At 37.0% G+C, this 57,671-nt stretch carries 50 protein-coding genes (2 of these 50 running past the window's edge); 45 read left to right on the plus strand and 5 right to left on the minus strand.

Features of this window, described 5'->3' with window-relative positions; genetic code table 11:
- A protein-coding gene (locus ACH3Z1_RS08385) for an SUMF1/EgtB/PvdO family nonheme iron enzyme (protein WP_490821439.1) crosses the window boundary here: on the minus strand, positions 1 to 510 show its 5' portion. 1,056 nt of this gene lie to the left of the window's left edge; only the first 510 of its 1,566 coding nucleotides appear in the window; its start codon is at positions 508 to 510; its stop codon lies beyond the left edge, outside the window.
- A 456-nt stretch (positions 511 to 966) separates the two neighbouring features.
- Between ACH3Z1_RS08385 and ACH3Z1_RS08390 the strand changes: the two genes are divergently transcribed.
- From ACH3Z1_RS08390 to porV, 3 genes are all read left to right on the plus strand, one after another.
- Positions 967 to 1,320: a four helix bundle protein gene (locus ACH3Z1_RS08390; protein ID WP_490821440.1), complete on the plus strand. Its 354-nt coding sequence runs from the start codon at positions 967 to 969 to the stop codon at positions 1,318 to 1,320.
- Between the two features lie 165 nt (positions 1,321 to 1,485).
- Complete coding sequence (porU, locus tag ACH3Z1_RS08395) at positions 1,486 to 4,863, plus strand: type IX secretion system sortase PorU (RefSeq protein WP_490821441.1); 3,378 nt, start codon at positions 1,486 to 1,488, stop codon at positions 4,861 to 4,863.
- A 201-nt stretch (positions 4,864 to 5,064) separates the two neighbouring features.
- A complete protein-coding gene (gene porV, locus ACH3Z1_RS08400) occupies positions 5,065 to 6,210 on the plus strand; it encodes a type IX secretion system outer membrane channel protein PorV (protein ID WP_490821442.1) in 1,146 nt (381 codons plus the stop codon).
- A gap of 100 nt (positions 6,211 to 6,310) precedes the next feature.
- On the opposite strand, the gene ispF is transcribed toward porV, so the two are convergent.
- Positions 6,311 to 6,805: a 2-C-methyl-D-erythritol 2,4-cyclodiphosphate synthase gene (gene ispF, locus ACH3Z1_RS08405; protein ID WP_490821443.1), complete on the minus strand. Its 495-nt coding sequence runs from the start codon at positions 6,803 to 6,805 to the stop codon at positions 6,311 to 6,313.
- 142 nt (positions 6,806 to 6,947) lie between these two features.
- On the opposite strand from ispF, the gene ACH3Z1_RS08410 reads away from it, so the two are divergent.
- Positions 6,948 to 8,201, plus strand: coding sequence for a nucleotide sugar dehydrogenase (locus ACH3Z1_RS08410; protein WP_490821444.1), 1,254 nt, complete (start codon positions 6,948 to 6,950; stop codon positions 8,199 to 8,201).
- A gap of 5 nt (positions 8,202 to 8,206) precedes the next feature.
- Here the strand turns inward: ACH3Z1_RS08410 and rfbA are convergent, their stop codons facing one another.
- The 3 genes from rfbA to rfbB are packed head-to-tail and all read right to left on the minus strand — an operon-like array spanning position 8,207 to position 10,678.
- Positions 8,207 to 9,064: a glucose-1-phosphate thymidylyltransferase RfbA gene (gene rfbA / locus ACH3Z1_RS08415; RefSeq protein WP_490821445.1), complete on the minus strand. Its 858-nt coding sequence runs from the start codon at positions 9,062 to 9,064 to the stop codon at positions 8,207 to 8,209.
- Positions 9,061 to 9,624, minus strand: a complete 564-nt coding sequence (gene rfbC, locus ACH3Z1_RS08420; protein WP_490821446.1) for a dTDP-4-dehydrorhamnose 3,5-epimerase — start codon at positions 9,622 to 9,624, stop codon at positions 9,061 to 9,063. The genes rfbA and rfbC overlap by 4 nt, the downstream gene beginning before the upstream one ends.
- 1 nt (position 9,625) lies before the next feature.
- Positions 9,626 to 10,678 (minus strand): dTDP-glucose 4,6-dehydratase, encoded by a 1,053-nt coding sequence (gene rfbB, locus ACH3Z1_RS08425; protein ID WP_490821447.1) that lies wholly within the window; start codon positions 10,676 to 10,678, stop codon positions 9,626 to 9,628.
- 125 nt (positions 10,679 to 10,803) lie between these two features.
- Between rfbB and gmd the strand changes: the two genes are divergently transcribed.
- The 41 genes from gmd to ACH3Z1_RS08630 form a co-directional block, all read left to right on the plus strand.
- A complete protein-coding gene (gmd, locus tag ACH3Z1_RS08430) occupies positions 10,804 to 11,913 on the plus strand; it encodes a GDP-mannose 4,6-dehydratase (protein ID WP_490821448.1) in 1,110 nt (369 codons plus the stop codon).
- A 119-nt stretch (positions 11,914 to 12,032) separates the two neighbouring features.
- The gene (locus tag ACH3Z1_RS08435) at positions 12,033 to 12,986 is read left to right on the plus strand and encodes a GDP-L-fucose synthase family protein (protein ID WP_490821449.1); all 954 of its coding nucleotides are present in this window, start codon (positions 12,033 to 12,035) and stop codon (positions 12,984 to 12,986) included.
- A gap of 373 nt (positions 12,987 to 13,359) precedes the next feature.
- Positions 13,360 to 15,831: an SLBB domain-containing protein gene (locus ACH3Z1_RS08440; protein WP_490821450.1), complete on the plus strand. Its 2,472-nt coding sequence runs from the start codon at positions 13,360 to 13,362 to the stop codon at positions 15,829 to 15,831.
- A 17-nt stretch (positions 15,832 to 15,848) separates the two neighbouring features.
- Positions 15,849 to 16,925, plus strand: a complete 1,077-nt coding sequence (locus ACH3Z1_RS08445; RefSeq protein ID WP_490821451.1) for a Wzz/FepE/Etk N-terminal domain-containing protein — start codon at positions 15,849 to 15,851, stop codon at positions 16,923 to 16,925.
- Positions 16,926 to 16,995: 70 nt separating this feature from the next.
- Entirely contained in the window at positions 16,996 to 18,183 is a 1,188-nt protein-coding gene (locus ACH3Z1_RS08450; RefSeq protein WP_490821452.1) for a UDP-N-acetylglucosamine 4,6-dehydratase, read from the plus strand.
- A 119-nt stretch (positions 18,184 to 18,302) separates the two neighbouring features.
- Positions 18,303 to 19,166, plus strand: a complete 864-nt coding sequence (locus ACH3Z1_RS08455) for a glycosyltransferase family protein (RefSeq protein WP_490821453.1) — start codon at positions 18,303 to 18,305, stop codon at positions 19,164 to 19,166.
- 5 nt (positions 19,167 to 19,171) lie between these two features.
- Positions 19,172 to 20,230, plus strand: a complete 1,059-nt coding sequence (locus ACH3Z1_RS08460) for an N-acetylneuraminate synthase family protein (protein WP_490821455.1) — start codon at positions 19,172 to 19,174, stop codon at positions 20,228 to 20,230.
- Between the two features lie 67 nt (positions 20,231 to 20,297).
- On the plus strand, positions 20,298 to 21,356 hold the full coding sequence (locus tag ACH3Z1_RS08465) for a sugar phosphate nucleotidyltransferase (RefSeq protein ID WP_490821456.1): 1,059 nt from the start codon (positions 20,298 to 20,300) through the stop codon (positions 21,354 to 21,356).
- Positions 21,357 to 21,429: 73 nt separating this feature from the next.
- On the plus strand, positions 21,430 to 22,134 hold the full coding sequence (locus tag ACH3Z1_RS08470; RefSeq protein WP_490821457.1) for an acylneuraminate cytidylyltransferase family protein: 705 nt from the start codon (positions 21,430 to 21,432) through the stop codon (positions 22,132 to 22,134).
- A 52-nt stretch (positions 22,135 to 22,186) separates the two neighbouring features.
- On the plus strand, positions 22,187 to 23,431 hold the full coding sequence (locus ACH3Z1_RS08475; RefSeq protein ID WP_490821458.1) for a hypothetical protein: 1,245 nt from the start codon (positions 22,187 to 22,189) through the stop codon (positions 23,429 to 23,431).
- Between the two features lie 49 nt (positions 23,432 to 23,480).
- The gene (locus ACH3Z1_RS08480; RefSeq protein ID WP_490821459.1) at positions 23,481 to 24,596 is read left to right on the plus strand and encodes an NAD-dependent epimerase/dehydratase family protein; all 1,116 of its coding nucleotides are present in this window, start codon (positions 23,481 to 23,483) and stop codon (positions 24,594 to 24,596) included.
- Positions 24,593 to 25,585, plus strand: a complete 993-nt coding sequence (locus tag ACH3Z1_RS08485) for a GHMP family kinase ATP-binding protein (RefSeq protein WP_490821460.1) — start codon at positions 24,593 to 24,595, stop codon at positions 25,583 to 25,585. Before ACH3Z1_RS08480 ends, ACH3Z1_RS08485 begins: the two co-directional genes overlap by 4 nt.
- Positions 25,586 to 25,606: 21 nt before the next feature.
- The gene (locus tag ACH3Z1_RS08490; RefSeq protein WP_490821461.1) at positions 25,607 to 26,167 is read left to right on the plus strand and encodes an SIS domain-containing protein; all 561 of its coding nucleotides are present in this window, start codon (positions 25,607 to 25,609) and stop codon (positions 26,165 to 26,167) included.
- Between the two features lie 20 nt (positions 26,168 to 26,187).
- Positions 26,188 to 26,901 (plus strand): nucleotidyltransferase family protein, encoded by a 714-nt coding sequence (locus ACH3Z1_RS08495; protein WP_490821462.1) that lies wholly within the window; start codon positions 26,188 to 26,190, stop codon positions 26,899 to 26,901.
- 67 nt (positions 26,902 to 26,968) lie between these two features.
- On the plus strand, positions 26,969 to 27,964 hold the full coding sequence (locus ACH3Z1_RS08500) for a glycosyltransferase family 2 protein (protein WP_490821463.1): 996 nt from the start codon (positions 26,969 to 26,971) through the stop codon (positions 27,962 to 27,964).
- Between the two features lie 240 nt (positions 27,965 to 28,204).
- Positions 28,205 to 29,125 carry an FkbM family methyltransferase gene (locus ACH3Z1_RS08505; protein ID WP_490821464.1) on the plus strand — a complete coding sequence of 307 codons (921 nt, stop codon included), beginning with the start codon at positions 28,205 to 28,207 and terminating at the stop codon, positions 29,123 to 29,125.
- A gap of 37 nt (positions 29,126 to 29,162) precedes the next feature.
- Positions 29,163 to 29,876, plus strand: coding sequence for a CatB-related O-acetyltransferase (locus tag ACH3Z1_RS08510; RefSeq protein ID WP_490821465.1), 714 nt, complete (start codon positions 29,163 to 29,165; stop codon positions 29,874 to 29,876).
- 360 nt (positions 29,877 to 30,236) lie between these two features.
- Positions 30,237 to 31,829, plus strand: coding sequence for a hypothetical protein (locus ACH3Z1_RS08515; protein ID WP_490821466.1), 1,593 nt, complete (start codon positions 30,237 to 30,239; stop codon positions 31,827 to 31,829).
- 72 nt (positions 31,830 to 31,901) lie between these two features.
- The gene (locus tag ACH3Z1_RS08520; protein WP_490821467.1) at positions 31,902 to 33,359 is read left to right on the plus strand and encodes a lipopolysaccharide biosynthesis protein; all 1,458 of its coding nucleotides are present in this window, start codon (positions 31,902 to 31,904) and stop codon (positions 33,357 to 33,359) included.
- Between the two features lie 66 nt (positions 33,360 to 33,425).
- Positions 33,426 to 34,517, plus strand: coding sequence for a glycosyltransferase WbsX family protein (locus tag ACH3Z1_RS08525; protein ID WP_490821468.1), 1,092 nt, complete (start codon positions 33,426 to 33,428; stop codon positions 34,515 to 34,517).
- 51 nt (positions 34,518 to 34,568) lie between these two features.
- Positions 34,569 to 35,801 carry a glycosyltransferase gene (locus ACH3Z1_RS08530; protein WP_490821469.1) on the plus strand — a complete coding sequence of 411 codons (1,233 nt, stop codon included), beginning with the start codon at positions 34,569 to 34,571 and terminating at the stop codon, positions 35,799 to 35,801.
- A gap of 3 nt (positions 35,802 to 35,804) precedes the next feature.
- Positions 35,805 to 36,965: an N-acetyl sugar amidotransferase gene (locus ACH3Z1_RS08535; protein WP_490821470.1), complete on the plus strand. Its 1,161-nt coding sequence runs from the start codon at positions 35,805 to 35,807 to the stop codon at positions 36,963 to 36,965.
- Complete coding sequence (gene hisH / locus ACH3Z1_RS08540; RefSeq protein WP_490821471.1) at positions 36,962 to 37,576, plus strand: imidazole glycerol phosphate synthase subunit HisH; 615 nt, start codon at positions 36,962 to 36,964, stop codon at positions 37,574 to 37,576. Before ACH3Z1_RS08535 ends, hisH begins: the two co-directional genes overlap by 4 nt.
- A 2-nt stretch (positions 37,577 to 37,578) precedes the next feature.
- Entirely contained in the window at positions 37,579 to 38,358 is a 780-nt protein-coding gene (locus tag ACH3Z1_RS08545; RefSeq protein WP_490821472.1) for an AglZ/HisF2 family acetamidino modification protein, read from the plus strand.
- Positions 38,348 to 39,391 carry a polysaccharide biosynthesis protein gene (locus ACH3Z1_RS08550; protein ID WP_490821474.1) on the plus strand — a complete coding sequence of 348 codons (1,044 nt, stop codon included), beginning with the start codon at positions 38,348 to 38,350 and terminating at the stop codon, positions 39,389 to 39,391. The genes ACH3Z1_RS08545 and ACH3Z1_RS08550 overlap by 11 nt, the downstream gene beginning before the upstream one ends.
- Positions 39,392 to 39,394: 3 nt before the next feature.
- Positions 39,395 to 40,510 (plus strand): polysaccharide biosynthesis C-terminal domain-containing protein, encoded by a 1,116-nt coding sequence (locus ACH3Z1_RS08555; RefSeq protein WP_490821475.1) that lies wholly within the window; start codon positions 39,395 to 39,397, stop codon positions 40,508 to 40,510.
- A gap of 15 nt (positions 40,511 to 40,525) precedes the next feature.
- Positions 40,526 to 41,662 carry a non-hydrolyzing UDP-N-acetylglucosamine 2-epimerase gene (gene wecB / locus ACH3Z1_RS08560; RefSeq protein ID WP_490821476.1) on the plus strand — a complete coding sequence of 379 codons (1,137 nt, stop codon included), beginning with the start codon at positions 40,526 to 40,528 and terminating at the stop codon, positions 41,660 to 41,662.
- Positions 41,663 to 42,877 carry a glycosyltransferase family 4 protein gene (locus tag ACH3Z1_RS08565; RefSeq protein ID WP_490821477.1) on the plus strand — a complete coding sequence of 405 codons (1,215 nt, stop codon included), beginning with the start codon at positions 41,663 to 41,665 and terminating at the stop codon, positions 42,875 to 42,877.
- A gap of 150 nt (positions 42,878 to 43,027) precedes the next feature.
- Complete coding sequence (locus ACH3Z1_RS08570; RefSeq protein ID WP_490821478.1) at positions 43,028 to 43,669, plus strand: acetyltransferase; 642 nt, start codon at positions 43,028 to 43,030, stop codon at positions 43,667 to 43,669.
- Between the two features lie 10 nt (positions 43,670 to 43,679).
- The gene (locus ACH3Z1_RS08575) at positions 43,680 to 43,910 is read left to right on the plus strand and encodes an acyl carrier protein (protein ID WP_490821481.1); all 231 of its coding nucleotides are present in this window, start codon (positions 43,680 to 43,682) and stop codon (positions 43,908 to 43,910) included.
- Positions 43,907 to 44,665 carry an SDR family NAD(P)-dependent oxidoreductase gene (locus ACH3Z1_RS08580; RefSeq protein WP_490821483.1) on the plus strand — a complete coding sequence of 253 codons (759 nt, stop codon included), beginning with the start codon at positions 43,907 to 43,909 and terminating at the stop codon, positions 44,663 to 44,665. Before ACH3Z1_RS08575 ends, ACH3Z1_RS08580 begins: the two co-directional genes overlap by 4 nt.
- Positions 44,666 to 44,672: 7 nt before the next feature.
- Positions 44,673 to 45,722: a 3-oxoacyl-ACP synthase III family protein gene (locus ACH3Z1_RS08585; protein ID WP_490821484.1), complete on the plus strand. Its 1,050-nt coding sequence runs from the start codon at positions 44,673 to 44,675 to the stop codon at positions 45,720 to 45,722.
- Positions 45,719 to 46,027, plus strand: coding sequence for a hypothetical protein (locus tag ACH3Z1_RS08590; RefSeq protein WP_490821485.1), 309 nt, complete (start codon positions 45,719 to 45,721; stop codon positions 46,025 to 46,027). The genes ACH3Z1_RS08585 and ACH3Z1_RS08590 overlap by 4 nt, the downstream gene beginning before the upstream one ends.
- A 14-nt stretch (positions 46,028 to 46,041) precedes the next feature.
- Positions 46,042 to 46,749: an SDR family NAD(P)-dependent oxidoreductase gene (locus ACH3Z1_RS08595; RefSeq protein ID WP_490821486.1), complete on the plus strand. Its 708-nt coding sequence runs from the start codon at positions 46,042 to 46,044 to the stop codon at positions 46,747 to 46,749.
- On the plus strand, positions 46,746 to 48,098 hold the full coding sequence (locus ACH3Z1_RS08600) for an ANL family adenylate-forming protein (RefSeq protein WP_490821488.1): 1,353 nt from the start codon (positions 46,746 to 46,748) through the stop codon (positions 48,096 to 48,098). The genes ACH3Z1_RS08595 and ACH3Z1_RS08600 overlap by 4 nt, the downstream gene beginning before the upstream one ends.
- Before the next feature lie 12 nt (positions 48,099 to 48,110).
- Positions 48,111 to 49,259, plus strand: coding sequence for an aminotransferase class I/II-fold pyridoxal phosphate-dependent enzyme (locus ACH3Z1_RS08605; protein WP_490821489.1), 1,149 nt, complete (start codon positions 48,111 to 48,113; stop codon positions 49,257 to 49,259).
- A gap of 313 nt (positions 49,260 to 49,572) precedes the next feature.
- Positions 49,573 to 50,172: a sugar transferase gene (locus ACH3Z1_RS08610; RefSeq protein ID WP_490821491.1), complete on the plus strand. Its 600-nt coding sequence runs from the start codon at positions 49,573 to 49,575 to the stop codon at positions 50,170 to 50,172.
- 347 nt (positions 50,173 to 50,519) lie between these two features.
- Positions 50,520 to 52,388: a polysaccharide biosynthesis protein gene (locus ACH3Z1_RS08615; RefSeq protein WP_490822633.1), complete on the plus strand. Its 1,869-nt coding sequence runs from the start codon at positions 50,520 to 50,522 to the stop codon at positions 52,386 to 52,388.
- A 735-nt stretch (positions 52,389 to 53,123) separates the two neighbouring features.
- Positions 53,124 to 54,434 (plus strand): inositol-3-phosphate synthase, encoded by a 1,311-nt coding sequence (locus ACH3Z1_RS08620; RefSeq protein WP_490821493.1) that lies wholly within the window; start codon positions 53,124 to 53,126, stop codon positions 54,432 to 54,434.
- Between the two features lie 328 nt (positions 54,435 to 54,762).
- Entirely contained in the window at positions 54,763 to 56,274 is a 1,512-nt protein-coding gene (locus tag ACH3Z1_RS08625) for a capsule assembly Wzi family protein (RefSeq protein WP_490821495.1), read from the plus strand.
- Positions 56,275 to 56,482: 208 nt separating this feature from the next.
- On the plus strand, positions 56,483 to 57,671 hold the 5' portion of the coding sequence (locus ACH3Z1_RS08630; protein WP_490821497.1) for a capsule assembly Wzi family protein. It continues 449 nt past the right edge of the window; the window shows 1,189 of its 1,638 coding nt (coding positions 1-1,189); it begins with the start codon at positions 56,483 to 56,485; its stop codon lies off the right edge, out of view.

Raw genomic sequence — 57,671 nt, forward strand, 5'->3', positions numbered from 1 at the left:
GGCTTGTTTCCAGCTTACACCTACAACCGGATAGTAGTTATAAGAGGGGTGACGGAAATAATATTCCACATAAGGCTCATTATAGGCCAGCTCACTGCGCCATACAAGTGTATCAGGTTTGGCTTCTTCCACAATCGAATCCATACCGGCGCCACCAAACACATTGGTCAGCCAGTAGAGGTATTCACGATAGTGAACGTTGGCAACTTCTGTTTTATCAATAAAAAATGAGTTGACAGTAATACGACGTGGCACATTGTTCCAGTCGCCCATCACATCTTCCTGTGTTGCGCCCATGGTGAATGTACCACCCTGAACAAAAACAAGACCTGGAGCGGCTTTAATATCTTTTGGCTTAGCGACATTAAAATTACCCTGGTTCTTATCGTTGTAATTCCATCCGGTAACCGCTGATTTCTCGGGTTTCTTTTTGAAAATCTTACAGGATGACATGGCACCTGTTAACGTCAACAACAAGATCAGGTTCCGTGTTGTTTTCAATACTTGCATGAGATTCTCGTGTTTGTGGAGTATAGTTGTTTCGCTATAGCCTTATTTAGTACATGCGAATATATAAGATTTCCCTAAACTACCAATCGCTGCCCGGGATTCTATTGTTAGTAAAAGGCTAATTTTAAAGGAGTTAAAGCCTGTAAAATGGGGTTTTGGGTGGTTTTGTAGGGGGTATTCGACAGAAAATAGGGGGTTTGGGGGACAGCTTTTAGCTGTTAGCCATTAGCTTTTAGCAGGGGTTTTAAAAAACTATAGGTGTCTTACGATATTAATATCTGCTATAACAGCTAACAGCTAAGTTTCAATCGCCATTTGCCTTTAGCAGTGACTTAAGAAAATTATCGGCGTTTTACGAAAAAACCTCTGCTAAAGGCTAATAGCTAGCAAAAAAATGCGGGAAATACGCTAATCATTAACTAGCCATCTACCTATTTTCACCCCAAAAGTGCTTTGATGAGAGATTTTCGGAAACTGGAAATTTGGAAACGATCTATTTTATTAACCCAAGCTATTAATCAGGTCACATCTACACTGCCGAGTCATGAACGTTATGCAATGGCTGTTCAGATGAATAGGGCTGTTGTGTCTATTGCATCAAATATTGCAGAAGGATGCGGCAGGCATACAAAGCCAGACCTGATCAGGTTCATACATATTTCAATAGGCTCAGCGTTCGAACTTGAAACACAGATTGAAATTTGCCTGCTCAATGGTTATATACAAGCAGCTACACATCGAAGCTTGATTTCAGATGTTCAGGAAATTCAAAAAATGATGCGGGCTTTTGTTGTGGTGATTAGCCATTAGCTGTTAGCAATTAGCTGTTAGCGGAGATTGTTTTACAATTACGCTTCGTAATCGTTCCTAACACATACAACTAATGGACAGCTGCTAACCACTAAAAGCTAACGGCTAATGGCTAAAAGCTAATAGCTAACCGCTAACTTCGATATTCATAATTGATCATTTTTCATGCTGAAGGCGAGAATGTTATATTTCTTTCTTGGGGTTACACTCGTAACATTTGGGCAACGTCAGTATGCGCCGGCATCGGTACTTGCAACGGGTAATTGGTATAAAATTGCAGTGAAAGACCCCGGTGTTTATCGGGTTGACGGTGCTTTCCTGAATACCTTAGGACTGGGCACCAACCTTTCCTCCGCATCTATCCGATTATTTGGCAATGGAGGTGCGATGTTGGGTGAAAATGCCAACGCCGATTATACCGATGACCTGGTAGAAAATGCCATTGAAGTGGTGGATGGAGGCGATGGTATTTTTCATGCAGGTGATTATTTTCTTTTTTATGCGCCCGGTTCATCCAGGTGGTTAAAAGACAGTTTGAAACAAAGCTTTCGCTACCAGAAAAATTTATACAGCGATTCGGCATGGTACTATATTTCAGTAGGTGGTTCGGGTAAACGGATTGCCATGCAACAAGTGTATAATACAGCACAGGTTGCTGTCACGGAGTTTGATGAAAGATATGTGTTCGAAAACGACCTTGTTAACCTGATTGGTTCAGGCAAAGAATGGTATGGAGATAAACTCATCCATGCCCAAAGCAAAACATTCTCAATCGACTGGCCGGGGTTGTCTATACAGCAGCCTGTTACCCTGCGAAGCTCTTTTGCCTCCCGAAATGTGGGGGCTGCCGCCAGTATGTTAAGCAATATAAATGGCGCCAACGGATCGGCGCTGAATTTCCCTCCTGTTACCGGAACTTTCTTAGATCGGTATGCCACACATCTCGAACAGGAACAAAATTTCAGCAGCAATGGTCAGACCAACCTGCTGGTTAAATTCGAATATCAATCTGTGGCATCCGGTGCCGAAAGCTGGATCAACCGATTTGAAGTTTTAGGAAGAAGAAGTCTTCAGTTCAATACTACATCTGCACTCAGTTTCAGAGACTGGCGTTCTGTTTCAAACAATACCATTGCCTCTTTTCAACTGGCAGCTTTACCAGACATGCGGGTATGGGATATTACAGATCATACCAATATAATGGGAATGCGAAACAGGTCAGGGAATGGATTTACTTTCTACAACGATGCATCTAAACTGAGAGAATATATTGCTTTTACACCTGCTCAAACCTTTACACCCATTGCCATAGGTAAACAGGCCAACCAGAACTTGCATGCCATCAGTACACCTGAATACCTGATTGTTTCACATCCTTTATTGATTGGTGCTGCCAGTAAACTTGCAATTTTTCATCAGCAACACTACAAGCGAACGGTGCAGGTGGTAAGTACAGAACAAGTGTACCAGGAATTTGCCAGTGGTAGTCCCGACCCAACCGCTATCCGCGATTTTATAAAAATGTTGTACGACAGAAAAGGAGGGTTGAAATATGTGTTATTGATGGGTAGTGGTTCTTATGATCCTAAAAACCGTATCAGCAATAACCATCGTTTTGTTCCCTGCTTTCAAAGTACACAATCGCTTGATCCGTTATCGAGTTTTACCTCTGACGATTTCTTCGGGATGCTCGATGACCAGGATGATATCAACCAGGGTAATGCCCTTCAAACCATTGATGTGACTATCGGAAGAATACCCGCGCGTTCTCCTGAAGAAGCTAATCGTATGGTTGATAAGATCATTTCCTATCACCAGCCATCCCGTTTGGGTGAATGGAGAAATAAGCTGGTTTTTGTGGCCGATGATAAAGACCTGAACCTGCACCTGAAAGATGCCGAAGCCGTTGCCCAGGCCAATACGAACCCGTTTTTTCAGACACAGAAAATTTACCTCGATGCATTTCCGCTCATCAGTGGAAGTGGCGGTAACAGGTATCCTGCGGTAAGCGAAGCCATTGTTAATAGTGTCAATAACGGAGCATTGATTTTAAATTACAGCGGTCATGGTAATCATGTGCGACTGGCGGAAGAAGCAGTACTGACGGTGAATGAAGTAAACCGTTTTCAGAATGCATCACGACTGCCCTTGATTGTTACAGCAAGCTGCGATTTTTATCCATTTGATGATCCATCCAAAAATGCAGTAGGCGCACAGGTATTAACGGGCGACAGTACAGGAGCCATCGCTTTATTATCCACGGCCAGATTGGTATTTGCATCCAGTAATAGAATCATCAATGAATATTTTATTGGTACTGCTTTACATCCCGATCCGCAAACAGGAAAATACCTGAGTCTGGGTGAAGCAGTGCGCATAGCTAAAAACTTATCTGTTACACAGGCAGGTGAAGTATTGAATACCAGAAAATTTGTCTTGCTGGGAGATCCTGCCATGCAGTTGGCTTTTCCGGAGCACAAAATCAAAGTGACTGGGATAGATGGGATGGCTGTTTCTGGGGCGGATACACTACATGCTTCGAGGACTTATGAATTGCAGGGGGATGTACAGGATGGTGCGGGTAATCGACTCAGCAATTTTAATGGTCAGGTTTCTGTGGTATTGTATGATAAGGCGAGAACGGTACAAACTTTAGGTAATGATGTATCCAGTCCGGTAACGGGTTTTCAGCAACAGTCGGCCATTTTATTCAAGGGCATCTTTTCGGTTGATACGGGCCGCTTTCGTATTCGTATCATCCTGCCTAAAGATGTTTCTTTTCAGCCGGGAAGAGGAAGACTGTCTCTATATGCATTCAATAACACAACCGATGCCGCTGGTGCCGACACCGGTTTTGTACTCGTGGGCAACAATACAGTTCTGGCAGACACAAAAGGTCCGGCCATACGCCTTTTTCTGAATGATACCCTATTCCGTAATGGCGGCCTCACGCACGAATCGCCGCTGCTGATAGCGTATTTATCAGATAGTTCAGGCATCAACACATCAGGTAATGGAATTGGGCACGACATCACACTCATCATCGATGACCTTATCCGGGATATCCGAGTCCTGAATGACTGGTACCTGTCTGACCTCAATAGCTGGCAATCCGGCACGATCCGTTATCGGTTGCCCATACAAACAAAGGGACCGCATTCACTTGTACTCAAGGCATGGGACGGCGCCAATAATTCGACGCAGGTAAAATTGGATTATGTAGTAGAAAGACAGGATAGACTGGCTGTCAGCAAACTGATGAATTTCCCCAACCCTTTCCGCGACAAAACCCGTCTCTCATTTGAACATAACCAACCCGATAAGGAACTGAAGGTTCAGGTGCTGATTTATACGGCTGATGGCAGACTGATTAAACGTATTTCGGGTCCTTTTCAGACTTCAGGTACCAGAAATATCCAGGTAGAATGGGATGGAAGAGATGAATCAGGCAGGAAAATTCAAAAAGCTGTTTATATTTACCAAATAATCATTCAATCCGGTGATCAACGATCTGTTCATGCCGGGCAACTTATTCTGCTTTAAATGTATCTGATGGTTTGATTTTTACTTAGCCTTTAGCCTTTAGCAGTTAGCCGTTAGCTTTTAGCAATTAGCGATTATCCCGGGACAATTACCCTAGAGTATTTGCTATTAGTGATTAGTCTTAATTATATTTTAATTGCTAACCGCTAATTGCTAAAAGCTAATAGCTAACATTCTAAACTTTTTAAAATATATTGCTTCATGTTTTTAAAGCAAAAGAAAACCCTGGCAGCCATCATGGCATTGGTATTATCGTATACAACCTATGCACAGGACTCCATTAATATCGTATCAACAGCAGTACCTTTTCTTCGTATTTCGCCCGATGCAAGGGCGGGTGGTATGGGCGATGTAGCAATTGCCACTACGCCCGAAGCCAACGCACCATTCTGGAACCTTTCTAAAGTAATGTTTGCGCCCAAGCGTTCTGCTATTGCCGTGAACTACACACCCTGGTTAAAAGACCTTGGTTTGAATGATGTTTACCTGGCCAGTATGGCAGGCTATCATAAACTGGATGATGAACAGGCCATATCATCTACACTCCGCTTTTTTAGTCTGGGAAATATCCAGCTAACCGACTTTTCCGGTAATGTGCTCAATTCTGTTCGTCCAAGTGAATTTGCTTTTGACCTGGGTTATTCCAGGAAGCTCAATGAAAAATTAAGTATTGGTGTGGCATTGCGTTATATCAATTCAAGACTGGTGGTGGGTGATGTGGGAACAGGTGTCGTATACAAAGCGGGTAATGCCGTAGCCGGTGATGTGTCATTGTACAATAATGGATTGAATGAAGATGGGGAAGGATTGAGTTGGGGTGTGGTTTTATCGAACTTAGGCAGCAAAATTGGCTATACCAATGATGCGCGAAACAAAGATTTTATTCCTGCCAACCTGGGTATTGGTGTTTCTTACACCAAAGTACTGGATGAAAATAACAAGATCAATTTTGCACTCGACATGAATAAGCTACTGGTGCCTGCTCCACCGGTCGCTACCGGAAATTTTTCTACCGATAGTGCCAACCTGGTTAACTACAGAACCACAGGTGTAGTCAGTAGCTGGATGAAATCTTTTGGCGACGGAACTGGTTTTGGTAAATCATTACAGTTCTCACTGGGTGCCGAATATGGATACAATAACCAGTTCTTTTTCCGCACCGGTTATTTCTATGAAAACAAAAACAGGGGTAACCGAAAATATTTCAGTGTAGGTGCCGGTTTTCACCTCGATTTTATTGATATTAATTTCTCTTACCTCGTTCCATCCGGAAGTGGGGTAACGCGTAATCCGCTTTCGAATACGTTGAGATTAGGAGTTGTATTCAATCTTGAACCTAAGGAGTAATTTGAAAATAGGGATAATTTGAAAATTTGAAAATCTGCTAATTTGAAAATGAAGAACATTCCGGGTTTGTAGGCTTCTCCAATTATCAAGAACCTCATTTTCAAATTTTAAAATTTTCAAATTTCCAAATTAAGCAAGTGGCATGTGCCACTAGCCCTTCCTTCCTCCCCACAAATCCCATTTTCTCTGTTGTGGTGGCTTTTATGCTCACATCTTTTATGGTGATGCCCAGAATAGCGGCGATGGTTTCCTGCATTTGGGGAACATAGGGTTTTATTTTCGGGGCTTCCAGACAGAGGGTGGAGTCTATATTGATGACTTTATAACCTTCGGCTTCTATTAATGATTTTGTTTTCGCCAGCAGGATTTTACTGTCAATGTCCTTGAATTCATTTGACGTATCAGGGAAATGCACCCCAATATCGCCAAGGGCCGCTGCACCCAGCAGTGCATCGCAGATGGCGTGGAGTAGTACGTCGGCATCGCTGTGGCCGAGTGCGCCTTTGTTGTGGGGAATTTTTACACCGCCTATAAATAAATCTCTTCCTTCTACAAGTTGGTGGTAGTCTATGCCGTAGCCGATGCGAATGTTCATAGAACGAAGATATGATTAATTAAAAATGGTAGTTCATATGATTAAATTCTAAGGATTTCGTGAATCCGTTTAGACATTAAATTTCCTAGACTTTCCGACTTCGGGTCTTTCTGACTTTCCTATCTGTTATCTTTGACCTTGTATGAATAATTTAAAGATTGGTATTATTGGACTGGGATATGTAGGGCTGCCGTTGGCGATCGCTTTTGCCAAGCATTATGAAGTGGTAGGGTTTGATATAGATTCCCAAAGAGTGCTTGAATTAAAGGCGGGGTTTGATCATACACTAGAATTGACTAAAGAAGAAATAAGTGTCCCCTCTTCGTTGTTCTTTACCGATAAGGTTGATGATATTAGCGATTGTACTATTTATATCGTTACGGTTCCTACACCCCTGAACCCTGATAAGACACCGGATCTGAACTTTTTGCTAAATGCCTCAAAAATGATTGGGGGAATATTGAAGAAAAATGATCTGGTGATTTATGAATCAACAGTGTATCCGGGCTGTACGGAGGAAGAATGTGTACCTGCCCTTGAGAAATTCAGCTCTTTACAGTACAACAAGGATTTTTTTGTGGGTTATTCTCCGGAACGGATTAATCCAGGCGATCAAACAAGAAAAATAACGGATATCAAAAAAGTGGTGTCTGGCTCTACAGTTGCAACAGCCTCCAGAGTGCAGGAATTATATGATACTGTAATTACTGCCGGTACACATCTTGCACCCTCTATAAAAGTAGCGGAAGCTGCCAAAGCCATTGAAAATGCACAGCGTGATGTGAATATTTCTTTTATGAATGAACTGGCGCTGATGTTTGATAAAATGGGGATTGATACAGGGGATGTACTGGAGGCAGCAGCTACTAAATGGAATTTTCTTCCTTTCCGGCCGGGACTTGTGGGAGGGCATTGTATTGGGGTTGATCCACATTATTTAGTGCATAAGGCAAAACAGGTTGGGTATGAACCCAGGCTGATTGCGGCGGGTAGGGAAATCAATGACTGGATGGGGGTATTTGTGGCAGAGAAAATGATCAGAACATTGGCGAACTTACATAAAGGGAATGTCCGTGGGTTAAAAGTGTTGATACTGGGTTTTACATTTAAGGAAAACTGCAGTGATACCCGTAATACGAAAGTGGTTGACCTGTATCATGCTTTAAGAGATGCGGGTCTTGAAGTATTCGTTCAGGATCCATATGTGCGTAAGGAAGAACATCCAGGCATCCGTTTTGTTGAAGACGGGTTAAGCTTGGATATTACAGGCGTTATTCTTGTAGTAAAACATACTGCGTTTAGTGATATTGATTATTCAGAACTCAAAAATCGTTCTGTTATCATTTTTGATACTCAAAATATAGTACCAAGAGACATAGTTTCGCTAAGGCTGTAAAGTTGTTATCGTAAGGCTCTTAGATAATCACCATACCCGCTTTTTGCATATTTATCAGCTAAAATCAATAATTGTTCTTTATTGATAAATCCCATTCTCCATGCTACTTCTTCGATACAGCCAATTTTCTGCCCCTGTCTTTTTTCAATTACTCTTACAAATTCACAGGCATCGCTCAAAGAATCGAAAGTCCCAGTATCCAACCAGGCTGTGCCTCGGCTCATGATGCCTACCTGTAATTTACCGTGTTGCAGGTATTCATTGTTTACTGTAGTGATTTCGTATTCACCCCTGGTAGAAGGAACAATATTTTTGGCAATATTTACCACGGTATTATCATAAAAATATAAACCAGGCACTGCATAGTTAGACTTTGGATTGTCAGGTTTTTCTTCAATCGAAATGGCTTTTTGTTTCTCGTCAAACTCAACCACTCCGTAACGTTCGGGGTCTTGTACCTCATAGGCAAAAACGGCCGCCCCCTCCAGGTTATTAAAAGATTGAACGAGTTGTACCAAACCAGATCCGAAAAATATATTATCACCCAAAATCAACGCTACTTTATCATTGCCAATAAAAGACTCCCCAATTACAAATGCCTGCGCAAGTCCGTTGGGTACTTCCTGAGAAGCATATGAAAAAGTACAACCCAATTCTTCACCACTTCCCAATAGTCGTTGAAACTGTGCATTATCCTCTGGTGTAGTAATGATCAATATTTCACGAATACCTGCCAGCATCAGTATCGATAAAGGATAATAAATCATCGGTTTATCGTAAATGGGCATTAATTGTTTACTAATGCCTTTGGTGATGGGGTAGAGGCGTGTGCCTGAACCGCCGGCGAGAATGATGCCTTTCATATGCTAAAACTAATAGATTTAATGGCCTCAGAAAGTACGGGAAGCTCTTTGTCTTTATCTGAGAGTGAAATTTCTGTTCCGGATAATTGCCAGTCAATATTTAATTGTGGGTCATTATAGATGATTCCACCTTCTGCTTCTTTATTGTAATAGTTATCGCATTTATAAAAGAATACGGCTGTTTCGCTTAAAACGACAAAACCATGTGCAAAACCACGTGGTACAAATAACTGTCTATGATTATCTTCTGTTAATTCAACAGCAACGTATTTGCCATAACTTGGGGAGTTGAACCTTAGGTCTACTGCCACATCAAGAACACTGCCATGCAATACACGAACCAGTTTTGCCTGTGCATATTCTCCATGCTGATAATGCAAGCCCCTTAAAACCCCTCGTTGCGATTTGGATTGGTTATCCTGAACGAAATTGACAGATAGTCCTGTTTCCTGTAAGAAACGATGCTGGTTAAAGCTTTCAAAAAAATAACCACGATGGTCTCCAAAAATGGTATCATGAATAATGAAACAGTCTTTTAATTCGGTTTGTTCTATTTTCATTTTATCGGTTGCTATGCATAGATTTTTCATATTGCTGATACTGCCCGGACATTATATTTTCTAACCAATTTTTGTTGTTCAGGTACCAGTCAATGGTAATGGATAAGCCTTGTTCAAAAGTTACGCTTGGCGACCATCCCAATTCTTTATTCAGTTTTGAAGCATCAATCGCATATCTCTTATCATGGCCAGGTCGATCTTTCACATAGGTAATCAATTGTTCGCTTTCTCCCGGCTGTTGATTTAGCTTTTCATCCATCAAATGGCAAAGTAATTTAACTAGATCAATATTTTTCCATTCATTAAACCCACCAATATTAAAGGTTTCTCCCGGTTTCCCTTGGTGAAAAATCAGGTCGATGGCTTTGGCATGATCTGCCACATAAAGCCAGTCTCGTGTATAATTGCCATCACCGTATACTGGTAAAGGTTTTTTTTGTAGAATATTATTGATAAAAAGAGGAATCAGTTTTTCGGGGAAGTGGTTAGGGCCATAGTTGTTACTGCAATTCGAGATGATGCAGGGGATACCATATGTTTCATAATAAGCTCTGACGAAATGATCTGAGGAAGCTTTGCTGGCTGAATAGGGTGAGCGAGGGTCATAGGGTGTTTCTTCTGTAAATAGCCCGCTTTCCCCTAAACTACCATAGACTTCATCAGTTGACACATGATAGAATAGATGATTTTCTTCCTTACCCCAAAACTGCTTTGCTGTATTCAGTAGGTTAACTGTGCCAACAATATTGGTGTATACAAAGTCAAGGGGTGAAAGAATTGAGCGGTCTACATGTGATTCTGCAGCAAGATGTATGACATCCGTTATCCCGTATTGATGAAAAACTTCCGACAGCAATTCTTTGTCAAGAATATTTGCTTTGACAAATCGGTAGTTTTCTGCTTTTTCAATATCTTTTAAATTTTCAAGATTCCCGGCATAGGTAAGGCAGTCCAGATTAATGATTTCATAATCTGGGTATTTTGTCACAAAAAGTCTGATAAGGTGTGAACCAATAAAACCAGCGCCACCTGTAATTAACACTTTTTTGAGCATTTTTGATACCCTCGCTTTTTTTATTAGTCAGCGAAAATAGGGGTACTAATAAAATTATTCAAGATTATCTTAATGTAAATTGAAAGTCAGCTATAACAATTATTATTGCAGATCAATAATTAAGAATGAAAAAAGCCCTTATTACAGGTATTACAGGTCAAGATGGAGCCTATTTGGCTGAATTTTTATTGCAGAAAGGGTATGAAGTACATGGCCTGAAACGTAGGAGTTCTTTATTTAATACCCAAAGAATCGATCATATATATGAAGATCCTCATATATCTAACAGGCACCTCATATTGCATTATGGTGATTTAACCGATGCATCTAATTTGATTAGGATTGTTCAGGAGATTCAGCCTGATGAAATATATAATTTAGGTGCGATGAGTCATGTGAAAGTTAGTTTTGAAATGCCAGAATATACTGGGAATGTGGATGGCTTGGGAACTTTGCGCATACTGGAAGCTGTACGTTTATTAGGGCTTGTAAACAAAACCAAGATATATCAGGCATCTACTTCAGAATTATATGGTATGGTGCAAGAAGTACCACAAAAAGAAAGTACTCCTTTCTATCCGCGTTCTCCTTACGGAGTGGCAAAATTATATGGGTACTGGATTACTGTAAATTATCGTGAAGCTTATGGAATATATGCGTGTAATGGTATCCTATTCAATCATGAATCACCTACACGGGGTGAAACTTTTGTGACAAGAAAAATTACCCGTGCAGTAGCTAAAATTTGTCTAGGCTTACAAGAATGCTTGTACATTGGCAATCTTGACGCACAGCGAGATTGGGGGCATGCGAAAGATTATGTTGAAGCCATGTGGTTGATGTTGCAGCAAGAAAAACCAGAAGATTTTGTAATAGCGACGGGGACTACGACGAAAATTCGTGATTTCATCAAAATGGCATTTAAAGAAGTTGGAATGGAACTTGCATTTGAAGGAGTAGCTGAAAAGGAGATAGGTATTATCATTTCGAATAATGGTAAATGGCCAGTTGAGAAAGGAAGTATTGTAATAAGAGTAGATCCCCAGTACTATCGGCCTACTGAAGTTGATCTGCTTATTGGAGATGCTACCAAGGCAAATGACAAATTAGGATGGGTACCCAAATATTCACTAAATGACATGGTGAAGGAAATGGTTGCAAGCGATTTGCTTTTATTTGAAAAGCAACAATTCCTGAAAAAAAATGGGTATGATGTCCGAAACGAATTTGAATAAATTATTTTATTCTATGCATTGAATCGGAAATTCCTTCTAGATAATTTAAAACGGTTCAATAAAAAACAGTTGTTCATGTAGTTTCAATTGGTATGTATTAAAATTCAGAATACAATAAAATGAATCATAGTGCAAAAATATATGTAGCGGGGCACAGGGGGATGGTAGGTAGTGCTATTGTCAGAAAGCTTAAAACGGAGGGGTATAACAATCTTATTTTAAAGACATCGGAGGAACTGGATTTACGTAACCAAACTGCTGTTAGTAACTTTTTTGCAACAGAAAAGCCGGAATACGTTTTTCTTGCTGCAGCCAAAGTTGGGGGAATTCAGGCTAACAATATTTACAGAGCCGATTTTATATATGAAAACCTGATGATAGAAGCTAATACAATTCATGCAGCTTATCAGCACCAGGTTAAAAAGTTATTATTTCTTGGCTCTTCCTGCATTTATCCTAAACTCGCAGAACAACCCTTGCGAGAAGAATACTTGTTATCCGGATATTTAGAACCTACAAATCAGCCTTATGCTATTGCAAAAATTGCTGGAATTGAATTGTGTGATGCTTATAAGCGACAATATGGCTGCAATTTTATTTCGGCAATGCCAACGAATTTGTACGGCCCAAATGATAACTATGACCTTGAAAAATCTCATGTATTGCCAGCTTTACTAAGAAAATTTATCACAGCATGTGAAAACAAGGATGAGAAAGTAGTAATATGGGGTAGTGGTAGTCCTTTTCGGGAGTTTTTACATGTGGATGATATGGCTTCTGCTTGTTTGTTTCTGATGCAAAAAATTAATGTATCTGATTTGGCTGCCAACGAGTTAGCTATGTGGAATATTGGGACTGGCTCAGATATTAGTATAGCCGATTTGGCTTTACTGATTAGCAGAATTACAGGTTATAAGGGGTTGCTTCATTTTGATAGTAGTAAGCCTGACGGCACACCCAGAAAGTTGATGGATATATCCAGGATGAAAAAATTAGGATGGGAAGCTTCTATCGAACTTGAACAAGGTATAATAAATACTTATAACAGTATTAAACTAAACATACCTTGGTAAATTAGAATACGTCTAATAGTTTCCGATAAGTCAGTAAAGCATAAAATATGCTTATGACAAATTGATAAATAAAGCTCTGGTAGCGGGTATATTACAAGTAGGAAAGATATTTTTTCCTATTATAATTTTTCCCGCAATGTCATGCACTATATTTGCACACCAGAGTCCAAAAATCTCCCCCAATTTGATGGCTCAATTGTGTATTATGCTTTGATTTTCTTAACATTGCATTGACCTTTGCTACTTGTTATATTATATTTTTGTTGACTATGTCCTAGATTGTATAATATTAACCTGTCTGAAGACTCAGTCACAGTTACCATGGGATTGAGATAGGCGAAGCCATGTTTTTTTAATATATATTTATTATCATATGCTAGTTGAACTGATTAAGCGAATATTACTCTGCTGTTTATTGCTAATTGTATTTACAACTACAATACAAGCACAGGATCTTTTAAAAGGAAAAGATCTTAGTACTTTAAAAGTTGATCAATTATCAGATGCAGATATTGGCAAATTAAAGGCGCAATTAAATGCCTCAAATATGACCATTGAGCAGGCTGAGCAAATGGCGTTGGCAAAGGGAATGAGTGCTTCTGAATTTGCTAAACTTAAATTACGAATCAATTCAGTAGGTTTAAATCAAGGGAAAGCTACTGGTGCTTTAAAAACAAATACTTCAGGAATTAAGTCAGTTGAAAAGCAGAATAATAGTTCTGATTCATTAGATATAGAGAAATATACTAGCAAGAAACCTCAGCCTTTGATCAATCCTCTGATTTTCGGATCTGAATTATATACATCTGTTGCGCCGAGTTTTGAACCAAATTTGAAATTGGCAACTCCATTTAATTATATCCTTGGGCCCGATGATGAACTCTCGATCAGTGTATATGGTGTACAAGAATACAATGGTGATTTATTAGTTTCTGCTGAAGGAAACGTAAATATACCCAACGTTGGTCAAGTGAGAGTTGCAGGCTTAAGTGTGGAAGCTGCTACTCAAAAAATTAAAACTGTTATGGGTAATACTGTATATCCATACCTTAAAAGTGGAGGGGCAAAACTTTCTGTAGCACTAAGTAAAATACGAAGTATAAAAATTACAGTTATCGGAGCAAACAGGCCCGGGAATATTACCGTATCTTCTCTTTCTACCATCTTTAATGCTCTTTTCTTGGCAGGTGGCCCCACTGAGTTTGGCAGTTTCCGGGAAATTGAATTAGTACGAAATAATAAAGTGGAGAGGAAAATCGATCTTTATAGGATGTTATTGAAAGGCGATCAATCCGACAATATTGGACTAAAAGATAATGATGTTATTCGTATTCCGGCTTATAAAAAGCGAGTAGAAATACAAGGGCAGGTTAAGCGACCAGGAATTTTTGAAGTGTTACAGGGGGAAAACTTGCAACAAGTGTTTGATTTTGCCTCTGGATTTACTGATACGGCTTATACGGCCATGGTTAAAGCGTATCAGAATAGTGATAAAGAAAGAAAAGTAAAAGATATTATTGCATCTGAATACAGCAACTACCTGCCTGAATCAGGAGATTTGTTTGTTGTTTCGAAAATTTTAAATCGCTTTCAGAACCGTGTAAAAATTAATGGTGCAGTTTTTAGACCGGATGTGTATGAGTTAACAACTGGTCTTACGGTAGGGGATCTCATTCGAAAAGCGGATGGACTAAAAGAAGACGCTTACTTAGGGCGGGCACAAATACTGCGTCTGCAAGAAGACCTTAGCCGCTCAATCCTGTCGTTTGATATACAGAAAGCTTTAAGGGGGGATCCTGTTCATAATCTAACCCTGAAACGAGAAGATGAAATATTGGTTAGTTCTGTACTAGATCTGCGCGATTCATTTAAAATAACCATACAGGGCGAAATCAGGGTACCGGGGCAATATGACTATGTTGATAATCTTACTTTACGAGATCTGATTTTACAAGCTGGTGGCTTTACAGATGCAGCATATAAAAGCATTGAAATTGCCAGATTGATCAAACGAGATAGTATAGCGCCCACTGACAATAGAGCCAGCGTAATAATAAACACAGAGATCGATAGTGATTTGAGTGTTAATGCCGCGTCCGTGGAGCTGAAACCATATGATGTAATCACTGTAAGACGTAAAGCTGGGTATGTGCTGCCAGAAACGGTTTCTGTTACAGGGCAGGTGCAATACCCGGGCCCATACGCATTGAGTAGCCGTAATGAAAAAGTGAGTGATTTGTTGAAACGTGCAGGTGGATATACGCCAGATGCTAATCCAGCAGGCGCTTATATTAAAAGATTTTTTACAGAAGAGGAAAGAAAAAAGAAAGAGGCAGCGAAAGAGATTCAAAAAAATATCAGTGATAAGGATACATTAACACTTCGTAATCTCGATGAAGGGTTAAGGAAAGAGTTTATCAGGGTGCCTATTGATCTTCCATCTATTATGAATAATCCTGGTTCCATAGAAGATTTGGTTCTCAGACAAAACGATGAACTTGTTATTCCAAAATTCGATGGTCAGGTAAAAATAAGTGGTGCAGTGCTACTCGAAACACAAGTGCCATATAATTTAAATAATAGCTTTAAAGATTACATTAGTAGTGCCGGTGGATACAGTGGTGATTCGTGGAAAAAGAATGCTTATGTAGTTTATGCCAATGGCAAAGCTGCAACAACTAAACACTTTCTGTTTTTTAAATCTTATCCTCGTATTTTACCTGGAAGTGAAATTATTATTCCTAAAAAACCTGAAAGAAAAGGGTTAAGTACCGGTGAAATTATCGGTGTGTCCAGTGCTCTGGCAAGCTTGGCGGGCGTTGTAATAGCTATTCTAAGACTCTAACAATAACTTGTATATATATGCAGACTGTTGAATCCAATCAGTCCAATCCCGATGAAATTAATTTCAAAGAAATTATTCATCAAATTAAGGACACACTCTTTTTTCTTCGTAAGAAAAGTCTGATTATTCTTATCGTAACATTTCTTGGTGGTTCTGCAGGCGTATTTTATGCTATAAAAAAACCTACGCAGTATACAGCTAAGTTAACTTTTGTGTTGGAAGAAGAGAAGTCTGGTGGACTCGGATTGGCTGGCGCAATGGGATTGGCTAGTAGTTTAGGCCTTGATCTGGGCGCAAGTGGAGGTGGCGTATTTAGTGGTGCCAACTTGATTGAGTTTATGAAAAGCAGGTTAATTATCGAAAAAGCCTTACTTAGCCCAACTAAACAAAATGGGAAACTTATAACACTCGCTGATTTTTATCTATCGTTGGCTTCCCCAAAAGAAGAAAATGAAGTTATACCTATTATGTTTCCTGTAAATGTAAAAAGAGAAATGCTTTCTTTTAAACAGGATAGCTTATTAGGAAATTTGTACACACGGATTGCAGGTGCAGGAGGAATATTTAAAGTTTATCAGGCCGATAAAAAAGTGAGCATCCTCACAGTTGAAACAAAGTTTTTCGACGAAAAGTTTGCTAAGGAATTTACACAAGTTGTCGTTAGTGAGGTATCTGATTTCTATATAGCAACCAAAAGTAAAAAAGCCAAACAGAATTATGAAATATTGCAAAGGCAAACTGATAGTGTTCGTGCAGAATTAAATGGCGCTATAACAGGGGTTGCTTCCTCAACTGAAAGCACTTTTAATCTCAATTCGGCTATGGTTTTACCAAGAACTAGCGGACTAAAAAGGCAAGTTGACGTACAGGCAAATACTGCAATTTTAACACAGCTTGTAACAAATCTTGAAATGGCAAAAGTAGCGTTGCGAAAAGAAACCCCATTGATTCAAATAATCGATCAACCAATTCTCCCCTTGCCTATGCAACGCCTAGGAAAATTAAATGGCCTGGTTGTTGGTGGTTTTTTAGGTGGATTTATTGTTGTTGCATTACTACTGGTTGGACGTTGGGCAAGGAAATACTTGAAGTAGAGCCCTTCATATCTCATATGCGAAGAAAAGCACTGGTTATTTTTTATGTATTAATTATATTTTAATTGTCGTGAACGTACTCAATTTAATTGGTAGAGATAAACCTTTATTTGATCAGGATATACTGCTGCATAATGACGAGATAAGTACACTTGTATCCTCATCAAAATTTCTTGTAATTGGAGGAGCCGGATCTATTGGACAGGCGGTCGTAAAGGAAATTTTTAAGAGAAATCCCCTCAAATTGCATGTGGTTGATATCAGTGAAAATAATATGGTCGAACTGGTTCGCGATATCAGGAGTTCATTCGGTTATATTGAAGGTGATTTCAGGACCTTTATATTGGATATAGGTTCAATTGAATACGAGGCATTTATCAGGAATGATGGCAAATATGACTATGTCCTCAACTTGTCAGCATTAAAGCATGTAAGAAGTGAAAAAGATCCTTTTACATTAATGAGAATGATTGAGGTGAACATCCTTAATACAATCAAAACCATCCATCAATCTGCTGAAAACGGAGCAAAAAAGTATTTCTGTGTTTCAACAGATAAAGCTGCAAATCCTGTTAATATGATGGGGGCATCAAAGAGAATAATGGAATTATTTCTGATGCGTGAAAGTGTAAAATTACCTATCTCAACAGCAAGATTTGCTAATGTAGCTTTTTCGGACGGTTCATTGCTTCATGGATTTAGTCAGAGAATACAAAAAAAGCAACCCATTGTTGCTCCTGTAGATATCAAGCGCTATTTTATTACGCCACAGGAATCTGGAGAATTATGTTTAATGTCTTGTCTTTTGGGAGAAAATAAAGATATTTTTTTCCCAAAACTTAGTGAGGAATTGCATCTGATCACCTTTGCTGAAATAGCCAGAAAATTTTTAATTGACCAGGGGCTTGAGCCATTCGAATGCCAATCTGAAGAAGAGGCCAGGGGAAAAATGAATAATCTAAGTAATGAAAAAAAATGGCCTTGTTTCTTCTCTAACAGCGATACAACAGGCGAGAAAGACTTTGAAGAGTTTTATATGCAAAATGAAATTCTTGATTTAAAAAAATTCTCAAATCTTGGTATCATTAAAAGCCAGTTGATGTTTGATGATTTTTCACTTGATTCATTTTTGGCGAAAATAGATTCATATAAGCAAAATCGCATTTGGTCAAAAAAAGATTTACTGGAAGAATTTTTGAAGATCCTTCCGGATTTCGATCATAAAGAAACCGGAAAGTACCTTGATTCAAAAATGTAGAATTTTACGAATTCTCAGTTAATAAGGAGTATCTATAGTAGATGTTATTCCAATTGACTACAATATAACCAACAAACACTATGTCATTTGTGTAATATTTACAAGCTCGTATCATTATTATGACAGTAGTTTTTTCGGTAATATTCCCAGGTAATTTGCTGTTTTTTCCTTCATTTTTGCAATCATTAGAAAATCAGTCAAATAAAGATTTCAAGCTCATTTTATTCAATGATGGGGTAGCTGATATAGAAAAGTATCTGCAAAATACCACACTATTATTTGAAAGTTATGATGTCTACGGACTAACCCCATTTGAAATTAGATTAATAGGATTACGAAAAGTTCTAAGTATTGGCGCAGATTATGTCGTTTTTGCTGATACAGATGATCTTTTAAGTTCTGAACGACTCGATTTATCTGTTAAGTATTTAAGTAAGTATCCTTTTGTGTGTAATGATATTAGTTTGATGGCATCAGATGGAACAATGATTAGAAAGTCTTACTGGACAAATAGAATCAGTAATTGCACCGAATTTGATATTAATTATATTAAAAATTACAACATTATCGGACTTGGTAATAGTGCAATGCAGTGCCGCGCGTTACCACCAATATTAAAGAAACTGGAAGGGTATAAATCGGGGAATGATTGGTTGTTCTTTTCGGCTGCAGGAAAAGATCTAAATGCAGTATTCTTAAACATTTGTACAACTAGCTACAGGCAACATGACGATAACCTTATAGGAAAAAAAAGGGTAACTCCCAATAGTCTTTTGGGTATCATTAATAAGAAAATTGAACATTATATTTTGTTGAACAAAATAAATTTTAGGGAATACCAAATTGAAGAACAGATTGAAATAAACCAGAGTATTCTGAAACAGTGTAACGAGAATCAGGAATTTCTTAACCAGCAAGCTGAACAAATAAACTCACTTGGGATCAATTTTTTCTGGTGGGAGGAATCTAATTATATAAATTAAATAAAATGAAACAAGTAAAAGTATCGAGTTCAAAAACGGTATACAATTTTTCAAAGCCTTATATAATAGCTGAGATCGGGGCTAATCATAATGGCGATATGAATATGGCAAGAAATATAATAGATGCAGCAATTGACTGTGGTTGTGATGCTGTTAAATTTCAATCCTGGACACCTGATTCGATCGTTTCGAAAGAGGAATATGATAGGAATCAAAAGTATAACGATTCAGCAAAGAAGCATTTTGGCTCATTACGTGAAATGGTTGATAAGTATTATTTGAGGACCGAGCAACATTATGAGTTGGAAGCATATTGCAGGCAAAAGAATATTGACTTTTGTTCAACGCCATTCACTAATGGTGAGGTTGATTTGTTGGAAGACTTAAATGTTCCATTTTATAAGATAGCCTCAATGGATATCAATAATTATGAGTTTCTGACTTACGTTGCGCAAAAAGGTAAGCCTGTGATTTTATCAACAGGTATGTCAACGCTCGGTGAGATTGAAACTGCTATAAACGTGATAAATAAAGCTGGTAACGACGAAATAGTTCTTTTGCATTGTATTTCAATTTATCCTCCTCTGTATGAAGATATTCATCTCAATAATATAACCATGCTACAACAAACTTTTGGCTATCCGGTTGGGTTCTCCGATCACACCATCGGATATTCCATTCCTTTGGCAAGTGTAGCACTTGGTTCATGTGTAATTGAAAAACATTTTACACTTGACAAAGATCTTCCTGGTTGGGATCATGAAATCTCTGCAAATCCAGAAGAAATGAAGATCATTTGTCAGGAGTCAAATAACATTGTAAAATCTTTAGGAAATTTTAAAAGAACGGTATCAGCAGCAGAAATTGCTAAAAAAGATAAGTTCAGACGTAGTGCCGTAGCAAGAATTGAAATGAAGGCTGGACACATTGTTTCAGATGGCGATTTAGATTTCAAAAGACCGGGAACAGGAATTCAACCTGAGGAATTGAAATATCTGATAGGGCGAAAAATAAAAAATGGTATACCTGAGGGAGAATTAATTAAGTGGGAGCATTTTGAATAAACCCTCATTTAACAAGATCAGTGTTGGTATACTCTCTCTTTTCGATAATCTTTAATACATCAATACATTGACAAAATATAAAATAAGCAGTTCAAATAACATCAGAGATGCTATTAAACAAATTGATAATAATGGCGAAGGTTTTGTATTAATAGTGGATGAACATGATAAAATAATTGGACTGTTAACGGATGGAGATTTTCGGAGAGCAATATTAAGTGGTATTTCATTGGCTGAAAATTGTCTTAAGATTGCAAACAGAGAGTTTATCTCAATTGACAAGAGTGTAACTGAAAGGGAGATTATTAATATTTTCCTTCAATCAAAAATTGATCACCTTCCGGTTCTGGAGAATGGATTATTAATTGAAATACTTCAGAGAAAAAATTTTAATCTATCAGGTAAAGTAGTATTGCCTGCTACGTTAGAAGATGTTTCTGTCGTTATAATGGCTGGTGGAAAAGGTACGCGAATGAAGCCTTTTACAAATATACTCCCTAAGCCACTAATTCCTGTCGGCAGTAAATCTATGCTTGAAGTGATCATGGATGAATATCAAAGGTATTTTAACAGTAATTTTTTTATATCAGTAAATTATAAAGCAAACCTGATTAAAGCTTATTTAGAAGAGTATGCTGATTTGTATAAGGTGTCTTACATAATGGAAGATAGCCCTTTGGGAACAGCAGGAGCTTTGAAATATATTAAAGGCGAAATCAATAAACCTTTTTTTGTTTCTAATTGTGATATATTGATTAAAGCAAATTACGCAGATATTTACCGAAATCACATCGAAAAGAAAAACGACTTTACCATTATTTCATCCATGATACACTATAAAATCCCATATGGTGTATGCGAAATTGAAAATGGCGGTGAATTGAAAGGTCTGGTTGAAAAACCAGAGTATGATTTTTTAGTAAATGCGGGTATGTATATTGTTAATCCGGAAGTGCTTTCATTGATTCCTGATAATACATTTTATAATATTACTGATTTGATAGATGCTATTAAGAAAGATGGTGGTAAGGTAGGAGTGTTTCCTGTATCAGAAAATTCTTATCATGATTCTGGTCAATGGAAAGAATATGGGAATATGTTGGATGCAATTGCTAGAATTTCATAAAGACTAGTTTCTGAGAAAACCGAAACCATTTGTATTCCCTCATCATTAAAAAAATGACAGAAGTAACAATTCCATGAATATAATAGCAGTGATTCCGGCAAGGGGGGGGTCGAAAAGGATACCTGGAAAGAATATTATTGATTTTATGGGTAAGCCAATGATTGCCTGGACAATCGAAGCAGCGCAGCAAGCGAAAATTTTCAGCAGGATACTGGTAAGCACGGATAGTGAAGAAATTGCAAGTGTTGGTAAATCATGTGGAATTGATGTTCCCTTTCTTCGCCATCATAAAAGTGATGATTATTCGCCTGTAACAGAAGCTACCATTGAAGCGATTAATCAGGCTGAAACATTTTATAATGAGAAGTATGACATAGTTGTGCAGCTAATGGCAAATGCACCTTTACGTAATGAAAAGGATATTTTACAACATTATAGTACATTTTTAGCCAGTGGACGGAATTTTCAAATCAGTTCTTTTAAATTCGGATGGATGAATCCCTGGTGGGCTTTCAAGGTTAACAAGAGTGGGGACGCTGAATGGATAATGAAAGAAGGCATTGGTAAACGATCCCAGGATTTGGAAGAATTGTACTGTCCTACAGGGGTAATTTGGATCGCAAAAGTTGATCAGTTAAAAGCGGCTAATACATTCTACGGGCCAGGATATGAATTTTGTGAAATCAACTGGAAAAGTGCTGTGGATATTGATAACTATGAAGACCTTGAATTTGCAAAAGCTTTGTACTTGTTAAAGCAAAAAGAAAGCAGCGCATAAAAACTGCCTTATAAGCAGTCTTTTACAAAACACTTAGATATAAGCAATATCCATGGGACTTGGTTTGAATAAACTTAAAACGTCGTATAAGTTATTTGATTTTTTCTATCCCATTGTTGTAGCAATCATCATTGTTCAATTGCTATTTTTGCCAGGTCTGAGACTTGGTGTGATTACTGCTTTAATTATTTTAATCATAGCGTTTAAAAATATAAACAGACGGGCTTTACTACGGAACTCTTCAATAAACAAACTTGTCCTATTATATCTTTTGTACAATAGCGGTTCCCTGGTTTGGTTTTTATTTACGGGTTTCCCTGTATCAGTTTTCATAGCTGAATGGTCGAATTCAATTTTGCCAATTCTATTTTTCTATTTTGCCTATTATGAAAAGAAACAGAGTTATAATTTTTACCACATAACACTCATTACTTTAGTCTTTAGCTTTATTCTCGGATTTATTTTATGGTTGTGGGAGCCCCCATTCTATCGTGTGTTTATGGATACTACAGAGGGTGTTGGAACAGATATGTTGTTTTTTCAGTCAATTTTTGGCCTTACAGCTACTGGCGCATTAGGAGTAATAGGATTTTTAATTAGCTCAAATATTGTTTTGAAGTCTAACGGACGGAAAGGGAAGATTGCATTAGCAATCTGTATGGTGACAATTATACTAACGTTTCGAAGATCGGCTCTTTTGGTTCTCGCCCTTGCAATTCTAGCTATGCACTTTATCGGTTATTTCAGATATAAATTTATAAAAAAGAGGTATCTTCTGATTGAAGCAATCTTTTTATATTACATTTTCGTGTTGGTATCAGATAATTATGAGGATTTCTTTACCGATTTAATTGAAAGAGGGTCCATGATTTCAGAAGCCTTTAATGAAAGAAGCGGAACCTGGAGCTATGCTTTTAGTTACGGAAACCTTATTATAGGTGATGGATTAGGCGCATTCGGTCACAAGGTAATTGGTTATAGCAAAGTATTGATAGCAGATGGTAATTATTTTAAAATGCTAGCTGAAATAGGAATAGTAGGCACATTTTTATTTTTTGCTATTGTGATAGTTGCAATGATGCTTGGGTTTAAAGATTTACGAAACAAGTACCTTGAAATAAGTATAGTATTGGGATTAGCATTAATGGCTATTGGATCAAATGTATTTACATATCAGACATTAGCTCCCATTTTCTGGTATTCTATAGGGAGGTTATCTATTAACTACAGGCAAAATGGCGATTTAGCGGTGGATGAAAATAAGACTGCAATGTTGACACCAAATACACTGGGGTGAATAATTTTTCTCAAAGTGATTGACTAATTTTTTATAAATCATTCGAAAAATGAATATTTTAATAACAGGCGGAGCTGGGTTCATAGGATCGCATACAGCAGACGCATTGCTTAAAAAAGGACATTCTGTTAAAATACTAGATATCCTTAAGAAGCCAGTTCATATGAAAGGATTTCCTGAATATCTTGATAAAAATAAAGTTGAGTTTATTTATGGAGACGTTACAGATAAACGGGTAATGAAATATGCATTGAATGGTGTTGATATAGTTTTTCATCTTGCTGCATATCAGGATTATTTACCAGATTATTCATCTTTCTCTTACACAAATGTTTTTAGTACATCGTTAATTTATGAGATAATAGAAGAAGAAAAATTGCCTGTTCAAAAGGTAATCGTTGCATCTTCACAGGCGGTAATGGGAGAAGGTAAATATCATAATAATGCTGGGAAAGTAATTTTTCCAACCTTGCGAACGGATCAACAACTTAGCGCTGGTATTTGGGATCATATAGATACCGAAACCGGACTTCCACTCATACTTGATTTATCGGATGAAACAGTAATTAATCCAATGAATCCATATGGCATGTCGAAATACCAGCAGGAAATGCTTGCTATCAACTTAGGTAATAGAATAGGTGTTCCCTCTGTTGCCATGCGATTTTCAATAGTTCAAGGCTCAAGACAAAGCTTTTATAATGCTTATTCAGGTGCCTGTCGCATATTTTCATTGTCTTACTTCCTAAAAAAGCAACCTACCGCGTATGAGGATGGCAATGCAATTCGTGACTACGTTAATATTCATGATGTAGTAGAGGCGCTTATGCTAGTGATGGAATCTGAAAAAGCAAATGGGCAGGTATATAATGTTGGAGGAGGTAAGGCGTACACTGTACTTGAATTTGCAAAAGTAGTTGCCGAGGTTTTTGAAATGGAGTATAAGCCGAAGTTACCTAAAGAGTACAGATTTGGTGATACAAGACATATATTTTCAGATATAGGAAAATTAAAATCCTTAGGCTGGAATCCTAGTCGAACTGTTTACGACAGTGTCAGAGAATATAAACAATATCTCGAAGAACAAACAGATATCAATGATATTCTGGATTATTCAGAGAAACATATGAAAAATCTAGGTGTAATTAGGAGGGCTATGTTATGATAATATCACAAACTCCATTACGAATCAGTTTTGTTGGCGGAGGAACTGATATGCGCTCTTATTATCAACATTCACCCGGTATGGTTTTAAGTACGGCAATTGACAAATACCTTTTTGTTATTGTAAATGAACGTTTTGATGATAAGATTTATATCAATTATATGGATAAAGAGATCGTGAGTGATGTTGATGAAATAAAGCACGAACTTGTTAGGGAAGCAATGAAAAAAGCAGGAATAAAAAGAGGGGTTGAAATAACGATGCTGGCAGATATTCCATCAACAGGTTCGGGTCTTGGGTCTTCCTCCTCTCTCACAGTTGGTTTGCTCAATGCCTTTTATAATTACCAAGGACGTCAGGTTACTGCTGAACAACTTGCAAGAGAAGCCTGTGAAATTGAAATTGATATTTTAAAAAAACCGATAGGTAAACAGGATCAGTACATCGCAGCCTATGGAGGTGTAAACAAGTTCATCTTTAATAAAGATGAAACTGTTACTACTGAATCATTAAACCTTTCTCGTGATAACCGGATCAGACTTGGCTCGAATCTTTTGTTACATTTCACTAATATTACCAGAAAGGCAGATGTTATTTTATCTGAGCAAAAGAATAAAACAAATGATAATTTAAATTCTCTAAATAATCTCGCCGATATGGTGCCAATTTTGGAGAAAGAACTTTGTAATGGTAACTGGGATTCATTAGGTGCAATGCTGAAAGATAACTGGGAAATAAAGAAAAAATTAGCAACGGGGATTACCATACCCGAAATAGAAGAAATGGTAGACTTGGCTTTGGGAAATGGAGCGCTAGGAGTTAAGATCGCCGGAGCCGGTGGCGGTGGATTTTTATTATCATACGTACCACGAAATGAACAGGATAGTTTCCGAAAAGCAATGCATAATTATGTTGAACTTCCATTTATGCTTGATCCATTCGGTTCGCGAATAATTTTTAACATGCGGAGATACAATTCCAGATTATAAAACGACAAATAAATGAATACTATGGAACTTTTTTTCAATGATTATAAGAAAGATCTGATTAACGCAGTTGAATCTCTTGACTGGAAAATAATGCAAGAAATTGCTGATCGAATCATCGAGTTACGAAATAATGGAAATATAGTTTACCTTATTGGAAACGGTGGTTCATCTGCTACCCCGTCACATAGTGCTGGCGATTGGACGAAAGAATTGAGAATTAAAACTATTTGCTTAACTGATAATACACCATCAGTAACAGCGTTCGCAAATGATACCGATTATACAAACATATTCAAAGGGCAACTTGAAACTTTTCTTTCAAAAGGAGATATCGTTATCGGATACAGCGGAAGTGGTAATTCCCCAAATGTTTTAAGTGCTATTGAGTTTGCAAAATCTAAGGGTAATTTTACAGTAGGTATAACTGGAAACTATAATAATAAAAACGGAGGTAAACTGGTGCACTTGGCTGATTTGTCACTTGTTGCCAATACTACTTCGATGGAAAGAATTGAGGATGTTCATCTTATAATCAATCATATTATTAAAGAGTATATTAAAGCAAGTAAAACCACTTCCTAGGAAATACTGTAAATAATAGTATGAAAGCTTTTTTATTAGCGGCAGGACTTGGTACCAGATTAAAACCAATTACAGATACAGTACCGAAGTGTTTAGTTCCTGTAGCAGGTAAGCCAATGTTGTCATATTGGTTTGATTTGTTTCGGAAATATGGTATAACAGACGTATTGATTAATCTAAATCATCTCCCAGACCAGGTTCGGAAATTTGTTACAGAAAATGATGAAGATATAAAGGTGACACTCGTTCACGAAGAAATTCTATTGGGAAGCCTTGGTACAATTTTTAAGAATAAATCCTATGTCGAAGGAGAAGAGCGGTTTTTTATTTTTTATGCTGACACTCTTACAAATGTTGATCTTGGCGATATGTTAAAAATTCATAAGGCTTCAGGAAAGCCTTTTACTATGGGATTGTTTCATGCCGATAACCCCAGTTCTTGTGGTATTGTTGAATTGGATGAGCATAATATAATTATAGGTTTTGAAGAAAAACCTCAAAAACCTAAATCTTCACTCGCCAATGCTGGCTTGTATATAATGGATACATCTCTTTTAAACGACATTAAGTTAAGTCAGGATAAGTTACTTGATATAGGTTATGATCTGCTGCCAACATTAGTATCCAATATGTGCGGCTATGAACTCACGAACTTTGTTTTAGATATTGGGACTCACGACAATTTAGCACGAGCAAATAAATTTTTAAAAGATAATCCACAAATTTTTCCATAGAGCTCAAAATAGTCCCCGAAATAAAGATATTGTAGCTAAAAAAATGTGTTAGAAAAAATATACTGTAATGAGCAATAAAGAAGATTTAATTAGTGTAATTGTACCAGTATATAAGGTTGAGAAATATTTAGACCGGTGCGTAACAAGTATACTTAACCAATCGTACAAGAATTTCGAAATAATATTAGTGGACGACGAGTCCCCTGATAATTGTCCGAAAATGTGTGATGATTACGCATTACGGTACGAGAATATTATAGTAATACATTTAAAAAATTCAGGGATTGGCGTTTCTGGTGCAAGAAATGCTGGAATTGAAAGGGCAAAAGGTAAATTTATCACGTTCATTGATAGCGATGATTTTGCTCACCATGAATTACTAACTGTTTTAAAAAATGCAATCGATAGTGTTCCTCAGGTTCAAATGTCGATGTGTTCTTACAAGCGAGCTTTTGATTTGCCTAAAGAACTCGACCCGGTTAATTATACTGGAGTAGAGCTTATCAACGACATGAAAGCAATGGATATGCTAATTGCAGATCAGACACGTTCTGCAGTTTGGGGTAAATTATATGCCAGGGATTTGTTCGACGGAATAAGATTTCCGGTAGGTAGGCATAATGAAGATATGTTTGTGATGCCCCTGATATTGCAAAAAGCTAAAAGAATTACGGTAGCACCGCAAGAACTTTATTTTTATTTTCAAGATAGCGAAAGCTTATGTCGGTCTACTTTTAATTATAACATGCTTGATATGGTTGAGGCCATTTCTTTATGGAAAGAGCATGTCATAGTAAATTATCCTGAGTTACTAGAAAAAGTCAATAGCCATTACTTTTCGACTATAATCAATAGTTGCCAATATTTGGCCAACAAAAAAGATGAATATGGTATAAATAAATTTAACAACTTTGGATCTATTATACTCGATAATTATAATAGGGTTCTTAGATCAGAGTTTATAACTAAAAATGATAAGATAAAAGCTATCTTATTAAGATTTGGATTGTTTCGCATTTTTTTCCGTATAGTTACATTGTTGAACATTAAAAAATATGAATAAAAATGAAATGTATAGAATAGATAGGGCTGAGTTCAACAGATAAGTGGGATTTTCTAATAAAAAGTCAATTTTTTTTATTTTTTTTACCAAGGAGTTTAACTTTTTGGTTTCTTATGACACAAAAATACACTCATCTGAATTTGGCACAAAAGTATCTCTGGAAATAGCCAAAGTCCTTGAATTTATCTTTATCAGTTTGGTAACCGAAAAACTTTCTCAAAGAAATTTAAAATAATAAAAATGAACAAAATAAAAGCGCGTTTATCTGGTGGTTATTCTTACACGATTGCTAAAATTTATCGTCAATGTATTAATAATTCTAGTAGTAATGATTTAAAAATGGTCTTTAATTTCTTATTCAAGAAAAGTTTGATTAGTTATTTTTTTGGTAGTTTTTCTTTAAATAATGATTCCGATTCACGAAAACTTTTCAATCTGAATTTTTTCAAAAAGGGCGTGTGGGATTTCCAGTTTTTTAAGATTAATAAGCTGGAGTATAATGATTTTCATATGTTTATTATGGAAGCTAATGATTTATTATTCCCGTACATAGCCCGTAATTCTAAAGAATATGATTCTATACAAGTAGGCGAAGGCACTTATGAACGTTTTGGAATTGAAATTGCAGAAGGAGATGTTGTAATTGATTGTGGTGCTAACATAGGATTATTTTCATTATTTGCGGGATATAGAAAAGCCTCGAAGGTTATTTCTTTTGAACCAGTAGTATATGCACATGACCTGCTAACTAAGAATCTTAATATTAATGATTTTAAAAAAACTGAGTTTATAGTTGAGAAATTAGGGTTATCAAAAACAAATGAGACTGTTAAAATATCTATTAACGAGGAAAACATTGGTAGTAATTCAATTATAGGAAACGATAGTTCTCAAAAAACTGAATCAATCCAAGTAATTAAACTTGATAATTACATCAGAGATAATAACATCACCAAAATCGATTTTATAAAAGCCGATATCGAAGGTGCCGAGAGATTAATGCTTGAGGGGGCAAAAGAAACTTTAAAAAAGTTTAAACCTAAATTAGCAATATGTACTTATCATTTTCCGGATGATGCAGAAGTGTTAACTAAAATAATTAAAGAGGCTAATCCCGAATATGAAATATTTTATGGGCACAAAAAATTGTATGCTAAATAAAGTATTTCACATTTTATTGCCTTAACCCTACTAACTAATGATATTAAAAAGAATTGTAAAAAAGCTGTTATTGCGATATAAAAAAAGCATTATTGTCGATGTTAATTCTGATATTAATTTTAATGTAAAAAATGAGAGTGTAAACTCAAAATATCCTTGCACTATTTATAAGTCTAGTTGTAGTTTGGAAATAGTTAATGAGGGGTGTAATATTTCACAAACTATCTGTGATGGTAATATTATACTTGGAAGATTTGTTTCTATTCTAGGGCCTGGAACTATTATTAAATCCGTAAAAGAAAAGATTATAATTGGAAGTTTTTCTTCTATAGGCCAGAACGTATGTATCTACGATTTTAATCATTCAATTCAAAGAGTGTCAAGTAGTATGATAAATGCTTTAGTCTTAAAAGAAAATTTCTCTCAAGATCTATCTTCAAAAACATCTGTTATTATCGAAGAGGATGTTTGGATAGGCTCAAATACAGTGATTTTACCGGGTGTTAAAATTGGTAGAGGGTCTGTAATTGGTGCTGGAAGCATCGTCACAAAAGATGTTCCTAGATATTCGATTATTTTTGGAAATCCAGCAAAGGTGCATTCAAAGCGATTTGATGATGAAATAATCCAGTATCTTGAGGATTTGAAATGGTGGGATTGGAGTATTGAAAAAATTAAGATTAATAAACATCTGTTTAATGCCAATCTGGATAAATGTGCTATTAAAGAAATAAAATTACAAAGTCTGTGATGATGGAAAGAAACATTTTATTGGCACGTAAAGAATCATATTCTTTCCCATTTCATTTTTTGCAAAAGATTTGATGGTCAAAAATAATGGATGTGACATCTTATTTCCTCGATGCCACTGAAACAGGGTATAATGAATACTAATACCTTCTTCACCAATAAGAAACTTGCAAATCTGAACGCTCATGACAGTAATGATATTTTGAAGTTAGTTACGAAAAATGTAGAGAATCTTCTCCTATTGATTAGGAGTTCTTAGAATTGATCAATAAGTATTATACGAGGAATAAAGTATTATTTTCAAATAAATCTAGTCTAGCTTAATTATTATTAAGCTGACTGTCTAATTAAGATATAAAAAATGATAAAAAAGAAAAAGATTTTATTGATATGTAGAGAGAGTTTTTCTTTTCCAATGTTTTTCTTAGCAAAAAAATTGATAGCTGACGGCAATGAGGTAAGGGCTTTTTTTATTAACCCTGAAGAGAGTTACTATAAAAAATGTTTTTATAATGCCCATACATATTATAATTTTAAAGAAAATTTACCCGATGTTAAAGTATATGGGCTGAATGAATTTTGTGAAAAATTTAATGAAAAGTATCAGGCTAATCTGATTGACATGGAATATTTAGAGTTCGTTGAAAAAGAATTCGCCCATTTCAAAAATTTCAATTTACAATTAGGCTCTTCCCAATTAACTACTAGACATTTCCACACCAGAATTTATTTCAATCATACTTCATTTAAACAAAATCTAATTTTTCTTGAGTTAGGGTATAAGAAAGTGATTGAAGTAGTAGAGGATTTTATGCCTGATGTTATTTTGGATATTGAGGATGCGGAACTTTTACGAACAATTTTAAATGAGGTTGCATTTAAAATGAAAATACCTTATATTAATATTGATTATCCAAGATTCGAAGAGTATAAAATTCCAACTTATTGTTTAGGCGTTCAAAATGAAGTTTATTTCAAGCAAAAGTATAATGAGTTATTTTCTGCGTCTCAAGAGGAATTGAAGAATGAGTATGAGTATATTTCGAATTTTAGGCAGAATAAAACTATTATGTCTCAAGAGTTTAGAGGTACCATTACAAGTCAGTATAAACCTGATAGTATCTTCAGTGTATGTAAAGTTTTATTCGGGATGTTATTATATTTTTGGAATCTTTCAATAACAGCAGGAAATTGGAAACTTTTTAAAAGGAAACAAATTCTATACTCAAATCCTTTTAAACATTTTATTTTTTACGTAAAAGTGGCTATTAAAAAACAATTACTGTTTAGAAAAAATAGATATTTCGTCGCTCCAGAAAAAGACGAAACATATGTTTATATGCCTTTGCATTTAATTCCTGAATCAACAACCTTTGTCAAAGCCCCTTTTTATATAAATGAGTTGCATATTATTGAACAAATTTCAAAATCTTTACCTATTGGATGGAAACTATATGTAAAAGAGCACCAAGCAATGCTCGGAGAAAGGGATTTTTCTTTCTATAGGAAAGTAAAAAAAATACCAAATGTAAAGTTGGTTCAATTTAATTATTATAACGATCCGAAACCTTGGATTCAAAATGCCAAAGGAGTTATTACCATATCGGGGACTAGCGCCTATGAGGCCGCAATGCTTGGGAAAAAAGCTATAGTGTTTTCTGATGTTCCTTTTTCACTTATTGATGGGATTACACGAGTAAAGAGTTATCAGGAATTGCCATCTCTAATCGCTGATTTTGGGGCCGTTGATAATATTAAATCCTGTGCTTCTTACCTGGCAACAATAAAATCAGTAGGTAAAAAAATTAATTTGAAAAACTTGATTTCTGAAGCGGAAGCTGTCATTAAAGGTGATAAAGATAACACGGAGGAATTTCAATCTAAAATTGATGAGCTGTATGATTTTTTCAGTGATGCATATTCAATGTATTCAACCAGAATATTATCGCAATAGTCTTTACAACAATCATAACTATCTGCAAATAATAACATAACCTTTAGGATTGTTCTTCGTCATTTATAAGAAATGAGAAATAGTAAAACGGTTAACCTAAATAAACTTGCATTCAGGTCAGGGTCTAGTTATATGTTGTCTAATATCATGATTAGTGCAATTTCTATTTTAACCGCACCTATTTTTACAAGACTATTGACTACAGCAGATTATGGGATAGCAAGTAATTTTGCAGCTTGGGTGAATGTAGGATTGGTGATTATAGGCTTGGGACTTCCTTATAGCATTGGAAATGCTAAAACTGATTTCCCTTCAGAACTAAACAAATTTCTAGCTTCTATTCAAGTATTAGGAACAGTAATGGCTGTTAGCGTTTTAATACTGGCCATTATATTTAAGGATAGTATAGCAAAGTGGATGGAGATTGATGCCAGTCTTGTTGTTATTATGTTTTTGTATTTGCTTGTTTTTCCCTCAGTTCTGTTAGCACAAGAGAGGTATAAATTCCTTTTGAAGTACAAGCAAAATATATACATATCACTCTTTGGAGCTTTGGGTGCTGTAACTTTTTGTTTTTTTTTCATCCTGTTTTTTTTTAAAGATCAACGCTATTATGGCAGAATTGTAGGATTGATTTTCCCATTTTTTCTTATGGGGTCCTTTTTTTATGTTAAAATTCTGATCGATGGCTGGAGTGTCGATTTCAAGAAATACTGGTCCTATGCTTTAAAAATATCATTGCCTATGATTCCACATGCCTTGGCAATGGTAGTGCTTACCCAGATGGATCGGATTATGATTGTGAGAATATGTGGAAATGCTGATGCTGGCTTATTTAGTTTTGGCTACTCATATGCAGTTTTATTATTGCTCGTTTCAAATGCTGTTTTGCAAGCTTATCAACCCTGGCTTTACATTAAATATAAAGCCAATGATATACAATCAATAGGCGTGTCGACCAGTTTTATTGCTACAGGGATGTGTTTATTGACACTAGTCTGTATTACTGTTGCACCTGAGGCATTAATGGTATTAGGCGCAAAGGATTTTTGGGCTGCAAAAGTTGTTGTGATGCCAATTGCTATTGGCGCACTATTCCAATATATATATAATACTTATACTACACTCGAACTATATCATAAAAAGACTATTGTAATTGCTATTGGAACAATCTTCGCGGCAGTTATTAATTATAGTCTGAATAGTTTATTGATTCCGGTTTATGGTTTTGCAGCTGCAGCTTATGCAACGCTTCTTAGTTACCTGAGTTTAGCCTTTTTCCATCTTATAGCACATAAAAAAATCACAAAGAAGTCAATTTATCAGGATGGGTATATCTGGATAATAGCTCTTTTAACAGCAATAATTGCCTATTTTATTTCTCAATTGTACGAAACTGTTATGCTTCGATATATTGTATTTCTATCCATTATCTTTATAATTTTTTTAATTGCATTCGTGAATAAGAAAAGAATTGTCTTATCATATCAGTTGATGACTGAAAAGAAAGAAGGTACTGTTCTGACCTAGCCATACTTCAGCAAATTCAGAGCCTTTTTGATTTAATTCGTCTAATCATAATGTATTTTGTACCGCATGAAAATAATAGCATATTACTTGCCTCAATATCATCCTATAAAGGAGAATAATGAATGGTGGGGTCCTGGTTTTACTGAGTGGACAAATGTTGGGAAAGCTAGAAAGTATTATAGAGATCATTACCAGCCAAAAATACCTAAGGATCTTGGCTATTACGATCTTAGGATTCCTGAAGTCAGACTGCAACAGGCGGAACTAGCTAAAGAAGCAGGTGTAGATGCATTTTGCTATTGGCATTATTGGTTTGGTAATGGGAGGCGTTTACTTGAAATGCCGTTTAATGAAGTACTCAAAACCGGACAACCTGATTTCCCTTTTTGTCTGGGATGGGCAAATGAGTCTTGGAAAGCCAAAGTATGGGATTTCAATAGTACAAAAAGGGATCGAACCCTTATGGAACAACTGTATCCTGGTGAACAGGATTACCAAGACCATTTCTATGCATTACTTGATGCATTCAGGGATAAACGTTATTTGAGAAAAAATAATCGTCCTATTTTTGTGGTATACAAACCATTTTTACTACCGGATCCAGCATTGTTTATGTCAATCTGGAACAAATTAGCAGTAAAAGAAGGAATTTCTGATGGCTTTCATTTTATTGGACATACAGAAAAAACAAAAGACGTTGATTCTCTTTTGAATATGGGATTCAATGCTGTAAATATTGTTCGAAACGGGGAGTATGCACATAATCCACATCTGATTAAAAAAATTCTAATACCTACAATAAAGTATAAAGTTTTTAAACGGCCATTGAAAATTGACTATGCTCTGATGATCAAGTATTTTGTCCAGAGTAAGGAAAAGGAAGCCAATATTTACCCATCTATCATTCCAAATTGGGATCATACGCCACGCAGCGGAAGAAAAGGATCTATTTTTCATAATTCTACTCCTGAATTATTTGCAGAACATGTTCGGGAAGTGTTCGAAGCCGTAACACATAAAGAAGAAGAAGATCAAATTGTATTTCTGAAATCCTGGAATGAATGGGGGGAAGGAAATTATATGGAGCCTGATTTGAGGTTTGGAAAACAGTATATTGAAGTATTGGGAAAGATCAGAAAAGACTACAAAAACAAATAGAATAGTAGTTTCAAAGTTTACTATTTGTAACTATAAGCGTATATTATTTCAATGCCAAAGTTATTACAGATTTGTGTTGAAGGAAATACAGGGTCAACGGGTACGATAGCAGAAGCTATTGGTATTATTGCCTTAAATAAGCAATGGGAAAGTTATATAGCCTATGGTCGTTTTCCAAGGCCAAGTCAATCCAAATTAATAAGAATAGGATCTGACCTGGATACTTTGTTACATGGTATTGAAACCAGGCTATTTGACCGACATGGATTGGGATCCAGAAAGGCTACCCGTAATTTGATCAAACAAATTGAAACTATTCGGCCCGATGTAATTCACTTGCATCATCTACATGGTTACTATATCAATATTGTTCTTCTGTTTGAATACCTTGCAAATGCCGGAATACCTGTTGTATGGACTTTTCATGATTGTTGGTCTTTTACAGGGCATTGTGCATTTTTTGACTTTGCAGGGTGTGATAAGTGGAAATCAGAATGCAATCATTGTCCACAATTACGGGAATATCCGCAAAGTTTATGGGTTGATAGGTCAAAGAAAAATTTTCATCTTAAGAAAGAGCTTTTTACCTCCGTTCCTCAGTTGACAATAGTTTCAGTTTCCAGATGGTTGGATGGTTTGGTTCACCAATCCTTTTTTAAGAATACCTCGCATATTTTTATCTATAACGGTATTAATCTGGAAACGTTCAAGCCTTCAGGAGATTTTGTTGCAACAAAACGAAAGTATAAAGTAGATGGGAAGTTTCTTATACTAGGGGTAGCTACTACCTGGGATCGAAGAAAAGGATTAAGTGACTTTATTGAGTTGAGTAAGCGTCTCAGGCAAAATGAACAGATTATTTTAGTTGGTCTTGATGATAAACAGATAAAAGAGCTACCTGAAAATATAATAGGGTTATCAAGAACTGATAATAAGCAGGATTTGGTTGAACTTTATAGCGCTTCAGATGTGTTCTTGAATTTGTCTGAAGAAGAAACATTTGGACTTACGACAGTTGAAGCAATGGCTTGTGGCACTCCTGTTATTGTATATAATAAAACTGCTAGTCCTGAATTGGTTCAACCAGAAACAGGTATGATTATAGAGAAAGGTAATATTGACGGTTTAAATTCTGCTATTGAGGTGATAAAACAAAAAGGTAAAATGACTTACTCATTAGCATGTAGAAAACATGTTCATGACAATTTTAATGTTAATGATCGTTTTGAGGAATACTTCAATTTGTATGATCAAATGCTGGGTGCCAAAAGATTGAAAAAATAGATTATGGAGAAAAATAAAAAAAATACTGCGAGACCATATCAGATTTGTACGAAAACAATTATGGATACATCAGATCCTAATATTGTATTCAACGAAAAAGGAGAGAGTGATTACTATACGAATTATATTCAAAATATCCTCCCCAATTGGCATACTGATCAACGTGGTTATCAGGAGCTGATGAAAACAGCTGAAAAAATTAAAAGAGAATCAAAAAACAGAGATTTTGATTGTATCATAGGATTAAGTGGAGGATTAGATAGTTCTTATGTAGCTTATGTAGCAAAGGAAATAATGGGGTTGAGACCCTTGTTGTTTCATGTTGATGCAGGATGGAATACAGATAAGGCTGTGGGTAATGTCGAAAAGTTATGTAATGGATTGGGACTGGATCTGTATACCGAAGTGATTAACTGGGAGGAAATGAAAGATCTGCAAGTAGCTCTTCTGAAATCACAAATTGCTGATCAGGATATGCCACAGGATTACGCTTTCTTTTCTGCATTATATAAATTTGCTCGTAAAAACAAGATTAAATATGTGCTTACTGGTGGAAATTACTCTACAGAGTGTTGTCGTGAACCAGAAGAATGGGGGGCTTTTCCGGGAATAGATAAAATTTTGATTAGAGATATCCATAAAAAATTTGGATCAAGAGCTCTAAAAACTTTTCCTATCGTTGATATTTTTTCCTACAAAATTTTTTACCGTTATGTTTTAGGAATGAAGGTGTTCAAGCCACTAAACTTTGTTCCTTATATTAAAAAGGAGGCTGAAAAACTTCTTTCAGACAGGTTTGGATGGGAGTCTTTCCAGCATAAGCATCATGAATCCAGGTTTACTCGTTTTTATGAAGACTTTTGGCTGCCTCGGAAATTCGGATATGAGAAAAGGCGTGCACATTTTTCCAGCTTGATTTTAACAGGCCAAATGACCAGGGAAGAAGCATTGGATCGTATTTCCCGACCCGAACTGTCGGAAGAGTTTTTACAAAAAGAGTTTGAATATGTGGCTGACAAATTGGATTTATCAAAACAAGAACTACTTGATATTTTTAACGGTCCAAATAAAACTTTCCATGATTACAGGAATAAAGTAGGTTTAATTGGAATAGGAGCAAAAGCTATGACTTTGCTTGGACTAGAAAAAAGACTTTTTAGATGATAACTTTAATAGACTATGGTGTTGGAAACATTTTTGCCTTCCAGAATGTATATAAACGGCTTGATATTCCTACCAAAATTGCTAAAACCAGTTCGGATTTAGAAGGTGCAGAAAAACTAATTCTTCCCGGAGTTGGAGCTTTTGATTATGCCATGCAACAATTGAATGCCTCAGGAATGAGAGATAAGTTAGATGAACTGGTTCTTGAAAAAAAAATTCCAGTGATTGGTATATGTGTAGGTATGCAGATGATGGGTAATAGAAGTGAGGAAGGCAGGGAAGAAGGTCTGAAATGGATGGATGCTGAAATTATAAAGTTTGATGAAAGTTTAATAAACCAAAGGACCAAACTACCACATATGGGGTGGAATGATGTTGTACCAGTACGTAATCATCCTTTGTTTAGCAGGTTGGAGAATAATGCTATCTTTTATTTTCTCCATTCTTATTATTTTAAATGCAATGACCATTCAAATACAATTGCGATTTCTGATTATGGTTTGCAATTCACTTCGGCAGCCAATGTAGATAATATATATGGAATTCAGTTTCATCCTGAGAAAAGTCATCAGTATGGTGAAATACTACTGGATAATTTTGCAAAAATATAACTATGCTACGCCCTAGAATTATTCCCAGCTTACTGTACCATGATAAAGGATTAGTTAAGACGGTAAATTTTAAGTCACCTAAATATGTAGGTGATCCCATTAATGCAGTCAGAATATTTAATGAAAAACAGGTAGATGAATTGGCTTTTTTTGATATTGATGCTACGGTATTGGGCAAGGAGCCTGATTACACCTTAATTGAAAAACTGGCTAATCAGTCTCGAATGCCGTTGTGTTATGGCGGTGGTGTTAAAACTAAAGAGCAGGCTCAACGCATTTTTGGTTTAGGGATCGAAAAAATTGCATTGAGTAGCGCTATCATACAAAATCCGAAACTTGTTACAGAAATAGCAGAAAGAGTTGGTTCACAAAGTGTAATTGTTGTATTAGACGTCAAGAAAAAAGTATTTGGCGGGTATGAGTTATATACCCACAATGGTAAAAAAGCCACTGGGATTAATCCTTTGAAATTAGCGGCTGATATGCAACAACTTGGTGCGGGTGAAATTATTATCAATTCGATCGATCAGGATGGTTCTATGAAAGGTTACGATATGTCTCTGATCGAAAAAGTAGCTGGGGTAACTTCTCTTCCTCTCACCGTACTAGGTGGAGCCGGGTCACTTCAAGATATTGAGAAAGTAATTGAAAAACATGGTGTAATAGGGGTTGCGGCCGGAAGCCTTTTCGTTTTTAAAGGACCCTATAAGGCTGTATTGATAAATTATCCTTCACAAACAGAAAAGAACAAGATATTTAAAGTTGATAACAATGAAAATTAAGAATAAAACCCTTCTGATAACTGGAGGAACCGGCTCTTTTGGTAATGCTGTACTAAATAGGTTCCTGAATACTGAGCACTTTAGTGAGATACGGATTTTTTCAAGAGATGAAAAAAAACAAGATGATATGCGAAAGCGTTTAAATAACGCTAAGGTTAAGTTTTATATCGGTGATGTTCGTGATCTTTCAAGTGTAGAACCTGCTGTTAATGGCGCAGACTACATTTTTCATGCAGCAGCATTGAAACAGGTCCCTTCTTGTGAGTTTTTCCCAATGGAAGCGGTTAAAACCAATATTATTGGCACAGATAATATTCTAACGGCTGCGGAAAAATATGAAGTATCGAAAGTCGTTGTGCTAAGTACTGATAAAGCGGCTTATCCTATTAATGCAATGGGAATGTCTAAAGCCTTGATGGAAAAAGTAATGGCAGCAAAATCAAGAAATCTCGATGATAGTAAGACTATTTTTTGTGCTACCCGATATGGGAACGTGATGGCCTCAAGAGGATCTGTAATTCCATTATTTATAGATCAAATTAAAACAGGAAAGCCGTTGAGTATTACAGATCCCAATATGACGCGCTTCATGATGACACTTGAAGATGCAGTTGATCTTGTTTGGTACGCTTTTGAAAATGCACGACAAGGTGATTTGTTTGTACAGAAAGCTCCGGCGGCAACAATTAAAACATTGGCAAATGCTTTAATTGAATTGTATAACTCAAAAGTTGAAATTAAAATTATTGGTATAAGACATGGTGAGAAATTGTATGAAACATTAGTGAATAGGGAGGATATGGTAAAAGCTGAAGATCTTGGGGACTATTACAGGATACCTGCCGACACACGAGATTTGAACTATGAACAATATTTTTCAGAAGGTATTCGTGACATTGCCAAAGCTGAAGAATACCATTCTCATAATACAACACTTCTTGATGTTATGGGAATGAAACAATTGCTACATAAACTGCCGGTAATAAAAAGAGATATTTTAGGAGACGTTACAGGAGTTCAATATGATTATTAAATAATGAAAAAAATAGGTATAACAGGGCAATCGGGTTTTATAGGTTCCTACTTATATAACACACTTAAATTAGATTCTGATAATTATAAAATTGTTGAATTTCATCGAGGCAATTTTAATGATGAAGCGGCGCTAGAAGCATTTGTAAAAGAATGTGATATAATTATTCATTTAGCTGGTGTTAACCGTCATGCAAATGCTGATGTGATTTATCAGGCTAATATCGAGCTGGCTACAAAACTTGCTGTTGCCGTAAAAAGAACCGGATCACAAGCCCACATTATTTTTTCTTCGTCTATCCAAGAAGAAAAAGATAATATATATGGGAATGCAAAAAAAGCAGCCAGAAAAATATTAGCTGAAGCTGCAAAGATGAACGGGGCGGCTTTCACAGGATTAATCATACCAAATGTGTTTGGTCCATTTGGTAACCCATATTACAACTCTGTTATTGCAACATTTTGCCACCAGCTCACACATTCAGAAGAGCCAATAATTAATGTTGATGGAGAATTGAAATTGATTTATGTGGCTGAGCTGGTCGAAGTCATTATTAATTGTTTTACAAACAAACCTAATGATGAAATTTTGGTACCACATACCAGCCAGATAAGGGTATCTGCGATTTTAAGTATTCTTAATAGATTTAAACAGGATTATTTCGACAAAGGAGTTATACCTGTACTTAATGATAGTTTTGAACTTAATTTATTTAATACTTTCCGGTCATACATTGATCTTAGAAACTATTTTCCATTTCGATTAAAGAAAAATGCGGATAACAGGGGGATATTTGTAGAATTAGTCAGATTAAACATTGGTGGGCAAATATCATTTTCTACAACCCTTCCAGGTATAACAAGAGGTAATCATTATCATACTCGCAAGATAGAGCGCTTTGCAGTGCTAAAGGGAAAGGCAAAAATTCAATTACGAAAAGTGGGCACTGGTGAAGTATTGAATTTTTATCTGGATGGTAGTGAGCCAGGTTATGTCGATATGCCGGTTTGGTATACTCACAACATCACAAATGTAGGCCACGAAGAATTGCTTACCGTTTTTTGGATCAATGAATTCTTCAATGCCGATGATCCTGATACTTATATGGAAACTGTATAACTCAAAGAGAAACAAATGATTCGACTAAAAGTAATGACCGTTGTTGGAACAAGACCTGAAATAATTAGATTGTCAAGAGTGATGTCTGCCTTGGATGAGAGTCATTCAATACACCACATTACGGTTCATACAGGACAGAACTATGACTATGAATTAAATGAAGTTTTTTATGAGGACATGGGTATTCGCAAGCCTGATTATTTCTTGAATGCAGCTGGGGCAACTCCTACAGCTACGATCGGACAAATTCTAATAAATATCGACAATCTGCTCGAAGAAATAAAACCAGATGCTTTTCTGGTTTTAGGTGACACCAATTCATGTCTTTGTGCTATACCAGCCAAAAAGAGAAAGATACCAATTTTTCATATGGAGGCAGGCAATAGATGCTTCGATCAGCGTGTACCTGAAGAAACAAATCGCAAAATAGTAGATCATATTTCTGATATAAATCTAACTTATTCAGATATCGCACGAGAGTATTTATTGAGGGAAGGCTTGTCTGCAGATCGTATTATCAAAACTGGTTCACCGATGTTTGAAGTATTGTCTTTTTATCGTAATAAGATAAATAAGTCAATGGTTTTATCAAAGCTAAATCTCGAGAAGGAAAAATATTTTGTTGTTTCAGCTCATCGTGAAGAAAACATTAATGATGAAACGAATTTTACAGACTTGATTGATTCGTTGAATGCAGTTGCTGAGAAATATAAATATCCTGTTATCGTTTCCACCCATCCAAGAACAAGGAAAATGCTGGAAGCCAAGGATTTTCATATAAGAAATGAGATTCGGTTTTTAAAACCGATGGGCTTCAGTGATTATATATCATTACAACAAAATTCATTTGCAGTATTATCAGATAGTGGTACAATTAGTGAAGAGTCGTCGATACTTAATTTCCGAGCACTGAATATTCGTCAGGCACATGAAAGACCAGAGGCGATGGAAGAGGCTTCAGTGATATTTACCGGGCTTAAACCTGAGCGCATACTACAAGGGCTCGAGCAAACATCGCGACAAGAAATTCATGGTGAGAGGAATTTCAGACAAGTGGCTGATTATAGCATCCCGAATGTTTCAGAAAAGGTGGTTCGAATTATTTTGAGTTATACTGATTATATCAACAGAGTTGTTTGGAGTAAAAAATAAATGGATATTTTATTCATTAGCCTTGTACAAATTAATTCATTGGAGGATCGTGGTATATACCATGATTTACTTCGTGTTTTTCGTAAAGAAGGCCATCAAGTTACTGTAATTTGTCCTGTTGAACGAAGGACAAAACTGCCCACGAGATTGATGTCTAAGGAAGGCTTTACGGTATTGCAGGTAAGGACTTTAAATGTGCAAAAAACAAATCTTATAGAAAAAGGCATAGCAACCGTTAGTTTATATTTTTTCTTTAAACGAGCAATAAAAAGGTACCTATCCAATAAACGGTTTGATTTGATTTTGTACACAACTCCGCCTATTACTTTAACCAGGTTGATTTCTCATTTTAAAAAGAATAACAAAGCAAAAACCTATTTGCTGCTTAAGGATATTTTTCCTCAAAATGCTGTTGATATGGGGATGATAAAAGGAGGTGGGCTTTTGCATCAATATTTTAAGTGGCAGGAAAAAAAACTGTACCGCTTATCAGACCGGATTGGTTGTATGTCTCCGGCAAATGTAGCCTATCTAAAAACTCATCATCCTGAAATCTCCCGAAGGAAATTGGAAGTTAACCCTAACAGTGTTGAGTTAAATCAATTTGAAGGCAAAAGAGTGGATCGAAAATCATTATTAAGTCACTTTGGTATTCCAGAAAATAAAGTACTCTTTTTGTATGGTGGGAATCTTGGCAAACCGCAAGGTGTTTCATTTTTACTGAACATTATATCGGCAGCTTCAACAACAACTCCTGATGCTTTCTTTGTAATTGTTGGTGATGGTACTGAATTTGTACACTTAAATGGATGGTTTAAAGAGCATAAGCCATCTAATGCAATCTTGATACAATATATACCTAGAGAGGAATACAATCAGCTAGCATCTAATTGCGATATCGGGCTTATTTTGCTTCATCCCGACTTTACAATTCCAAATTTTCCGTCAAGGCTGTTAACATATCTGGAATACAAATTACCTGTTTTTTGTATGACAGACGCTGTTTCAGACATTGGCCCAATCGCTGAAGAAAATAACTTTGGCAAGTGGTGTTTGAATGGAGATTTGAGTCGTGCACTTGAATTGGTTGACTTTTTTGCAAAAAATCGGCATACTGGAATACAAATGGGAAAGAATGGATATGATTATTTAACCAGATATTATGATGTTAATCTAAGCTATCTGAAAATTATTTCCCTATTCGAACAGCGATGAAATAAGACTTTTTATTTATCTTTATATATCTTCGCATTGAATTGTCACTCCAGGTATACTAATTAAATAAAAAAGACAGCTTCGCAAGAATTTTTCATTTCATAGTATGAATTTATTCTTTGTTAATAAGTAAGTTAGTAGCAAAACAATATGAAAAGGAAGATTGCTATTTATGGTGCAGGTGGCTTCGGAAAGGAAATATATCAGATGATTGACTATATAAACCAACAAAATGAGGTTTGGGAATTTGTTGGTTATTTCGATGAGTTTCTTACTCCCGGCACAATTATAAACGGTTTTCCTGTTCTCGGTGGAACTAATACTTTGAATAATTATCAAGAAAGCTTAGCGTTGGCTATTGCAATTGGAAAACCTAAGGTAGTAAAAGAAGTTGCGGAAAGTATTCGTAACGAAAATATCAGCTTTCCAAATCTGATTCACCCAGATGTGAAATATGATCAACAATATAACAAGATTGGTGTTGGAAATATTGTTTGTTACGGGTGCTACTTTACCTGCGATATTATCATAGGGTCATTTAATATTTTTAATACCAGGGCTACACTCGGACATGATACACAAATTGGTTCTTATAATCTATTTCAACCCAATGTGCAAATTTCTGGAGAAGTGAAGATTGGAGACCTTAATTTTTTTGGTGTAAATTCCTGTGTTTTACAACAAAAGAAAATCGGCAACAATAATAAACTAGGTGCCGGAAGTTTATTGTTAAGAAATATTAAGAATGATGCGACATATTTCGGGAATCCAGCTTGTGAAATAAAATTGTAAATTTTACTCAATGAATATAGAAGAGTTTATCAAACACTTTGCCGAGCAGTTCGATGAAATTAATGCAGCTGATGTATCGTCTGCCACAAAATTTAAAGAATTAGATGGTTGGGATTCACTGGTTGCTATTTCACTTATTGCAATGGTTGATGCAGAATATGGCGTAAAACTTACTGGGGATGAAATTCGAAATGCTCAGTATGTATCTGAATTATTTGAAATCGTAAAATCGAAAAGTTGAACCCGTATTCACTAGAGGGTAAAAAAATATTAATTACAGGAGCTTCTTCAGGTATTGGGAGATCTATAGCCGTTCAAGCAAGTTTGGTTGGGGCGAACATTCTGATATGTGGAAGAAATGCTGAAAGATTGAATGATACGTTTGATTTATTGTATCGTGGTGACGACCAGCGTCATGATAAGGCTATATTTGATCTAGCTGATGAATCAGCAACTTTAGAAATAATTCAGCAGCTTAGTGATTTTGATGGTATTGTATTCGCTGCAGGTTCTGATCTAATTCAACCTTTTTCTTTTACAACAAGTCATCAGTTGAAAACAATTATGGATGATAACTTTACTGGTCAGGCACTTATGCTTCAAAAACTGATTAAAACAAAAAAAATTAATCCAGGAGCTTCAATTATTTTCTTTAGTTCTGTTAATGGAACTTCGATAGGGTCAAAAGGCCATAGTTTGTATGCCGCAGCGAAAGGAGCGATTAGCGGACTTGTACGTGTAGTAGCTAATGAATTAGCGAAAAAAAAAATAAGGGTAAATGCAATTGCTCCGGGAATGGTTGAAACTGGTTTAATGAAAATGAATGAAGAAGTAGTTTCTAAAGAATTATTGGAAGCTCATCGCAAGGATTACCCATTGGGGTTTGGTCGTCCCGAGGATGTAGCATATTTGTGTATTTATCTCCTTTCAAATGCGTCTGTCTGGATGACCGGGCAAAGTATTACTATAGACGGAGGACTGGGAATCAACCGGTAAATTAATTATGCATACTTTATTTGAAAAAATATCAATTTCGCATGTTGCTACTGCGGTTCCAGCTAACATACTGGAGTTAAATTCTTTTTCTGATTTGTATGGTGAATCGGAGGTAAAAAAAATTATTTCTAGCACAGGAATTTCAAAAGTAAGGGTGGCTCCACCTCATCTTACAACTGCGGATCTTTGTGAGGCTGCATTCAGTGAAATTATCAGTCAAAGTAATCTAGATATAAAGGGTATTGGGGCATTGGTTTTTGTTTCACAAACTGCCGATCACCGGCTACCTCAAACTTCTATAATTCTGCAAGATAAATTGGGCTTAAGCCGTGAAACAGCATGTTTCGATATTCCATTAGGATGTTCTGGATATATTTATGGGCTTTTTCAGGCTGCCATGCTTATTGCATCGGGAGTTGAAAAGGTCGCACTCTTAGCAGGTGATACTAGCACGCGTATCATAAATCAACGTGATCGGTCTGTGTCAATGGTTTTTGGCGATGCCGGAACTGCAACAATAATAGAGTCGGGCAAGAATGATATGCATATTTCTGTGCGTTCTGATGGATCGGGAAGAGATAAGCTAATAATACCTGCAGGAGGATGCAGAATGCCCTCCAATACACAAACAAGTAAAAGTAGAGAGGTTGAACCTGGCGTTTTTCGTTCGGATGATGATTTGTATATGGATGGAATGGCCATCATGAATTTTGCCATTAGCGAAGTGCCGATAATGATCTCGGAAACATTGGAAGCATTAGATTGGAAACAGGAGGATGTTGGTTGTTTTGCATTGCATCAGGCTAACGCTTTTATGCTTAATTATCTTAGAAAGAAAATGAAGTTACCTATAGAGAAAGTACCTATATCAGTGGATGGTTTTGGAAATACAGGGCCTGCTTCAATTCCGTTAATGTTATGCGATAAAGCAGCAGAGCTTAGTAAAAGCAATCAGCTCGAAAAAGTTGTGATGTGTGGTTTTGGTGTCGGTTTATCCTGGGGTACAGCCTCTACTGATTTGAGTTCAACAAAATTTCACAAACCAATAAATATATGAGCAGTATTAAACGCGAAGTTATTTCAAAACTGGTTTTTGATTGTATCAGTCAATATCAGGAAGAACTGGACAACAAAATAGATATTAGCGAAGGCGAACAGACACGTCTTTTTGGAGGAAATGGACAGCTTGATTCATTGGCTTTAGTATCCCTAATAGTGAATATTGAAGAGGCGATCGAAACTGAATTAGGAGTATCACTTATACTGGCAGATGAAAAGGCAATGTCACGCCGCACCAGCCCTTTTTCAAGGATATCAAATCTCATTGATTATATTGAAGAATTAATAATCGCCGAAGGGTAGTTCAAAATAGATATATGACAGATAAACTCGTCGTTCTTATCACAGGATCCAGAAAAGGTATAGGTAGGCAACTCAGTGAATATTTCTTAACTCTGGGCCATCAGGTAATAGGTTGTAGTCGAAGCGAAAATGATCTTGAACATATAAATTATACGCATTATTGTTTGGATGTAGCAGATGAAGGAGCCGTGAAAAATATCTTTTCAGCTATCAGAAAGAACTTTGGTAAACTTGATGTGCTTATTAATAATGCAGGTGTCGCATCGATGAACCACCTATTATTGACACCTGGTTCAACTGTAGATAAACTTTTTCAGACTAATTTTAAGGGAACATTCCTTTTCTCAAGAGAGGCTGCCAAATTAATGCAGAAAAATAGATTTGGCCGTATTGTAAATTTTTCGACTGTAGCTGTAGCACTTGATCTGGAAGGGGAAGCGATTTACGCCGCAAGTAAGAATGCTGTAGAACAACTTACCCGGGTAATGGCAAAGGAAGTAGGGGGATTAGGTATTACTGTAAACTGCGTTGGCCCTACACCTATTGATACAGACTTAATAAAAGCTGTTCCTAAAAACAAAATAGAAGAATTAATTGCACATCAGGCCGTTCGTAGAATGGGTACTTTTGGCGATGTAATCAATGTTATTGATTTTTTTATCAATCCTAAAAGTGATTTTATATCAGGTCAAACTATATATTTAGGAGGAGTATTTAAATGAGATCAATTGAACATTTTATAAGAAAAATTACTGGCTATAATGATAAAACAGCTATAATTCATGAGGGAAAGCTGATCAGTTATCATGACCTTACTGAACGCATCAGTAACCAAACACATCTCATTAATGAAAAAGGGGTGCGTTCTAATCAACTTGTTTTTATAATCGGTGATTATTCTATTGAAGCGATTGCTTTATTCTTTGCATTAGCTTTAAATAAAAATATTATTATTCCTGTCACAACTGAACTTGATGCTGAAATTAATGAACGATTGCAGGAATCAAAACCCGATTGGATATTTAATCTAAGATCGGGTGTGGTTGAGAACTTATCTGAACACGAAGAAAAAGACAGGCATGTCTTGATTCAAGGGATAAAAACACAAAGCGCATCAGGGTTGCTTTTGTTCAGTAGCGGAAGTACTGGTAAACCCAAGGCAATGGTTCATAATCTCGATTCTTTACTGGAGTCTTATTTAGAGAAAAAGACCAAAATGATTAATTTTTTGGTCTTTTTAATGTTTGATCATATTGGGGGATTGAATACTTTGTTGAACTGTCTGTCGATGGGTGCAACTATTACAATTCCAGAAAATCGCCGACCTGATCATGTTTGTGAATTGATTGAAAAGTACAAAGTGAATGTTCTTCCTGCATCACCTACTTTTTTAAATTTGACCCTGATAAGTAAGGCTTTTGAAAAGTATGATGTATCCAGTTTACTAATGGTAACTTATGGTACTGAACCAATGCCAGAAGCATTACTTATGCGTTTAAAGGATATGCTGCCCCGTGTAAAGTTTATGCAAACATTTGGAACCAGTGAAACAGGGATAGCGAAAACAGTAAGTAAATCATCTACCAGCACTTTCTTAAAAATAGAAGACCCTGATCAGGAATTCAAGATAGTAAATGGAGAACTCTGGCTTAGGAGTAAGACGCAGATATTGGGTTATATTAACCATAGTAACGACTGTTTTACTGACGATGGATGGTTTAAAACCGGAGATCTCGTGGAGGAAACAAGTGACGGGTTCCTAAAAATAATCGGCCGCTCTAAAGAAGTAATTAATGTGGGCGGGGAAAAAGTTTTACCAACAGAAATTGAAACAGTTGTTATCGAATTGCCACAAGTTGTTGATTGTAAGGCAAAAGGAGTGGCTAATGCTATCACGGGGCAAATGGTTGTTATAGATGTTATTTTGGCGGATGGGTTTGACCCTAAAGTCGAAAAAAATGTTATACGCAGTCATTGCCGTGAAAGGTTAGACGCATACAAAGTACCTGCAAAAATTAATTTTGTATCTGAATTAGCTTTTTCTGATAGATTTAAAAAAATACGGCAATAAATATCAATTAAGATGAACAAAATTTGGCTTTCTTCTCCTCATCTAGGAAACGCAGAATATGATTATGTAAAAGAAGCATTCGATACCAACTGGATTTCTCCACTTGGTCCAAATGTTAACGGATTTGAAGATGATATTTCATCATTTCTGGGAGCGGGAAGAAAAGTAAGTGGGGATATAAAAACAGCAGCATTGTCTTCAGGTACGGCAGCTTTACACTTAGCGCTGATTATTTTGGGTGTTGAAGCTGGCGATATTGTATTAGTACAAAGTTTTACTTTTTGTGGAACTACTAATCCGGTTTCCTATCAGGGGGCAAAAATTGTTTTTATTGATTCTGAACCAGAGACGTGGAATATGTGCCCTGATGCTTTGGCTCAGGCTCTTGATACATATAAGGGTGACAAGGTAAAAGCGATTATTCCGGTTCATTTGTATGGCATGCCTTCAAAAATGAAGGAACTACAGGAAGTCGCAGACAGGTATGGTGTACCAATCATTGAAGACGCTGCAGAAGCATTAGGCTCGAGTTATAAGAATATGGCTTGTGGTACATTTGGTGCAATGTCAGCACTTAGCTTTAACGGGAATAAAATTATTACAACTAGTGGTGGAGGAGCCTTGGTTTCCAGCAAGGAGGAATTCATTGAGAAAGCTCGTTTTTTAAGTACGCAAGCACGTGACCAGGCACCACATTATCAGCATTCTCAGATAGGATATAATTATCGAATGAGTAATGTAGTGGCAGGTATCGGCCGTGGCCAAATGAAGGTGCTCAAAGAAAGAGTAGAACAAAGACGGGCAAACAATAAAAGATACAGAGATTTTTTTAATGGTGTACAGGGGATAAGTTTTCAGACAGAGCCCAATAATGATTTCTTTAGTAATTATTGGCTTACTGCTATATTAATAGACCCAACATTAACAGGTGGTATTACAAGAGAAACAGTAAGATTGGCACTTAATGCTGAAAATATTGAATCAAGACCTCTCTGGAAGCCAATGCATATGCAACCAGTTTATAAGGGGGCAGTTTTTTTTGGCACTGGGTTATGCGAAAAATTGTTTGAAACGGGACTATGCCTACCAAGTGGATCTAATTTAAGCGAAGCGGAATTTAACAGGATTTTTGTAGTGCTAACAAAACTGTTTAAATTGTAAGTGCTCATTGTACGGCATTTTAACTGATATACATGGATAGATAATATTAATGGATAGTAATCTTTCATCATATCTAATCAGCAAAATAGATTTGGTAAAATTAATTTAGATTAAATATTTTTCTGAGAAATACTTGTTTAGTGGGAGTTTAATTTTTAAAATCTGAATGACAGGATTTATATCTGCACTAGATGGTAAAATAAACAGACATTTTTTATCAGATACTACTATTGAAGGTGATTTTATTCTAAAAAAATGTCATGAAATTAGTTACTTAATTTGACTAAAACTTTTCTAAAGAAGTTGGTTGTTTATGTATCGAAATTATATTAAGCCTATTGCAGATTTTTTGATTTCACTGTTATTGCTCGTTTGTTTCTCACCCGTAATAATTCTGACGATGGTTTTTCTTTGTTTTAGCAACAAAGGGAAGATTTTCTTTTTTCAACAAAGGCCCGGATATAAGGGGAGACCATTTCTGATTATTAAATTCAAAACAATGGTAGATGCTTACGATCAAAATGGGAACTCATTACCGGATGAACAAAGGATTACAAAATTTGGGAGGGTAGTAAGATCTACTTCACTTGATGAATTATTGCAGCTAGTGAATGTTTTAAAAGGTGAAATGAGTTTAGTAGGTCCAAGACCACTTTTAATGCAATATATGTCAAGATATTCACCTGAGCAGGCAAAAAGACACAACGTCAAACCGGGCATAACTGGGTGGGCACAGGTGAATGGGAGAAATGCAATTAGTTGGGACCAAAAGTTTCAATTCGATATACAATATGTTGAAAGGCAGTCATTTTTTTTAGATGTTAAAATATTATATATGACTTGTGTTAATGTCTTGAAAAGAAAAAATATCAATGCTGCAAATCATACCACTATGGAAGAATTTATGGGTTAAAAGTTTGCTTATCCCTGTCTGTTTATTCAATTGTGCAAGTGAAATCAAATCATATCCATTTCCAGGCTGACTCTTTTAACCGTTTTAATCCATTATGTTTCTCTAAATAAAGCCTGAAAGTAAATAGTTCAGAGTCATGCCGTTTCATCTATGATGGCAGATACAGCTGTTAGTACGTTTTTTAATCAATTTTACTATCTTTAGATATCGATTTAAGAATAAAGCCTTATTTATCAGGCATTTAGCTATATTATAAGGTTGTTGAAATCGAAGTTATGTTTAAAAAAATAAACATTGTTCCCCGTTGGATTATTTTCCTGATCGATTCGGGCATTTGTGCATTTGCAATGGTATTTGCCCATTTGGTCAGGTACAACTTATCATTTGAGTCAATAGGTGGTCAGGCCTTGAGTGGAAATCTCTTGATTTTATTATTAATAAATTCAATTGTATTCATCAACTTCAGGACATATGCGGGTATCATTCGTTATACGGGAATTCAGGATGCGCTGCGTATTTGTTACGCAATTTTAATGACAACCTCAGTATTATTCTTTATTGGCTTAGTATCTGCTAATACAGGGGGAGCATTAAACTTTCCGACAGTAACTCTGATCATATACAGTTTATTTAGTTTTCTTTTTTTGATTTCGTACCGGGTGATTGTAAAGTATGCATTCTCTTATCTCAGGAACTATAAAATGGATCGAAAGAATGTTATTATCTATGGTGCAGGAGAAGCTGGTTTTGCAACTAAACGAGTATTAGAACATGATGCTACCTCAAATGTAACTGTAGTTGCATTTATTGATGATGATGTGAGAAAGGTAGGAAAGGTGGTTGATGGTGTTAGAATTCAGCATAGATTGGATTTGCAATCCATTTCATTATCTCAGAAAATAGATGAGATAATTATTGCGGCCTTTAATATGGCTCCCGATAAAAAAAATGAGCTGGTCGATTTTTGTCTTGACCATGATATTAAAGTACTAAATGTTCCTCCGCTTGATAAATGGATCAACGGTGAATTTTCTGCGCGTCAGTTGCAAACGATAAAAATCGAAAACCTTTTAGAAAGAGAACCTATACGGATTAATAATGAAGAAATTGCTAATCAGGTAAAGGGTAAACGAGTACTTGTAACTGGAGCAGCCGGCTCTATCGGTAGCGAAATAGTTCGCCAGTTACTAAGATTTCAGCCACATACGATTATTCTCTGCGATCAGGCTGAAACACCACTGCATCAGCTAGAATTAGAATTACAGGATATCACTACCCAAACAGCCTGTATTCCTTATCTCGGCGATGTAACCAATGAGGACCGTATGCAGGAGATGTTTGCCATGTATGAACCTCATTACGTGTATCATGCTGCTGCCTACAAACATGTACCAATGATGGAGCTTTGTCCATCGGAAGCCATCCTAACCAATGTTATGGGGACTAAGATTATCTGTGATTTATCGGTAAGGTATCATGTAGATCGTTTTGTAATGGTGTCAACCGATAAAGCGGTGAACCCTACCAATGTAATGGGGGCTTCGAAAAGACTGGCAGAATGTTATGTACAGTCTTTGTATCATTCTTCCGCCAACAGCGGCGATAAGGAGAAATTCACCAAATTCATCACCACCCGTTTTGGTAACGTGCTAGGATCGAACGGATCGGTTATTATACGTTTTAAAGAACAGATAGAAAAAGGTGGACCGGTTACGGTTACTCACCCGAATATCACGCGTTTCTTTATGACAATTCCCGAAGCTTGTCAGTTGGTATTAGAAGCAGGCAGCATGGGAAGTGGTGGTGAAATATTTGTATTCGATATGGGAAAACCCGTTCCCATTGTTGACCTGGCCAAAAAAATGATCCGTTTATATGGGTATGTACCCGGCATTGACATCGATATTAAATACACCGGCTTACGTCAGGGTGAAAAACTCTATGAAGAGCTCCTGATGGACTCTGAAAATACCCTTCCTACTTATCATGAAAAAATCATGATCGCCAAAGTAAGAACCAATGCCATTGAAGCTATTCAACAGGAATTTGCCGATCTGATCCGTCTTGCCAAGCAAAGGGCCAATACCATGGATATGGTGGCTAAAATGAAACAGCTTGTTCCCGAATTTGTCAGCAACAACTCTGTTTTTGCGGAACTGGATAAAAAGAATGAAGCGAGCAAGGATGCGAATGTGGTGACGATGAAAGTGGGGTGAAGTCCGGAAGACCGAAAGATGTGAATGTGTTGGCTTTGCCAACACAGTTTCTGATCCTCTTCAGCGAGTCATCCTGAGGAGTGTCTCGATCGCAGATCGAGTTCACGACGAAGGATCTTTTGATAGCTTGTAGAGATTCAAATCTAAAGTTGCTTTTTAAGGTGATTTATTTGAGGATGTAACCCTCCGTTTACTTTCTTTGTCTTGATACAAAGAAAGTAACAAAGAAAAATCAAGGACAACCCGATCGCTCTCCCGACTAAGTCGGGATTTGTACGGCCAGCGCACAGAGATGCTCCTCAGGATTTTTTTGATGTAGAATGGCGGATCTCAGTCCGAAGGATCCTGCGGGATGTCGGATTTGAATGGGTAGTGGAAGGCATATCTACTTTATTTTTTCGCTAACCTCTGTGCAACTCCGTGCCTCACTCTGTGTAACTCGGTGGTTAAAAAATAATGCTTGTAGGAGGGCTGCTACTAATTTATAACGTTATCTATTTTATATCCTCCAGAGGCGGACAGGCCCTCCAAAGGCGGACAAGCACCCCCCTTCGACTTCGTTCAGGGTTATTTTCTCCACCGCTCTCCGAACGTAGTCGGGATTTGTCCGGCTAGCACTCGAGGCTTGATTCTAATTAAGTTTTAATCAACAGGGCTGCGAAGCGTTTATCTTTCGGACTTTCGGTCTTCCGGACTTTCCCTTAACTTCGCAATCTTTTTAACTACTACACACACATGTCTACTAAAATAAGGGTTGCCATTGCTGGCATTGGGTCTTGCGCTTCTGCACTTGTACAAGGCGTTGAATTTTATCTGAGAAATCCAGAGAATACCATTGGGTTGATGTACCCTGAGATTGGCGGCTATAAAACAGAAGATATTGAATTTGTATTGGGTTTTGATATTGATGCTCGTAAAGTGGATACTTTTTTGCAGGAGGCTTTGTATGCACAACCCAACTGCAATATGCGGGTAATTGATCCTGCCTCTAAATTTCAGTGTATCGAGACCAATGCGAGAACTTTTCGCGGCCCTACACTGGATGGTATTGCACCACATATGAAAAGATACCATGGTGATATTACCTTCCAGGAAGATACCAAAGCCCATGTGATCAGTACGGATGAGTATAAAGAGCTCCTGAAAAAACATAAAGTTGATATACTGCTCAACTATATGCCTGTAGGAGCTGAAGAGGCTTCAAAATGGTATATCACCAATGCCATTGAAGCAGGTGTACATGTGATTAATTGTATGCCCACTTTTATTTCAACAGAAGATGCAGCAGCACTTGAACTACTGGCCATTCAACATAAAGTAACCATTGTAGGCAGCGATATGCGCTCCAGTTACGGAGCCAGCCGTTTGTCGGAAGTATTACAGGGCAGTATGATGGATGCAGGTCTGGTAGTTACCCAGCATATACAAATGAATATGGCAGCAGGTACTACTCAGGGTCAGGAACATATCATCAATGGCCGATCTGCCAATACCGACTTTCTTAATATGGCTGAAAAAGCCAGATTGCACAATAAACATGTATCGAAAGAAAATGTACTGAGTGGTCAGTCCATTGTACGTGGAAAAGGACTGGAAGGAATGACCATGTTTGCAGGCCCTTCATTAACGGTTGTACAACGTCCTGGTGGAGAATACATGGGTACTGACAATAAAGTATGTAATATAGACTTGGTAGCATATGGTTTTGCTGGTGCCAGGTATGAACTCACCGCACGATTATCCGTGCAGGATAGCCCGAATAGCGGTGGTATCGTGGTGGATGCCATTCGCTTTTGTCGTGTAGCCAGGGAAATGGATATCGTAGGATACCTGCGTGGTCCCTCAGCCTGGTCACAGAAAACACCACCCGTTCAAATGACTACCGCAGATGCTAAATTTGAATGTGATGCCATGGCCAGAAGGGTATACACACCGATTACGGAGAAACAAAAGATCAGTCATCTTTTTGCCGGTGATACATTATTGAAAGACAAAATTTCAGCACTTTCTTTCACTTTTCAGAAAGGGAAAACGGAGTATGAATAGATGTATTATATCTGATGTCAGATGTCGGATTTGAATAATTGGACTTTGTTTTGCACGCATTTCGTTACATCATCTTATCCATAGGAGTCCCTTTGAAAGAAGCGTTTCGATCGATGATTGCGTTCACGAATTCTCTGATAACGCTTACTACTGAGTGCCTGATATTTTCAGGAACAGATGTACAGGTAATAACCAGCAGTCAGCTTATTTTTTCTACGGTCTTAAATTCGACTAAACAATTGTAAGGGGTACGCTTGTGCTATATAATCCCGAGACCAATACAATTTTTTACCTATATCCATCCCCAAACACCTAACCACTATCCCTAATGACCCTTCCAAAAGCCTTACTCCCTGTTTTCTTGTTGCTGAGCATGGTTCATGCGACATCACAAACATTCGATGCAGGTCTGTTGCGTGATCAGCAACTGCGTGATCAGCAGGTATTGGGAAAGGGTAGAACTGACCAGAGTTTTACACTCAGAACCATTCCTTTTGCTGTGAATGCGGATTCAATTACCTCGAGTTTTAAAAAACCTGTTATTGAATTATTACCTATTAGTTGGACTCATCAATTCAATAGCAGACACCCATTTGGTGGTAATGATGGATCTATGATAGCAGCCAAAGGATTACAGACCCGATTGAGTGGAGGTGTGCAGGTAAGAGCCGGTTTTGTAGAAATGCAACTGGCTCCTGAACTTATATGGGCCGCCAATAGCCGCTATACTGCTACCCCACAGTTTGGCTACAATAGCGGGAAATCTTTTCAACGTATTTATCCGGGACAGTCAACGTTGCAACTGGTAAAAGGAGGGTTCAGGATCGGTATTTCTACTGCTAACCAGTGGTGGGGGCCGGGTGTTCGGAACAGCCTGCTGATGACTTACCAGGCTCCGGGATTTACCCATTTTTTTGTGGGTAGTAGAAGACCTTTGTCAACAGGTGTCGGAAGCTTTGAATGGAAACTAATTGGTGGGTGGTTGCGTACGGATGGAGACAGATCGATGGAAAACAGGCACCTGCTGGCAGCGAATCCATCAATGGGGCAACAAAAGCGTTACCTCAGTGCTTTTACCGTAAGCTATCAACCCAAATGGATACCCGGTTTATTTGTAGGCATCAATAGGGTCGTGCAAACCTATAGTAAGGATTCACTTACCAATACACTCGGTGCTTTTGAACGTTATTTCCCTGTGATAGCATTGGGAGGACAGAAAAAAAATGTGGCCAATGAAGATTTAATAGACCGTGATCAAGTCGCATCTTTCTTTTTGCGCTGGCTCTTCCCCAAACAACATTTTGAATTTTACATTGAATACGGATACAACGATTATAAATTCAATACCCGTGATTATTTATTGGGGCCAGGACATTCAGCAGCCCATATTGTAGGGTTTAAAAAACTGATTCCACAAGCTGGTGAACATCGCTGGATAGATATTACCCTCGAGCTTACCAAGATGAGTCAGACGCCGGATCATATGGTGAGAAATGCGGGTAACTGGTATGAACATGGTCAAATCATAGAAGGATACACGCAGGATAACCAGATACTCGGGTCTGTATATGGCTTTGGAGCCGATGCATTGTATGCAGGCGTGAACCTGGTTAGCGCTGAAAAACGGTTAGGTTTTTTCATTGAACAGATTAACCGCGACCCCGTTAACCGATCACAGAAATGGATTGATCTTGGTTTTGGATTTACGCCACAATGGATAAAAGGCCGATGGATACTGGGTGGAAAAATAGAACTGATCAGATCAAGAGGTTATGCCTGGCAGGCAGGTGTAAATACCATGAATTTACATGTGCAGGCTGGGTTGCAGTATCGGTTTTAAGGGTTAGCTATTAGGGGTTGGGAGGAAGGTATGTATTTGTTGAAATCTTTTGAACCGTACTAGCCTGTTGACACATAAGATTACTCACCGCTTCGAAAAGTAGCACAAGCATGTTTCCCGGAGACAATACTAACTTTCAGATATCCCTAACTCCTGATAGCTAAAAGCCAATAGCTAACCCCTTCCTCCTACACAACAATCATCATTTATGCGCATATCTCTTTGGATAATTTTTATTTTGCTGACTGAATGGGCAGGTGCACAGCAATTGCATCATGAACGATTGAAGGAATTGCTCAGGGTACAACAACTGGCAGGAGACAGTAGTTTGCAGGAACGATCATGGATGGTGAATGCCAGTCAGGTGCCGCTGCTGAAACTGGATAGTTTGCTTCAGGTTAAGACTTCGGCCAATATCCAGTGGAAAAATTTTTCGGTGGGTATGCTACCCTTACAACTTACCCAGCAGTACCATAGCGTTTTACCCTATGAATGGAACGGAGGTAGTTTATTGCCTTCGAGGGGTTTACAGCTTTTGGGAAGTATTGGCATATACGCCAATATCGGCAAAAGGGTACAGATTCAGCTGTCACCTGAATGGACAAGTGCCGAGAACCGCGCCTATGAAGGGTTCTCTCAGCAATTGGGTAACCGTGCCTGGGCCGATCGGTACCGGGTTTGGAATACGATTGATATTCCACAGCAGTTTGGTACTCAGTCGCAGACTAATTTTTATCCTGGGCAGTCGTTTATCAAGTATCGCACAAAAAAAATAGCAGTCGGTATATCTTCCGAAAGCTTGTGGTGGGGTCCGGGTTACAGAAATGCGCTGATCATGAGTAATAACGCTCCGGGCTTTCTGCATTGGACCATTGAAACACATTCACCCATTCGTACCGGTATAGGCAGTTTTGAGGGACAAATCATGGGCGGCAAACTGGAAGCATCTGGTATGTTGCCTCCAAGAATCAACAGCGTGTTCAATGGCAATTTTGTCTATGTTCCCAAACCCGATAAGGATCGTTATATGACCGGAATGGTTTTGACCTGGAACCCTAAATGGACAAAGGGTTTATACCTGGGTATTGCGAAAGCATCCTACCTCTATACAGAAGATATTTCAAATCCGCTGGATGTATTGCCTTTTCAGGGGTTTTTGGGCAGAGGCAGAACGGCCAATGAACGCAATGGCAAAAAAGCCTCCATGGGTTCTTTGTTTGTTCGCTACCTGATGCCTGCTGAGAAGGCAGAAATTTATATGGAATATGGTCGCAAGGATATTTCTTTGATGCCCTGGAACCTGATTCAGACCGATGCCTATAGAAGGGCCTATGTAGCTGGTTTCCGAAAATTGTTTAACAGCAAAAATAACAGCCATATTCAATTGGTAGCAGAGC

The organism is Sediminibacterium sp. FW305-C-49 (assembly GCF_058231085.1).

Bases quoted from the DNA above. Each gene is read 5' to 3' on its own strand.
- ACH3Z1_RS08390 (WP_490821440.1), top strand. From the start codon at position 967: ATGAGAGATTTTCGGAAACTGGAAATTTGGAAACGATCTATTTTATTA.
- porU (WP_490821441.1), top strand. From the start codon at position 1,486: ATGCTGAAGGCGAGAATGTTATATTTCTTTCTTGGGGTTACACTCGTA.
- porV (WP_490821442.1), top strand. From the start codon at position 5,065: ATGTTTTTAAAGCAAAAGAAAACCCTGGCAGCCATCATGGCATTGGTA.
- ispF (WP_490821443.1), bottom strand. From the start codon at position 6,805: ATGAACATTCGCATCGGCTACGGCATAGACTACCACCAACTTGTAGAA.
- ACH3Z1_RS08410 (WP_490821444.1), top strand. From the start codon at position 6,948: ATGAATAATTTAAAGATTGGTATTATTGGACTGGGATATGTAGGGCTG.
- rfbA (WP_490821445.1), bottom strand. From the start codon at position 9,064: ATGAAAGGCATCATTCTCGCCGGCGGTTCAGGCACACGCCTCTACCCC.
- rfbC (WP_490821446.1), bottom strand. From the start codon at position 9,624: ATGAAAATAGAACAAACCGAATTAAAAGACTGTTTCATTATTCATGAT.
- rfbB (WP_490821447.1), bottom strand. From the start codon at position 10,678: ATGCTCAAAAAAGTGTTAATTACAGGTGGCGCTGGTTTTATTGGTTCA.
- gmd (WP_490821448.1), top strand. From the start codon at position 10,804: ATGAAAAAAGCCCTTATTACAGGTATTACAGGTCAAGATGGAGCCTAT.
- ACH3Z1_RS08435 (WP_490821449.1), top strand. From the start codon at position 12,033: ATGAATCATAGTGCAAAAATATATGTAGCGGGGCACAGGGGGATGGTA.
- ACH3Z1_RS08440 (WP_490821450.1), top strand. From the start codon at position 13,360: ATGCTAGTTGAACTGATTAAGCGAATATTACTCTGCTGTTTATTGCTA.
- ACH3Z1_RS08445 (WP_490821451.1), top strand. From the start codon at position 15,849: ATGCAGACTGTTGAATCCAATCAGTCCAATCCCGATGAAATTAATTTC.
- ACH3Z1_RS08455 (WP_490821453.1), top strand. From the start codon at position 18,303: ATGACAGTAGTTTTTTCGGTAATATTCCCAGGTAATTTGCTGTTTTTT.
- ACH3Z1_RS08460 (WP_490821455.1), top strand. From the start codon at position 19,172: ATGAAACAAGTAAAAGTATCGAGTTCAAAAACGGTATACAATTTTTCA.
- ACH3Z1_RS08470 (WP_490821457.1), top strand. From the start codon at position 21,430: ATGAATATAATAGCAGTGATTCCGGCAAGGGGGGGGTCGAAAAGGATA.
- ACH3Z1_RS08475 (WP_490821458.1), top strand. From the start codon at position 22,187: ATGGGACTTGGTTTGAATAAACTTAAAACGTCGTATAAGTTATTTGAT.
- ACH3Z1_RS08480 (WP_490821459.1), top strand. From the start codon at position 23,481: ATGAATATTTTAATAACAGGCGGAGCTGGGTTCATAGGATCGCATACA.
- ACH3Z1_RS08485 (WP_490821460.1), top strand. From the start codon at position 24,593: ATGATAATATCACAAACTCCATTACGAATCAGTTTTGTTGGCGGAGGA.
- ACH3Z1_RS08490 (WP_490821461.1), top strand. From the start codon at position 25,607: ATGGAACTTTTTTTCAATGATTATAAGAAAGATCTGATTAACGCAGTT.
- ACH3Z1_RS08495 (WP_490821462.1), top strand. From the start codon at position 26,188: ATGAAAGCTTTTTTATTAGCGGCAGGACTTGGTACCAGATTAAAACCA.
- ACH3Z1_RS08500 (WP_490821463.1), top strand. From the start codon at position 26,969: ATGAGCAATAAAGAAGATTTAATTAGTGTAATTGTACCAGTATATAAG.
- ACH3Z1_RS08505 (WP_490821464.1), top strand. From the start codon at position 28,205: ATGAACAAAATAAAAGCGCGTTTATCTGGTGGTTATTCTTACACGATT.
- ACH3Z1_RS08510 (WP_490821465.1), top strand. From the start codon at position 29,163: ATGATATTAAAAAGAATTGTAAAAAAGCTGTTATTGCGATATAAAAAA.
- ACH3Z1_RS08515 (WP_490821466.1), top strand. From the start codon at position 30,237: ATGATAAAAAAGAAAAAGATTTTATTGATATGTAGAGAGAGTTTTTCT.
- ACH3Z1_RS08520 (WP_490821467.1), top strand. From the start codon at position 31,902: ATGAGAAATAGTAAAACGGTTAACCTAAATAAACTTGCATTCAGGTCA.
- ACH3Z1_RS08525 (WP_490821468.1), top strand. From the start codon at position 33,426: ATGAAAATAATAGCATATTACTTGCCTCAATATCATCCTATAAAGGAG.
- ACH3Z1_RS08530 (WP_490821469.1), top strand. From the start codon at position 34,569: ATGCCAAAGTTATTACAGATTTGTGTTGAAGGAAATACAGGGTCAACG.
- ACH3Z1_RS08535 (WP_490821470.1), top strand. From the start codon at position 35,805: ATGGAGAAAAATAAAAAAAATACTGCGAGACCATATCAGATTTGTACG.
- hisH (WP_490821471.1), top strand. From the start codon at position 36,962: ATGATAACTTTAATAGACTATGGTGTTGGAAACATTTTTGCCTTCCAG.
- ACH3Z1_RS08545 (WP_490821472.1), top strand. From the start codon at position 37,579: ATGCTACGCCCTAGAATTATTCCCAGCTTACTGTACCATGATAAAGGA.
- ACH3Z1_RS08550 (WP_490821474.1), top strand. From the start codon at position 38,348: ATGAAAATTAAGAATAAAACCCTTCTGATAACTGGAGGAACCGGCTCT.
- ACH3Z1_RS08555 (WP_490821475.1), top strand. From the start codon at position 39,395: ATGAAAAAAATAGGTATAACAGGGCAATCGGGTTTTATAGGTTCCTAC.
- wecB (WP_490821476.1), top strand. From the start codon at position 40,526: ATGATTCGACTAAAAGTAATGACCGTTGTTGGAACAAGACCTGAAATA.
- ACH3Z1_RS08565 (WP_490821477.1), top strand. From the start codon at position 41,663: ATGGATATTTTATTCATTAGCCTTGTACAAATTAATTCATTGGAGGAT.
- ACH3Z1_RS08570 (WP_490821478.1), top strand. From the start codon at position 43,028: ATGAAAAGGAAGATTGCTATTTATGGTGCAGGTGGCTTCGGAAAGGAA.
- ACH3Z1_RS08575 (WP_490821481.1), top strand. From the start codon at position 43,680: ATGAATATAGAAGAGTTTATCAAACACTTTGCCGAGCAGTTCGATGAA.
- ACH3Z1_RS08585 (WP_490821484.1), top strand. From the start codon at position 44,673: ATGCATACTTTATTTGAAAAAATATCAATTTCGCATGTTGCTACTGCG.
- ACH3Z1_RS08590 (WP_490821485.1), top strand. From the start codon at position 45,719: ATGAGCAGTATTAAACGCGAAGTTATTTCAAAACTGGTTTTTGATTGT.
- ACH3Z1_RS08595 (WP_490821486.1), top strand. From the start codon at position 46,042: ATGACAGATAAACTCGTCGTTCTTATCACAGGATCCAGAAAAGGTATA.
- ACH3Z1_RS08600 (WP_490821488.1), top strand. From the start codon at position 46,746: ATGAGATCAATTGAACATTTTATAAGAAAAATTACTGGCTATAATGAT.
- ACH3Z1_RS08605 (WP_490821489.1), top strand. From the start codon at position 48,111: ATGAACAAAATTTGGCTTTCTTCTCCTCATCTAGGAAACGCAGAATAT.
- ACH3Z1_RS08610 (WP_490821491.1), top strand. From the start codon at position 49,573: ATGTATCGAAATTATATTAAGCCTATTGCAGATTTTTTGATTTCACTG.
- ACH3Z1_RS08615 (WP_490822633.1), top strand. From the start codon at position 50,520: ATGGTATTTGCCCATTTGGTCAGGTACAACTTATCATTTGAGTCAATA.
- ACH3Z1_RS08620 (WP_490821493.1), top strand. From the start codon at position 53,124: ATGTCTACTAAAATAAGGGTTGCCATTGCTGGCATTGGGTCTTGCGCT.
- ACH3Z1_RS08625 (WP_490821495.1), top strand. From the start codon at position 54,763: ATGACCCTTCCAAAAGCCTTACTCCCTGTTTTCTTGTTGCTGAGCATG.